General features: G+C 31.0%; 62 protein-coding genes, 9 tRNA genes and 1 pseudogene (2 of these 72 only partly in view). 34 read left to right on the top strand and 38 right to left on the bottom strand.

Annotated features, from left to right (window positions below; genetic code table 11):
• Both FBE93_RS08335 and FBE93_RS05095 read right to left on the bottom strand, forming a co-directional pair.
• Positions 1-220 carry the 5' end (the start) of an ABC transporter ATP-binding protein gene (locus FBE93_RS08335; protein WP_207307198.1) on the bottom strand. The gene continues 260 nt to the left of window position 1, outside the view, so only the first 220 of its 480 coding nucleotides appear in the window; it begins with the start codon at positions 218-220; its stop codon lies off the left edge, out of view.
• Between the two features lie 82 nt (positions 221-302).
• On the bottom strand, positions 303-1,574 hold the full coding sequence (locus tag FBE93_RS05095) for an MFS transporter (RefSeq protein WP_070300800.1): 1,272 nt from the start codon (positions 1,572-1,574) through the stop codon (positions 303-305).
• Positions 1,575-1,768: 194 nt separating this feature from the next.
• On the opposite strand from FBE93_RS05095, the gene topA reads away from it, so the two are divergent.
• From topA to FBE93_RS05065, 6 genes are all read left to right on the top strand, one after another.
• Positions 1,769-3,871 carry a type I DNA topoisomerase gene (topA, locus tag FBE93_RS05090; RefSeq protein ID WP_165434234.1) on the top strand — a complete coding sequence of 701 codons (2,103 nt, stop codon included), beginning with the start codon at positions 1,769-1,771 and terminating at the stop codon, positions 3,869-3,871.
• Between the two features lies 1 nt (position 3,872).
• Positions 3,873-4,709 (top strand): biotin synthase, encoded by an 837-nt coding sequence (locus FBE93_RS05085; RefSeq protein ID WP_002932087.1) that lies wholly within the window; start codon positions 3,873-3,875, stop codon positions 4,707-4,709.
• Positions 4,690-5,865 carry a cation:proton antiporter gene (locus FBE93_RS05080; protein ID WP_002892047.1) on the top strand — a complete coding sequence of 392 codons (1,176 nt, stop codon included), beginning with the start codon at positions 4,690-4,692 and terminating at the stop codon, positions 5,863-5,865. The genes FBE93_RS05085 and FBE93_RS05080 overlap by 20 nt, the downstream gene beginning before the upstream one ends.
• A 114-nt stretch (positions 5,866-5,979) precedes the next feature.
• Complete coding sequence (locus tag FBE93_RS05075) at positions 5,980-7,248, top strand: citrate synthase (protein WP_002851494.1); 1,269 nt, start codon at positions 5,980-5,982, stop codon at positions 7,246-7,248.
• Between the two features lie 80 nt (positions 7,249-7,328).
• A complete protein-coding gene (locus FBE93_RS05070; protein ID WP_002932084.1) occupies positions 7,329-8,093 on the top strand; it encodes a 3'(2'),5'-bisphosphate nucleotidase CysQ in 765 nt (254 codons plus the stop codon).
• A gap of 39 nt (positions 8,094-8,132) precedes the next feature.
• On the top strand, positions 8,133-8,903 hold the full coding sequence (locus FBE93_RS05065) for a hypothetical protein (RefSeq protein ID WP_072225822.1): 771 nt from the start codon (positions 8,133-8,135) through the stop codon (positions 8,901-8,903).
• 24 nt (positions 8,904-8,927) lie between these two features.
• On the opposite strand, the gene FBE93_RS05060 is transcribed toward FBE93_RS05065, so the two are convergent.
• Genes FBE93_RS05060 through FBE93_RS05050 form a run of 3 tightly spaced genes read right to left on the bottom strand, consistent with a single transcriptional unit; the run spans position 8,928 to position 10,842 of the window.
• Positions 8,928-9,704, bottom strand: a complete 777-nt coding sequence (locus FBE93_RS05060) for a UDP-N-acetylmuramate dehydrogenase (protein WP_002932082.1) — start codon at positions 9,702-9,704, stop codon at positions 8,928-8,930.
• Complete coding sequence (gene fliQ, locus FBE93_RS05055; RefSeq protein ID WP_002851290.1) at positions 9,701-9,970, bottom strand: flagellar biosynthesis protein FliQ; 270 nt, start codon at positions 9,968-9,970, stop codon at positions 9,701-9,703. The genes FBE93_RS05060 and fliQ overlap by 4 nt, the downstream gene beginning before the upstream one ends.
• Positions 9,971-9,981: 11 nt before the next feature.
• Positions 9,982-10,842, bottom strand: a complete 861-nt coding sequence (locus tag FBE93_RS05050; protein WP_002932077.1) for a menaquinone biosynthesis family protein — start codon at positions 10,840-10,842, stop codon at positions 9,982-9,984.
• A 105-nt stretch (positions 10,843-10,947) separates the two neighbouring features.
• On the opposite strand from FBE93_RS05050, the gene recA reads away from it, so the two are divergent.
• The 12 genes and pseudogenes from recA (at position 10,948) to FBE93_RS04990 (ending at position 16,802) form a co-directional block, all read left to right on the top strand.
• Positions 10,948-11,979: a recombinase RecA gene (gene recA / locus FBE93_RS05045; RefSeq protein ID WP_002932074.1), complete on the top strand. Its 1,032-nt coding sequence runs from the start codon at positions 10,948-10,950 to the stop codon at positions 11,977-11,979.
• A complete protein-coding gene (gene eno, locus FBE93_RS05040) occupies positions 11,979-13,223 on the top strand; it encodes a phosphopyruvate hydratase (RefSeq protein WP_165434233.1) in 1,245 nt (414 codons plus the stop codon). The genes recA and eno overlap by 1 nt, the downstream gene beginning before the upstream one ends.
• Positions 13,224-13,288: 65 nt before the next feature.
• Entirely contained in the window at positions 13,289-13,492 is a 204-nt protein-coding gene (locus FBE93_RS05035; protein ID WP_002839177.1) for a hypothetical protein, read from the top strand.
• Positions 13,482-14,144 carry a glycoprotein CgpA gene (gene cgpA, locus FBE93_RS05030; RefSeq protein WP_002866836.1) on the top strand — a complete coding sequence of 221 codons (663 nt, stop codon included), beginning with the start codon at positions 13,482-13,484 and terminating at the stop codon, positions 14,142-14,144. The genes FBE93_RS05035 and cgpA overlap by 11 nt, the downstream gene beginning before the upstream one ends.
• Positions 14,144-14,992, top strand: a complete 849-nt coding sequence (locus FBE93_RS05025; RefSeq protein WP_165434232.1) for a DNA ligase — start codon at positions 14,144-14,146, stop codon at positions 14,990-14,992. The genes cgpA and FBE93_RS05025 overlap by 1 nt, the downstream gene beginning before the upstream one ends.
• A 42-nt stretch (positions 14,993-15,034) precedes the next feature.
• Positions 15,035-15,112: transfer RNA gene (locus FBE93_RS05020), tRNA-Pro, on the top strand.
• 24 nt (positions 15,113-15,136) lie between these two features.
• Positions 15,137-15,213 (top strand) — tRNA-His (locus tag FBE93_RS05015).
• A 4-nt stretch (positions 15,214-15,217) separates the two neighbouring features.
• Positions 15,218-15,294: transfer RNA gene (locus FBE93_RS05010), tRNA-Arg, on the top strand.
• A gap of 14 nt (positions 15,295-15,308) precedes the next feature.
• Positions 15,309-15,385 (top strand) — tRNA-Arg (locus FBE93_RS05005).
• Between the two features lie 5 nt (positions 15,386-15,390).
• Positions 15,391-15,475: transfer RNA gene (locus FBE93_RS05000), tRNA-Leu, on the top strand.
• Positions 15,476-15,650: 175 nt separating this feature from the next.
• Positions 15,651-16,065 (top strand): annotated as a pseudogene (locus FBE93_RS08330) (hypothetical protein).
• 299 nt (positions 16,066-16,364) lie between these two features.
• The gene (locus tag FBE93_RS04990) at positions 16,365-16,802 is read left to right on the top strand and encodes a DUF411 domain-containing protein (protein ID WP_002932067.1); all 438 of its coding nucleotides are present in this window, start codon (positions 16,365-16,367) and stop codon (positions 16,800-16,802) included.
• A 9-nt stretch (positions 16,803-16,811) separates the two neighbouring features.
• On the opposite strand, the gene traF is transcribed toward FBE93_RS04990, so the two are convergent.
• The 9 genes from traF to FBE93_RS04945 all read right to left on the bottom strand — a co-directional run bounded on the left by traF (position 16,812) and on the right by FBE93_RS04945 (position 25,459).
• Positions 16,812-17,315: a conjugal transfer protein TraF gene (traF, locus tag FBE93_RS04985; protein ID WP_038814768.1), complete on the bottom strand. Its 504-nt coding sequence runs from the start codon at positions 17,313-17,315 to the stop codon at positions 16,812-16,814.
• Positions 17,276-17,764 (bottom strand): TlpA disulfide reductase family protein, encoded by a 489-nt coding sequence (locus FBE93_RS04980; RefSeq protein WP_002851267.1) that lies wholly within the window; start codon positions 17,762-17,764, stop codon positions 17,276-17,278. The genes traF and FBE93_RS04980 overlap by 40 nt, the downstream gene beginning before the upstream one ends.
• Positions 17,761-18,414 carry an ABC transporter ATP-binding protein gene (locus tag FBE93_RS04975; RefSeq protein ID WP_002860103.1) on the bottom strand — a complete coding sequence of 218 codons (654 nt, stop codon included), beginning with the start codon at positions 18,412-18,414 and terminating at the stop codon, positions 17,761-17,763. Before FBE93_RS04975 ends, FBE93_RS04980 begins: the two co-directional genes overlap by 4 nt.
• Complete coding sequence (locus FBE93_RS04970) at positions 18,411-19,529, bottom strand: FtsX-like permease family protein (RefSeq protein WP_002877031.1); 1,119 nt, start codon at positions 19,527-19,529, stop codon at positions 18,411-18,413. The genes FBE93_RS04975 and FBE93_RS04970 overlap by 4 nt, the downstream gene beginning before the upstream one ends.
• Complete coding sequence (locus FBE93_RS04965) at positions 19,519-20,808, bottom strand: ABC transporter permease (protein WP_165434231.1); 1,290 nt, start codon at positions 20,806-20,808, stop codon at positions 19,519-19,521. Before FBE93_RS04965 ends, FBE93_RS04970 begins: the two co-directional genes overlap by 11 nt.
• A complete protein-coding gene (locus FBE93_RS04960) occupies positions 20,798-22,201 on the bottom strand; it encodes a Fe-S-containing protein (protein WP_002932056.1) in 1,404 nt (467 codons plus the stop codon). The genes FBE93_RS04965 and FBE93_RS04960 overlap by 11 nt, the downstream gene beginning before the upstream one ends.
• A gap of 81 nt (positions 22,202-22,282) precedes the next feature.
• Positions 22,283-22,822: an iron transporter gene (locus FBE93_RS04955; protein ID WP_002778842.1), complete on the bottom strand. Its 540-nt coding sequence runs from the start codon at positions 22,820-22,822 to the stop codon at positions 22,283-22,285.
• Positions 22,819-24,909: an FTR1 family protein gene (locus tag FBE93_RS04950; protein WP_002932054.1), complete on the bottom strand. Its 2,091-nt coding sequence runs from the start codon at positions 24,907-24,909 to the stop codon at positions 22,819-22,821. Before FBE93_RS04950 ends, FBE93_RS04955 begins: the two co-directional genes overlap by 4 nt.
• Positions 24,910-25,255: 346 nt before the next feature.
• Positions 25,256-25,459, bottom strand: coding sequence for a hypothetical protein (locus tag FBE93_RS04945; protein ID WP_002932052.1), 204 nt, complete (start codon positions 25,457-25,459; stop codon positions 25,256-25,258).
• A gap of 332 nt (positions 25,460-25,791) precedes the next feature.
• Here FBE93_RS04945 and FBE93_RS04940 point away from each other — a divergent pair, with 332 nt between their 5' ends.
• The 6 genes from FBE93_RS04940 to map all read left to right on the top strand — a co-directional run bounded on the left by FBE93_RS04940 (position 25,792) and on the right by map (position 30,410).
• Complete coding sequence (locus tag FBE93_RS04940; protein ID WP_002856010.1) at positions 25,792-25,974, top strand: YjfB family protein; 183 nt, start codon at positions 25,792-25,794, stop codon at positions 25,972-25,974.
• Between the two features lie 141 nt (positions 25,975-26,115).
• On the top strand, positions 26,116-27,264 hold the full coding sequence (nhaA, locus tag FBE93_RS04935) for a Na+/H+ antiporter NhaA (RefSeq protein ID WP_048818652.1): 1,149 nt from the start codon (positions 26,116-26,118) through the stop codon (positions 27,262-27,264).
• Entirely contained in the window at positions 27,261-28,430 is a 1,170-nt protein-coding gene (gene nhaA / locus FBE93_RS04930; RefSeq protein ID WP_048818651.1) for a Na+/H+ antiporter NhaA, read from the top strand. Before nhaA (FBE93_RS04935) ends, nhaA (FBE93_RS04930) begins: the two co-directional genes overlap by 4 nt.
• An 8-nt stretch (positions 28,431-28,438) precedes the next feature.
• Complete coding sequence (locus FBE93_RS04925; protein ID WP_002934229.1) at positions 28,439-28,897, top strand: C40 family peptidase; 459 nt, start codon at positions 28,439-28,441, stop codon at positions 28,895-28,897.
• A 1-nt stretch (position 28,898) separates the two neighbouring features.
• Complete coding sequence (gene murI / locus FBE93_RS04920) at positions 28,899-29,642, top strand: glutamate racemase (protein WP_002934231.1); 744 nt, start codon at positions 28,899-28,901, stop codon at positions 29,640-29,642.
• 9 nt (positions 29,643-29,651) lie between these two features.
• Positions 29,652-30,410 carry a type I methionyl aminopeptidase gene (gene map / locus FBE93_RS04915; RefSeq protein WP_002934232.1) on the top strand — a complete coding sequence of 253 codons (759 nt, stop codon included), beginning with the start codon at positions 29,652-29,654 and terminating at the stop codon, positions 30,408-30,410.
• 370 nt (positions 30,411-30,780) lie between these two features.
• On the opposite strand, the gene FBE93_RS04910 is transcribed toward map, so the two are convergent.
• From FBE93_RS04910 to dnaG, 13 genes are all read right to left on the bottom strand, one after another.
• Positions 30,781-31,281, bottom strand: coding sequence for a flagellar FLiS export co-chaperone (locus FBE93_RS04910; RefSeq protein WP_002868879.1), 501 nt, complete (start codon positions 31,279-31,281; stop codon positions 30,781-30,783).
• A gap of 55 nt (positions 31,282-31,336) precedes the next feature.
• Positions 31,337-31,936: an ABC-type transport auxiliary lipoprotein family protein gene (locus FBE93_RS04905; protein ID WP_002934233.1), complete on the bottom strand. Its 600-nt coding sequence runs from the start codon at positions 31,934-31,936 to the stop codon at positions 31,337-31,339.
• Complete coding sequence (locus FBE93_RS04900) at positions 31,936-32,826, bottom strand: MlaD family protein (RefSeq protein WP_165434230.1); 891 nt, start codon at positions 32,824-32,826, stop codon at positions 31,936-31,938. Before FBE93_RS04900 ends, FBE93_RS04905 begins: the two co-directional genes overlap by 1 nt.
• A 2-nt stretch (positions 32,827-32,828) precedes the next feature.
• Positions 32,829-33,551, bottom strand: a complete 723-nt coding sequence (locus tag FBE93_RS04895) for an ATP-binding cassette domain-containing protein (RefSeq protein ID WP_002934234.1) — start codon at positions 33,549-33,551, stop codon at positions 32,829-32,831.
• Entirely contained in the window at positions 33,552-34,661 is a 1,110-nt protein-coding gene (locus FBE93_RS04890) for an MlaE family lipid ABC transporter permease subunit (protein WP_002934235.1), read from the bottom strand.
• Position 34,662: 1 nt separating this feature from the next.
• The gene (gene tkt, locus FBE93_RS04885) at positions 34,663-36,561 is read right to left on the bottom strand and encodes a transketolase (RefSeq protein WP_165434229.1); all 1,899 of its coding nucleotides are present in this window, start codon (positions 36,559-36,561) and stop codon (positions 34,663-34,665) included.
• 9 nt (positions 36,562-36,570) lie between these two features.
• Positions 36,571-37,416 (bottom strand): polyprenyl synthetase family protein, encoded by an 846-nt coding sequence (locus FBE93_RS04880; RefSeq protein ID WP_002934238.1) that lies wholly within the window; start codon positions 37,414-37,416, stop codon positions 36,571-36,573.
• Positions 37,413-38,507, bottom strand: a complete 1,095-nt coding sequence (locus tag FBE93_RS04875; protein WP_002862279.1) for a PDZ domain-containing protein — start codon at positions 38,505-38,507, stop codon at positions 37,413-37,415. Before FBE93_RS04875 ends, FBE93_RS04880 begins: the two co-directional genes overlap by 4 nt.
• Positions 38,504-38,815, bottom strand: a complete 312-nt coding sequence (locus FBE93_RS04870) for a YbaB/EbfC family nucleoid-associated protein (protein WP_002851172.1) — start codon at positions 38,813-38,815, stop codon at positions 38,504-38,506. The genes FBE93_RS04875 and FBE93_RS04870 overlap by 4 nt, the downstream gene beginning before the upstream one ends.
• 3 nt (positions 38,816-38,818) lie before the next feature.
• Positions 38,819-40,102: a UDP-N-acetylmuramoyl-L-alanyl-D-glutamate--2,6-diaminopimelate ligase gene (locus FBE93_RS04865; protein ID WP_165434228.1), complete on the bottom strand. Its 1,284-nt coding sequence runs from the start codon at positions 40,100-40,102 to the stop codon at positions 38,819-38,821.
• On the bottom strand, positions 40,086-40,637 hold the full coding sequence (locus FBE93_RS04860; RefSeq protein WP_002855727.1) for a hypothetical protein: 552 nt from the start codon (positions 40,635-40,637) through the stop codon (positions 40,086-40,088). The genes FBE93_RS04865 and FBE93_RS04860 overlap by 17 nt, the downstream gene beginning before the upstream one ends.
• Positions 40,624-40,896 (bottom strand): NifU family protein, encoded by a 273-nt coding sequence (locus FBE93_RS04855; RefSeq protein WP_002858971.1) that lies wholly within the window; start codon positions 40,894-40,896, stop codon positions 40,624-40,626. Before FBE93_RS04855 ends, FBE93_RS04860 begins: the two co-directional genes overlap by 14 nt.
• Positions 40,897-40,977: 81 nt before the next feature.
• On the bottom strand, positions 40,978-42,795 hold the full coding sequence (gene dnaG / locus FBE93_RS04850) for a DNA primase (RefSeq protein WP_165434227.1): 1,818 nt from the start codon (positions 42,793-42,795) through the stop codon (positions 40,978-40,980).
• Between the two features lie 69 nt (positions 42,796-42,864).
• Between dnaG and FBE93_RS04845 the strand changes: the two genes are divergently transcribed.
• Genes FBE93_RS04845 through aroC form a run of 4 tightly spaced genes read left to right on the top strand, consistent with a single transcriptional unit; the run spans position 42,865 to position 46,027 of the window.
• On the top strand, positions 42,865-43,851 hold the full coding sequence (locus FBE93_RS04845) for a CDC27 family protein (RefSeq protein WP_002934242.1): 987 nt from the start codon (positions 42,865-42,867) through the stop codon (positions 43,849-43,851).
• Positions 43,838-44,278, top strand: coding sequence for a ribonuclease HI (gene rnhA, locus FBE93_RS04840; RefSeq protein ID WP_002851277.1), 441 nt, complete (start codon positions 43,838-43,840; stop codon positions 44,276-44,278). Before FBE93_RS04845 ends, rnhA begins: the two co-directional genes overlap by 14 nt.
• Positions 44,265-44,939: a ribonuclease III gene (gene rnc, locus FBE93_RS04835; protein WP_002934243.1), complete on the top strand. Its 675-nt coding sequence runs from the start codon at positions 44,265-44,267 to the stop codon at positions 44,937-44,939. Before rnhA ends, rnc begins: the two co-directional genes overlap by 14 nt.
• Positions 44,939-46,027 (top strand): chorismate synthase, encoded by a 1,089-nt coding sequence (gene aroC / locus FBE93_RS04830; RefSeq protein ID WP_002934244.1) that lies wholly within the window; start codon positions 44,939-44,941, stop codon positions 46,025-46,027. The genes rnc and aroC overlap by 1 nt, the downstream gene beginning before the upstream one ends.
• Before the next feature lie 85 nt (positions 46,028-46,112).
• Here aroC and FBE93_RS04825 read toward each other — a convergent pair whose 3' ends face one another.
• Entirely contained in the window at positions 46,113-47,096 is a 984-nt protein-coding gene (locus tag FBE93_RS04825; RefSeq protein WP_002934245.1) for an MnmA/TRMU family protein, read from the bottom strand.
• Between the two features lie 94 nt (positions 47,097-47,190).
• Here FBE93_RS04825 and FBE93_RS04820 point away from each other — a divergent pair, with 94 nt between their 5' ends.
• Positions 47,191-47,352, top strand: a complete 162-nt coding sequence (locus tag FBE93_RS04820; protein WP_002778908.1) for a hypothetical protein — start codon at positions 47,191-47,193, stop codon at positions 47,350-47,352.
• 3 nt (positions 47,353-47,355) lie between these two features.
• Entirely contained in the window at positions 47,356-48,225 is an 870-nt protein-coding gene (locus tag FBE93_RS04815; RefSeq protein WP_165434226.1) for a hypothetical protein, read from the top strand.
• A gap of 19 nt (positions 48,226-48,244) precedes the next feature.
• Here FBE93_RS04815 and FBE93_RS04810 read toward each other — a convergent pair whose 3' ends face one another.
• From FBE93_RS04810 to exbB, 3 genes are read right to left on the bottom strand one after another with little or no spacing between them, the layout of a single operon-like run.
• A complete protein-coding gene (locus FBE93_RS04810; RefSeq protein WP_165434225.1) occupies positions 48,245-48,928 on the bottom strand; it encodes an energy transducer TonB in 684 nt (227 codons plus the stop codon).
• Complete coding sequence (gene exbD, locus FBE93_RS04805) at positions 48,925-49,314, bottom strand: TonB system transport protein ExbD (RefSeq protein ID WP_002934251.1); 390 nt, start codon at positions 49,312-49,314, stop codon at positions 48,925-48,927. Before exbD ends, FBE93_RS04810 begins: the two co-directional genes overlap by 4 nt.
• Positions 49,307-49,732 (bottom strand): TonB-system energizer ExbB, encoded by a 426-nt coding sequence (gene exbB / locus FBE93_RS04800; protein WP_002851166.1) that lies wholly within the window; start codon positions 49,730-49,732, stop codon positions 49,307-49,309. The genes exbD and exbB overlap by 8 nt, the downstream gene beginning before the upstream one ends.
• Before the next feature lie 156 nt (positions 49,733-49,888).
• On the opposite strand from exbB, the gene FBE93_RS04795 reads away from it, so the two are divergent.
• The 4 genes from FBE93_RS04795 (at position 49,889) to FBE93_RS04780 (ending at position 54,003) form a co-directional block, all read left to right on the top strand.
• Positions 49,889-50,632: a DUF4261 domain-containing protein gene (locus FBE93_RS04795; RefSeq protein ID WP_002934252.1), complete on the top strand. Its 744-nt coding sequence runs from the start codon at positions 49,889-49,891 to the stop codon at positions 50,630-50,632.
• A gap of 64 nt (positions 50,633-50,696) precedes the next feature.
• The gene (locus FBE93_RS04790; protein WP_002856602.1) at positions 50,697-51,113 is read left to right on the top strand and encodes a PepSY-like domain-containing protein; all 417 of its coding nucleotides are present in this window, start codon (positions 50,697-50,699) and stop codon (positions 51,111-51,113) included.
• Positions 51,114-51,373: 260 nt separating this feature from the next.
• On the top strand, positions 51,374-52,624 hold the full coding sequence (locus FBE93_RS04785) for an aromatic amino acid transport family protein (protein ID WP_002856631.1): 1,251 nt from the start codon (positions 51,374-51,376) through the stop codon (positions 52,622-52,624).
• 14 nt (positions 52,625-52,638) lie between these two features.
• Positions 52,639-54,003, top strand: coding sequence for an L-serine ammonia-lyase (locus tag FBE93_RS04780; RefSeq protein ID WP_002855898.1), 1,365 nt, complete (start codon positions 52,639-52,641; stop codon positions 54,001-54,003).
• 7 nt (positions 54,004-54,010) lie between these two features.
• On the opposite strand, the gene FBE93_RS04775 is transcribed toward FBE93_RS04780, so the two are convergent.
• From FBE93_RS04775 to FBE93_RS04745, 7 genes are all read right to left on the bottom strand, one after another.
• Positions 54,011-54,532 carry a hypothetical protein gene (locus tag FBE93_RS04775; RefSeq protein WP_002934257.1) on the bottom strand — a complete coding sequence of 174 codons (522 nt, stop codon included), beginning with the start codon at positions 54,530-54,532 and terminating at the stop codon, positions 54,011-54,013.
• Positions 54,513-55,523: a bifunctional diaminohydroxyphosphoribosylaminopyrimidine deaminase/5-amino-6-(5-phosphoribosylamino)uracil reductase RibD gene (gene ribD, locus FBE93_RS04770; protein ID WP_072225823.1), complete on the bottom strand. Its 1,011-nt coding sequence runs from the start codon at positions 55,521-55,523 to the stop codon at positions 54,513-54,515. The genes FBE93_RS04775 and ribD overlap by 20 nt, the downstream gene beginning before the upstream one ends.
• 203 nt (positions 55,524-55,726) lie before the next feature.
• Positions 55,727-55,814 (bottom strand) — tRNA-Ser (locus FBE93_RS04765).
• A gap of 21 nt (positions 55,815-55,835) precedes the next feature.
• Positions 55,836-55,909, bottom strand: a tRNA-Cys gene (locus FBE93_RS04760).
• Between the two features lie 18 nt (positions 55,910-55,927).
• Positions 55,928-56,016 (bottom strand) — tRNA-Leu (locus FBE93_RS04755).
• Between the two features lie 9 nt (positions 56,017-56,025).
• Positions 56,026-56,100, bottom strand: a tRNA-Gly gene (locus tag FBE93_RS04750).
• 71 nt (positions 56,101-56,171) lie between these two features.
• Positions 56,172-56,809: the 3' portion of a hypothetical protein gene (locus tag FBE93_RS04745; protein WP_002932473.1), read on the bottom strand. The gene runs 115 nt beyond the window's last position; the window shows 638 of its 753 coding nt (coding positions 116-753); its start codon lies beyond the right edge, outside the window; the stop codon is at positions 56,172-56,174.

The raw sequence follows: 56,809 nt of genomic DNA, 5'->3' as shown, positions 1-56,809 counted from the left end.
TATCTCTTGGATTTTGTTTGCTTATATCTTGATTGTTAAGGTTTAAAATTTCACCTTGACTTGGCTCTTCAAGGCCGGCTATAATTCTCAGAAGAGTTGATTTGCCACTTCCGCTTTCTCCAACTAAGGTTAAAAATTCACCCTCTTTAATTTCAAGATTGATGTTTTTTAAAATTTCATTGTTCCCAAATTTCTTATTTAAATTGTTAATTTTTAACATATCCAAGCTCCATATTTTGGAAAATTTTTAAAATTAAATCAAATATTGGAAACTTTTTGGAAACAGATGCAATGCTTGAAGATTAATTTATCCTAGGTTTTTGCTTTAAAAATAAAAACACAATGCACACTATAAAAATTACTATTGACCATATTAAAAAAGCATCTACAAGACCCATTTGTCTAACGATAGGTTGAGAGATAATAGGACTTAAAAATTGTCCTAAAAATATACAACTTGCTAAAATTCCATAAGCCCTAGCGCGAGCATTTTCAGGACAGATTGAAAAAAGATAAGCCGTATTATTTACAAGCATAATACCTCCACCCATTCCAAGCAAAGCTAAGGCGATTAAAACTGTGAAAAAGCTATCTACTAAAAAAAGCAGCGAAAAAGAACAAGATACGATAAAAAGAGTTAAAACATAGATAGTTTTAATACTTAAGAATTTTATAATATATCTATAGCTTAGAGAGAAAAAACCATAACATAGTGCAGATACAGACATCGAAATACCTATATATTTAGGATCCAATCCTAAATGTTCTTCTATATAGTAAGGAAGTTGAGTTGGCGAAATATAATAAACTACCATGATAAAAAAACCTATAAAATAGATAGGGAAAAATTGCCAATAATTTGTTTTTGCTTCTATTTTTGTATGATTATAGAATTTAAATTTTCTAGGTTCAAAAAGATAAATGATAGCCATTAAGGTAATTAAAATTCCAAGTCCATATACTAAAAAAGGATAACGCCAAGAATAACTCGAAACAAATCCTGCAATAGAAATAAAAACAGCACCCCCTACCGCACAAAAAAATCCTTGAAGACTTAAAGCATTTTCTCTGCGATTAAAGCCACCACGACTATAATAATCTCCAAGTAAAGCCGAAGCGCCTGTCATTATAAAAGCAGTTGCCATACCAAAAATAGCTCTTGAAGTCAGTATAGCATAAATATCATTTAAGAAAAAGCCACTTACTCCAGAAATAGTCCAAACCACCATAGCTGGAAGAATGAATTTTAATTTGCCAAATTTATCCATTAAAATACCAGCAAATGGAGATAAAATGACAACAAAAATAGCAGGGATGGTTAAAACTAAGCGAACAAGTATATCAAGATGAGCTAATGTGAAACTTGAAGCAAGAGTAGCGCCACTTTGGGTTAAAAGTTCTTCAAAATGTCTGTTGATAGCAGGCAGAGCAGATGAAATGACCACGCTTCCTAGCATAGTCATAGCGGCCATAGAAAACACAGCCGCTTTAAATCCGGACTTTTCAGTAATTTGAATTATTTTTTTATCCATTTTCGTGTCATTTGGATGAAATTTATAAGTTTTGCCATTCATAATTTTTGCCTTTTTTGTTTTATTATACTCTAAAAATTATGGTTTGTATTTAAAATTACTTAAAATTATATTTTATTTATTTTGTTATGATAGTTTTGTTTTTAAAATATTTTAGCTTGATTAAAATATATTTTATAAGTAGAATTTTAAATATTTTTAGCTAAATTCAGCTTTTTATTTAACAAGGGTGTAAAATGAAGAAAAATTTAATCATAGTAGAATCTCCTGCAAAAGCTAAAACCATAGGAAATTTTTTGGGAAAAGATTATGAAGTTATTGCTTCTAAAGGACATATTAGAGATTTGCCTAAATCAAGCTTTGGGATTAAAATAGAAGATGATGAATTTATCCCTGAGTATAGAATCACAAGTGATCATAGCGCCTTAGTTAAAGAACTTAAAAGCAAAGCCAAAGATGCCAAAGAAGTCTATCTTGCAACGGATGAGGATAGAGAAGGAGAGGCTATAGCCTATCATATTGCAAAAGCTATAGGAAAAGATGAAAACACCTTACCACGTATTGTTTTTCATGAAATCACTAAAAACGCTATAGAAAATGCTTTAAAAAATCCAAGAAAATTAAACATGCACTCTGTAAATGCTCAGCAAACTAGACGCCTTTTAGATCGCATTGTAGGATATAAACTCAGCCCCTTATTAGGACAAAAAATTCAAAGAGGACTTAGTGCTGGACGTGTTCAAAGTGCGGCTTTAAAGATCATAGTCGATCGTGAAAAAGAAATTCGTGCCTTTGTACCACTGGAATATTTTAGCATAGATATGATTTTTCAAAAAGATTTGGATGCAGAACTAGTTGAGTTTGACAAAGCTAAGATAGAAAAACTTACCATTACCAACAAAGATCGTGCCAAACTTGTACTAGAAGCTTGTAAAAATGAAGCTTATACTATAAGCGACATTGAAAGCAAAGAAAGAAAAATCGTTTCACCGCCTCCTTTTATGACTTCAACTTTGCAGCAAAGTGCTAGCAATCGCCTTGGTTTTAACCCTAAAAAAACCATGATGATAGCTCAAAAACTCTATGAAGGAGTAAATACTCACGAGGGCGTGATGGGGGTTATTACCTACATGAGAACTGATAGTTTAAATTTGGCCAAAGAAGCTATAGAAAATGCAAGAAAATTCATACAAGCAAATTTTGGCAAAGACTATCTTCCAAGCAAAGCAAATGTATATACTACAAAGGCTAAAGGTGCTCAAGAAGCTCATGAAGCTATACGCCCTACAAATTTAAGTTTTACTCCAGAAATTGCAGCTAAATTTTTAGACAAAGATGAGTTAAAACTTTACACACTTATTTACAATCGCTTTTTAGCCTGTCAGATGAATCCTGCTATCTCTCAAACTCAAAATGTATTTGTAAAAAATGATAGAGCAGTTTTTAAAATAAGCGGTAGAAAAATCCTTTTTGATGGATATTATAAAGTTTATGGTGATATGGATAAGGATAAAATTTTACCAAATTTTAAAATAGGTGAAAATTTAAAAATACAAAATTTAGAAATGAACTCACATTTTACTGAACCACCTTCAAGGTATTCAGAAGCAGGACTTGTAAAAAAACTTGAAAGTTTAGGCATAGGTCGCCCTTCTACTTATGCACCAACCATTTCTATACTTACAAGCCGTGATTATGTAAAAATAGACAAAAAACAACTTATTCCTAGTGAGGTTGCTTTTAATGTAACCGAAGTGCTTGAAAAAAATTTTAGCGATATAGTGGATAGTAAATTTACTTCAAATCTTGAAAACACTTTAGATGAAATCGCAGAAGATAAGGCAGATTGGCAAGAAACTTTAAAAGAATTTTACTATCCTTTTATGAGAAAAATCGAAGAAGGAAAAACAAAAATCGCCAGTCAAAAAACTGTTACAAAATTAGGTGAAAGTTGTCCTGATTGTGGCGGGGAACTTGCTATTAGAAAAGGGCGTTTTGGAGAATTTGTAGCGTGTTTAAATTTCCCAAAATGCAAGTATTCAAGAAATTTAAAAAACGAAAGCAAAAACGAAAGCGAAAACACAGCCGCAAAAGCCAAAGCCAATGGTACAGGCATTACTTGTCCAAGTTGTCAAAAAGGTGAAATCGTAGAACGCTTTTCAAAACGCGGTAAATTTTATGGTTGTAGTGCTTATCCAAAATGCAATTTTATAAGCAAATACAAACCAAGTGAAGAAAAATGCGAAGAGTGTGGCGAAACTTTAGTGATAAAAGAGCTTAAAAAAGGTACATTCTTAGAATGCTTAAAGTGCAAAATCAAAAAAGAAATGAAGGATTAGAATGCAAATCATGCTTTGTGCTATTTCAAATATAGCGAGTGGAAATTGTTCAGAAGACTGTAAATACTGTACCCAAAGTGCCCATGTAAAAACAGATATTCAAAAATATCGTCGCAAAGAACTTTCACAAATCGTTTTAGAAGCGAAAATGGCAAAGAAAAATGAAGCCTTGGGTTTTTGTTTGGTTACAGCAGGACTTGGGCTTGATGATGAAAAGCTTGAGTATGTTTGTGAGGCTGCTAAGGCTGTGCAAAAAGAAGTGCCTAATTTGCTTTTAATTGCCTGTAATGGTATGGCAAGCGTGGAACAACTCAAAGAACTTAAAAAAGCAGGAATTTTTTCTTATAATCACAATCTTGAAACTTCTAAGGAATTTTTTCCACAAATTTGCACCACTCATACTTGGGAAAGTAGATTTCAAACCAATTTAAACGCTAAAGAAGCAGGACTTATGCTTTGTTGTGGTGGAATTTATGGTATGGGTGAGAGTGAAGAAGATAGGCTAAGTTTTAGAAAATCTTTGCAAGAATTACAGCCTTTTTCAACGCCTATTAATTTTTTTATAGCCAATGAAAATTTAAAACTACAAGTTCCAAGACTTAGTGCTGATGAAGCTTTAAAAATCGTGCGTGACACCAAAGAGGCTTTACCGCAAAGCGTGGTAATGGTAGCAGGTGGGCGTGAAGTGGTATTGCAAGAAAGGCAGTATGAAATTTTTCAAGCAGGTGCTGGGGCTATTGTTATAGGGGATTATTTAACCACTAAAGGTGAAGAACCAAGTCAAGATATAGTAAAATTAAAAGAAATGGGATTTACTTTTGCATCAGAGTGTCATTGATCCGCAAGGTTTAATTGATCTAAAAATTCTTATTGTTATAGCTTTATGCTTACTTTTTTCTCCGCATATTGCAAAAATTTTACGCTTGCCTCTTTCAGCTACTGAAATTATTTTAGGGGCAATAATAGCGTATTTTGGTTTCATAGGAAAAAGTGAAAATTTTGCACTTTTAGCCAATGTAGGTTTTTATTATCTAATGTTTATAGCGGGCATGGAGGTAAATTTAAGAGCCTTTTTTAATATGGATAAAGAAGTCGCCAAAAAAAGTTTTTTTTATATTTTTTTACTTTACGCTTTATCTTCTCTTATAGTATGGATTTTTGGACTTTCTTTAGTATTTGTTATCATTATACCTGTGATGAGTGTAGGGCTTTTATCTTTACTTTTTAAGGATTTTGGAAAAGAGTGTTATTGGCTAAATATTGCTATGATAGTAGCTACTTTAGCTGAGGTGATTTCTATTGTGCTTTTGACTATAGCGGGAGCTTTTTTGCGCGAAGGAACAGGTATTATTGATGTAGCGCAAAGTATTTTATATCTTAATATCTTTTTGGGGCTTTGTTTACTTGGATTTAAAATGCTTGGTGTGCTTTTTTGGTGGTATCCTCAGCTTAAAGTTGTGCTTATGCCATGGGAAGATAAAAATGAAAAAGATATAAGATTTTGTATGGCTATTTTTATACTGATCATTGTTGCTATGGTTATTACAAAACTTGAAATCGTTCTTGGTTCTTTTATAGCAGGTTCATTTATAGCTACTTTTTTTGATCATAAAAAAGATCTTGAGCACAAGCTTTCTACTTTTGGACACGGGTTTTTGATCCCTATTTTTTTTATCCATATAGGTTCAACCTTTGATCTTAAAATGATTTTAGATTATAAAATCGTTTTACAAGCATTTTTACTTATGTTTGTTATGGTGGGTTTAAGAATTTTATGTGCAAGTGTTTTTTTAAAAAGAATTGGTTTTAAAAATATGATTTTATTTGGTCTTAGTCATTCTATGCCTTTAACCTTGCTTATAGCAACAGCTACTCTGGGTTATTCGGGCAAGGTTATTGATGAGAAGCTTTATTCAGCACTTATTTTAACAGCGTTATTTGAGGCTATTATTGTTATGAGTATGATTAAATTTCTTTCTAATTCTAAAAAATGAAAGTTACTTTTTTACTCAAAAAAGCAAACAAAATCTTAAAAATTTAATAATAAAAAAACTCATAATCGCCCTTTTTTGTTAGAATTAATAAAAGTAACAATAAAAGGAGCGAAAATGTCAAATTCCGTTACTATAACCGATAATAGAAATGGAAAAAGCTATGAATTTCCTATATATGATGGTACAACTGGGCCAAGCGTTGTAGATATGTCAAGTTTTTATAAACAAACAGGAATGTTTTCTTATGATGAGGGCTTGACTTCTACAGCTACTTGTAAATCAAAAATCACTTATATTGATGGAGAAAACGGAATTTTAATGCACCGTGGCTATCCTATAGAGTGGCTTGCTGAAAACAAACTTTATTTAGATGTGGTTCATCTTTTACTTTATAAAGAACTACCTGATGCTACGCGTCTTGAAGCGTTTCGTTATGAAATGAAAAAACGTTCTTTTATCCATGAAGGTATGCATCGTCTTTTTGATTCTTTCCCTGATAATGCTCATCCTATGGCAGTTTTACAAGGTGCTGTTTCATCGCTTAGTGCTTTTTATCCTGATCATTTAAACATGAATGTAAAAGAAGAATATATGGAAATGGCAGCTAGAATAGTAGCTAAAATCCCTACTATAGTGGCCACCGCTTATAGATATAAACACGGCTTTCCTATGGCTTATCCAAATTTAGATCGTGGTTTTACAGAAAATTTCTTATATATGTTAAGAACCTATCCTTACGATCATGTAGAGCTTAAACCTATAGAAGTAAAAGCGCTTGATACAGTTTTTATGCTTCATGCAGATCATGAACAAAATGCTTCAACTTCAACAGTTCGTGCTGTGGGTTCAACTCATGCTCATCCTTATGCCTGTATAGCAGCAGGTATTGGTGCACTTTGGGGTCATGCACATGGTGGAGCTAATGAAGGTGTTATTAGAATGCTTGAGCAAATAGGTAGTGTTGATAGGGTAGATGAATTCATCAAAAGGGCTAAGGATAAAAACGATCCTTTCCGCTTGATGGGCTTTGGGCATAGGGTTTATAAAAATTTTGATCCTAGAGCAAAAGTGCTTAAAAAACTTCGTGATCAACTTATTGATGAGTTAGGTATTGATACCAATCTTATTAAAGTAGCAACGCGTATAGAAGAGATTGCTTTAAGTGATGATTATTTTGTTCAAAGAGGGCTATATCCGAATGTTGATTTTCATAGCGGCCTTATTTTAAAAGCCTTAGGTATTCCAAATGAAATGTTTGCTACTTTATTTGTTATAGGGCGCACCCCAGGATGGATAGCTCAGTGGATAGAACAAAAAGAGCAAGAAAGTCTTAAAATAGTCCGTCCAAGACAACTTTATTTGGGTGAAACTAGTAAAATTTAATTAAATTTTTTGTGGAAATTAAAAATTCCACAAAAATCTTCTTGTATAATTTTAAAAAATCTTATAGAAAGTCTATAATCATGCTTAATCTTGATAAATTTTTAGAAATTGCTATAAATGCTAGCAATCAAGCTTCTAAAGCTATTTTAAAAGAGAGAAAAAATTTCAAAACTTGGGAAAAAGAAGATAAAAGCCCACTTACATCAGCAGATCTTGCTTCTAATAAAATTCTAAATGATATTTTAGGTTCTACAGATATCAAAATTTTATCAGAAGAAAAATTACTCAGCAAAGAAGAGTGCGAAGAATTAAAAACTTTTTGGCTTATTGATCCTCTTGATGGAACAAGTGGTTTTTTAAAAGGCAGTGATGAATTTTGCGTTATGATAAGTTTGGTTCATGACAATCGCCCTGTTTTATCGCTTATACAAAATCCATCAAAAGGTGATATATTCTATGCTCATACAAAAACCAAGGTTTATAAAAACGATAAACCTTTGCAAATTGACCAGCAAGAATACGAGAAAAATAAATATAAAGCCTTATTGAGTGTTAATCATCTTAGCAAAGAAGATGAAGACTTTGCAAAAGAGCATCAATTAGAAGCTATTAATATAGGATCTGGATTGAAATTTTGTGCTATTTTAGAGGCTAAGGCAGGAGTTTATAAAAGATTTGAAAAGCTTAATATTTGGGATATTGTAGCGGGAGATTTTTTGATTAATCAAAATGGAGGATTTATGGGGGATTTTTCTAAAAAATACATTTTATATAACCCTTTAAATTATAAATCCAGTCCTTTTATTTGTGTTTCATCTAGGAATTTTTTACAAGATTTTTTATAAAATAAAGAGTATAATTTTATATTTAAATAGTTTATAAGGATGAAGATGAGGTATTGTTTCATTTTGTTTTTAAGTTTAGTTTTAAGTTCTAATCTTTTAGCGAATAATTTTTCTCAGAAAAAGGTTATTAAAATTGAAAAAAGCGCAGATAGTTTTGAAGTAATAGATCTAAACCAAAATGTTGCAAATCCAAATTTAAATCAACAAAAAGCATTATTTGATAGTTCTACTTTAATTGAAAAAAAATCGCAAATCACCAAAGATAAGGATATTGATTTTGCTATTGTATTAACTTCTAGGAAAAATTTTGGTTATTTTTTAGATGGTTTTAGGGTGAGTGATAAGGAATTTTCTACATTATTTGCTAAAAATTTGATTCAAAGTTTAAAGCTTAATTGGGTTAATTCTGCTGCAAATGGTATTTATCAAAGTCCTAAAACTTTATCATATTTTAGCCCTAAAGATGCAAAACTTATAAATGTAAGTCCTTTTTTAACACAAGAAAAAGATAAGGCTAAAATGTATGCCAAATTTACAGATTATGTTGTGGTGGTAAATTTGCAAGATTTTTATGTAAATATTACAAATTATTTTATCACAACTAGTAAAGAGGGTGTGGCTAATGTTAATTTTAAAATTATTTCTACAAGCAATGGAAAAATTCTTGCAGCAAAAAATGCAGAATTAAATTTGACATTAAAAGATCAAGATGCAAAACAAAATTATCAAGATATTGTAAATCAAATGCCAAAAATGTTAGCTAGTGTTATAGATAATGAAATAAAAAAATTAAAATTAACTATCAATTAATTTAAAGATATATTGAAAAATTTTTTAGATAATAATTACTTCATTTTCTAAGTTTATGCCAAATTCTTCAAAGACTTTTTTTCTAGCCAATTCGATAAGAAAAAACGCATCTTCAAAACTTGCATTTTTTTTATTGATTAAAAAATTTGCGTGTTTATCGCTTAACATAGCATCTCCTTTACTAAAGCCTTTAAGTCCTACAGCTTCGATTAAACGTCCTGCAAAGTCGTTTTTTGGATTTTTAAAGATAGAGCCAAAGCTTGCTCCACTAGGTTGATTGCTTCTTGCATTTTTTAAAGCTTCATCTTTAAGGGTATCAAAGTCAAAATTTAGTTTAAATTCAGCCCAAAAAAAAGGCATATTTAAAGGACAAAAACGATAATCAAAATTTATATTTTCTCTTAGAATTTCGCCTTGAGAAGTAGCAATTTTGATTAAATTTTGACTGATACACTCTCCTTTAAGCCCTGCATTCATTTTCAAAAGCCCACCAAGTGTGCCAGGAATTTTGCTTAAATACTCAAAACCCTTAAGATTATTTTCTTTAGCAAAGCGATACATTTTGCTTGATTTTGTTTTGCAGCCTATGCGAAGATGTATAAAATCTTTATTTTGATCTAAAATTTGTATAAAATCAAAACCATCTCCTAAAATTCCTATATTTTTAGGTTTTGGGCTAACTAAAAGGTTGTTTGCACCACCTATTAAAAAACCATCAAAATCACAAATTTGATCCAAAACCAAAACTTCAAATTCATTTCCTATACGCACAGAAGAGTATTTTTTAAAATCAATGATCATTTGATAAAAGTTGGAATTTGATTTAGTATATTCTCAGTAAAATCAATCATAGTTGTAGTCATCCAAGGCATTAAAAAGATTAAAATAACCACAACCAAGATGATTTTAGGAACAAAAGAAAGTGTCATTTCGTTAATCTGTGTAGTTGCTTGAAAAATACTGATTACAAGCCCTGCAATAAGCCCTGCTAAAAGCATAGGCAAGGAAAGTAAAAGTGTGATTTTAAAGGTTTGCACTCCAAGAGCAACTAAGGTACTTTCGTCCATTTTTATCCTTTTTAAGAATTTCTAGCTTCTTCGTATTCGCTAGGGATAAGATAATCATTTACATGTATGATTTTATCATAAAATTTATAATCATATCCTAGTTTAAAAAGCGTATCTACAGCTAAAAGTTGAGTTTGATTCATGCTAATAGAGTTTTTATTGGCATATAAATTAAGATAAGTATCAAGTTTTTCTTCATTAACACGGATAAGTTTTCTTTCCATAAGCATGGGGGCTAAAATTTTACGATTTGCATCGGCAATTTTTACAGCATTGGTTAAATCTCTTTCGATCTTAATCGCATCGCTTAAAGGTAAAGAGCGACGCAAAGCCATTCCACCTAAAGGCAAAGGCAAATTTTCTTTAGCAAATTCAAGCCATATATCCCAAAGTTCTGCTTCCACGCAAAGACTTTGATCAAATTCTAAAATGCTTTCATGGATTAAAACTCCTGCATCTACTTCACCACTTAAAACTGCATTTTCAATGTCTAAAAAATTCTTATAAATGATTCTTGCTTCAGGGTATTTCATACGAAAAATCAAAGCATTGGTGGTATTTGCTCCACTCAAAGCGACTTTAAAATTTCTTTTTAAATGCGTGTCTTTTTTCTTGATGAGTTTTGGCCCATAACCTTCACCAAAACTCACTGCTGTGCGTAAAAGTGCGTATTCAGAAACGATTAAAGGATAAAGCCCAAAAGAAATAGCCGTAGCATCAAATTCATTTTTCAAGGCAAATTCATTTAAAGTTTGTATATCTAAAGCTGTATTTTCATAAGCAAAATCATTCCCTATCCACCCAAATTTAATAGCCATATACATAAAAATATCATCAGCATCAGGAGAATGTGCAATAGTAATTTTTTTCATCTATGCTTCCTTTAAATCTTTGCTTTAATTCTAGCAAAATAAATCATTATTTAATTTTATTTTGTTAGAATTCTAACTAAAAATTTAGAATTTTTAAGGAAAGTTATGGATGATAATAAAAGAAAATCTCTAGACGCTGCCCTAAAAAGTTTAGATAAAACCTTTGGAAAAGGCACTATCTTAAGACTAGGGGATAAAGAAGTCGAGCAAATCGATAGCATAGGCACAGGTTCAGTTGGACTTGATCTTGCTTTAGGTATAGGCGGTGTTCCAAAAGGAAGAATTATAGAAATTTATGGGCCTGAAAGTTCAGGTAAAACCACTCTAACTCTACACATTATCGCAGAATGCCAAAAAGCAGGTGGAGTTTGTGCTTTTATCGATGCAGAACACGCTCTTGATGTAAAATATGCTAAAAATTTGGGTGTAAATACAGATGATTTGTATGTTTCTCAGCCTGATTTTGGAGAACAAGCCTTAGAAATTGTAGAAACTATAGCAAGAAGTGGTGCAGTAGATCTTATCGTAGTAGATAGCGTTGCAGCACTTACCCCAAAAGCAGAAATTGAAGGCGATATGGGCGATCAACATGTAGGACTTCAAGCAAGACTTATGTCTCAAGCTCTAAGAAAACTTACAGGTATAGTTCATAAAATGAATACCACAGTAATTTTCATCAACCAAATTCGTATGAAAATCGGTGCTATGGGTTATGGTACTCCTGAAACCACAACAGGTGGAAATGCATTAAAATTTTATGCTTCTGTGCGTTTAGATGTTAGAAAAGTAGCAACCTTAAAACAAAACGAAGAACCTATAGGAAACCGCGTTAAAGTAAAAGTAGTTAAAAATAAAGTTGCTCCTCCATTCAGACAAGCTGAATTTGATGTGATGTTTGGAGAGGGTTTAAGTCGTGAAGGTGAATTGATCGATTATGGTGTAAAACTTGATATCGTAGATAAAAGTGGTGCGTGGTTTTCTTATAAAGATAAAAAACTTGGACAAGGTAGAGAAAACTCAAAAGCTTTCTTAAAAGAAAACCCTGAAATTGCAGATGAAATCACAAAAGCAATTCAAAATTCTATAGGAATAGAAGGTATGATCAGCGGTAGCGAAGATGACGAAGGAGAAGAATAATGTTAGTAATTGAAGATGTTAGAGCCTATGAAGTTCTTGATAGTAGAGGAAATCCAACCGTAAAAGCCGAAGTTACGCTAAGCGATGGAAGTGTAGGTGCAGCCATAGTTCCAAGTGGTGCAAGTACAGGTTCAAAAGAAGCTTTAGAATTGCGGGATAATGATGAAAGATTTGGCGGAAAAGGCGTTTTAAAAGCTGTTGCAAATGTCAATGAGACCATTGCAGATGAAATTTTAGGACTAGATGCTTTTAATCAAACTCAACTTGATGATACTTTGCGTGAGCTTGATGGAACAAATAATTACTCAAATTTAGGTGCAAATGCGACTTTAGGCGTATCTATGGCAACAGCTCGTGCGGCTGCGGCTGCTTTGGGAATGCCTTTGTATCGCTACTTAGGTGGTGCAAATGCGAGCATTTTACCTGTACCAATGTGTAATATCATAAATGGCGGTGCTCATGCAAACAACAATGTAGATTTTCAAGAATTTATGATCATGCCTTTCGGTTTTACCAGCTTTAAAGAAGCTTTGCGTTCAGTTTGTGAAATTTATGCGATATTAAAAAAAGAACTCGCAAATTCTGGACATTCTACGGCTTTAGGTGATGAAGGCGGTTTTGCTCCAAATTTAGCTAATAACACAGAACCTATCGATCTTTTAATGACTTGTATCAAAAAAGCAGGTTATGAAAATCGTGTAAAAATCGCTCTTGATGTAGCAAGTACAGAATTTTTCAAAGATGGTAAATACCGCATGGAAGGCAAGGCTTTTTCAAGCGAGGATTTGATCGAACGCTATGTAGAACTTTGTGCAAAATATCCAATTTGCAGTATCGAAGATGGCTTAGCTGAAAATGACTTTGAAGGTTGGATTAAGCTTACTGAAAAATTGGGCAATAAAATTCAGCTTGTAGGCGATGATTTGTTTGTAACTAATGAAGATATTTTAAGAGAAGGCATCATCAAAAAAATGGCAAATGCTGTGCTTATTAAACCAAATCAAATCGGAACTATTACCCAAACTATGAGAACTGTGCGTTTAGCGCAAAGAAATAACTATAAATGTGTGATGAGTCATAGAAGCGGCGAAAGTGAAGATGCTTTTATAGCGGATTTTGCTGTAGCTTTAAATACAGGACAAATCAAAACAGGAGCCCTAGCAAGAGGTGAAAGAACCGCAAAATATAATCGCTTGCTTGAAATTGAACTTGAAAGCGATGAATACTTAGGAGAAAAGCTCTGAGCGATTTACTTAAAGAATACGACGAAAGCACAAGAAAAAAAAGTTTTTATACCCATGTTATAAAAATGATTTTTTGGGCTTTTCTTGTTGTAATTGGAGCGATTTATTTTGGCAATATGTTTTTTGGGCAGTATTCTTTAGATACTTTATTAAGCTTAGAAAATACCAAAGAAGAGCTTAATAAAAAGATTATTTTGCTCAAAGAACAAAATGCTAAAGCACAAAAAGATTATTTTGAATTAAAAGGATTATACCCAAATGAAAACTAGAATTTTGGCAATATTTTTTATTTTTACCTCTCTTTTATATGCTGATGAAAATCCTTTCAAGACAGATCAAAATATAACCTTGGTTGCTCCACCTGAATTTCAAAAAGAGGAAGTTAAATTTAATTCTAGTGCAAGAATTTTAAAAAGCATCACTTTTAATTATATCAATTTAGACGGAAGTGAAGATAAGATCGATTTAGATGTTAATAAAAGTATTGATTGGCACGATACTTATACTATATCAAGATTTAAAAGCCCTGATCCTTCAAAAGTACTTGATGTTTCAGTTACTATACCTGAAAAAAATAGCTCTAAACAAGAATCAAACTCAACAGCCAATGTTGAAATACCTTTGCAGGTTGCAAAGATTTATGATTTTATTTCTTACGCGGTTTATAAAAACAAAATAAAACTTAACACTAGTGATGAAATGATCACAGATTTTTCAGTAGGAAATCCAAGCAAAATCGTTATAGATTTTAGATCTAATTTGATTAGCCCTACAAAAAACATACGCCTTAGCAATTCTATTTTTAAACGCATAGACTTTGGATCTCATAAAGGATATTATCGACTTGTAATATATCTTGATGGAACTTATAATTATAATATTCAAAAAGATGCAACTGGATATATGATTAATCTGCTTTGATGAGATTTGTTTTTTTAATATGTTGTGCTTGTTTAGTTTTTGCTAATGAAATTTTACTTCTTAGCAAATTCGATAAGCAAGATTTTAACTCTAAAGATTTTAATGCTTATTTGATGAGTGAAAAACTCGATGGAGTGCGTGGAATTTGGGATGGGAAATATCTAAAAACTCGCCAAAATTACAAAATAAAAACTCCTGACTTTTTTACAAAAAATTTCCCTCCTTTTGCTATTGATGGTGAGCTTTGGATAGCAAGAAATAAATTTGATGAAATTTCAGCTTTAATTCGTAGTGGCGATAGCAATTTGACCTTATGGAAGGAAGTAACTTATAATATTTTTGATGTGCCAAATGCTTGCGAAGAATTTCAAATTTCTACTTACACTCTTAAAAATCGTTTGGCTGTTTTAGAAGAGTATTTGCAAAAATATCCTAGTGCCTATATAAAAATTATTCCTCAAATTCCAGTTGAAAATCAAAATAATTTAAATCAATTTTACGAAAGTATTATAAAAAATCAAGGTGAAGGTATTGTTATACGCAAAAATTTAAGTCCTTATGAAAAAGGCAGAAGTAAAAATGCTATGAAATTAAAACCCTATGATGATGCAGAATGTGAGTTGGTAGGATTTCGCAAGGGTAAGGGTAAATTTGAAAATCAAGTAGGTGCCTTACTTTGTAAAATGCCTAATGGACAAATCATTAAAATAGGCAGTGGTTTAAAAGATGAAGATAGAAAAAATCCTCCAAAAATTGGTAGTATTGTGACTTATAAATTTAATGGATTGACCAAAAATTCCTTACCTCGCTTTCCGGTTTTTTTAAGAATAAGAGATGAAAATCCTTGACTTTAAAATTATTTTGTGATAAAATATTTCCTTTTATTTATTCGGGGTGTAGCGCAGTCTGGTTAGCGCACTTGGTTTGGGACCAAGGGGCCGAAGGTTCGAATCCTTTCACCCCGACCATTTTTTATAAATTTATACAAAATGGTGAGTGTAGCTCAGTCGGTTAGAGCATCAGATTGTGGTCCTGAGGGTCGTGGGTTCAATTCCCATCACTCACCCCACTAAGCGCTCGTAGCTCAACTGGATAGAGCGACAGACTTCGGATCTGTAGGTTATGGGTTCGATTCCTATCGGGCGCACCACCAAGATTTTATATGCGTTCATAGCTCAGCTGGATAGAGCAACGGCCTTCTAAGCCGTAGGTCAGAGGTTCGAATCCTCTTGGGCGTACCACTTTAGCGGATGTGGTGAAATTGGCAGACACGCCAGACTTAGGATCTGGTGCAGCAATGCGTGAAGGTTCAAGTCCTTTCATCCGCACCACTTACTTTTATCATTTTCAAACAAGAGTTGATTTCTCATAAATTTTTATTTCATTTTAAAATTTCTTATGATTGTTAGATAAAATGCAAATTTAATTTAGATAAATTTAAAAATTATCTTGCAAAAGATTTGAAAAATAATTAAAATATACAAAATTCAATTCAAGGAGATTTGTATGAAAAAATTAGGTTTAGCTTTGGCAGCTTTAGTTGCTTTAAATGTGTCAGCATTTGCAGATTTGATAGTTATCAATAAAAAGATTTAGTTCCAGTTTCAGCAAGTGAAATGCAAAACAAATATTTCCAAGAGAGCATAAAATCAACTTTAACTGAGCCACTTTTTAAAAAGGCAACTTTTTATGAAGCAGATATTGTTGCAAAAGTTGATCCAAGAACTTATAAAGTAACTCAAAGTAATATAAAAACTATTATTCAGATAAAAGCAAATCTGTTTATTATAAACAAGTTCTTATATTAACTAGCGATGGTAAAAGAGCTAGATTATCTACTCTTGCTTGCGAAATTGCAAGTTCTGATAAGAAGGGATATTCTTGTGGAAGCACAGCTGATCATAATTATTCTATTAAGTAAATATTGCAAATAAAAATCCGCCTTGAGTTTTCAATCTTGGTGGAAATCCACTATTAGAACATACTATGAAAAAACATAGTAAGTATAAAGTATATCTAAATTTTAAGCTTTTTAAGTTAAAAATTTCTAGTTTTTTTAAATCGTTTTATCTTTTATATCTTTGCTGTAAAGACAAAATCAGCACTCATTAAAAATCTTTTCTTGATTAAATTTTTGTAAATTCATTTTTAGTGTTAAAAATGTGATGATATTAACTTTATAAAAGTATTATTATATATTTTTTACTTAGGATAGCAATTATGAAAAAAACAATTTTAACCATTCTTTTTTTATTCACTCTTACGCAGGCTAAGGAAATACAAGTTTATGAAAGTCCTACTTGTGGCTGTTGTGATTTTTGGGCTGATTATATGAAAGCTAAGGGTTATGAGGTTAGTGTTCATAAAACCAATGATTTTCTTAAAATCAAAGAAAAAATGGGTATAAAAGATGAGTATCAAAGTTGCCATACGGGTGTGATCGAAGGCTATGCTATTGAAGGGCATGTTCCTGAAAGTGCTATAGCATGGTTGCTTGAAAACAAACCTAAAGATGTTATAGGAATTTCAGCTCCTGGCATGCCGCAAGGAAGCCCAGGAATGGAACAAGGTTATAGTGAAAAATATCCTGTAATTTTAATGAAAAAAGATGGAAGCTATGAGCTTTATGGATATTTTATAGGAGATAAAAAGCTTTAAAGTAAATTTTTAGCTTTTTACTTTTTTGATTTCTTTTTCAAGTATGCTATAAGGAGTTAAGCCTATGAATTTTTCATCCATTTTTCCTTCTTTGAAAAAACTAAGCACAGGTACTCCATATATTTCCCCAATGGCACTTGAAAGGTATTTAGCTGCTCTTTTTTCATAAAACATTGCTAAATTAGATAAACCTTTTTCATCAGCCCAAGCTTTTGCATCATTTGCATCATTTGCATCACCTAAAACCACAAAAATACTAAAATCATAATTTTTAGCCAAATTCTGCAAAATAGGAATTTGTTCTTTGCAAACTCCGCAATCTTTTGTGAAAAATACTAAGGCAAAATTTTGTGCTTTATCATTTAGTTTTAGGCTTTTTTCAAAACCATTGTAGGCAAAATTATAAGTTTTATCACTATTTAAAGCTTTAAAATTTTCTCCACTATCACAAGCTACAAAAAATAAAGCTATGATTAAAGCAAAGAAATAAGCTTGGATTCGAAAAATTCCCATGGTTTTTCTCCTAAAATTCTATCTTTTATCATTCCATCTTTAATGATGATGGTAGTAGGGGTTGCAAACACAGCGTAACGATCATTGGTGATTTTAAGATCGTCTTTTAAAACTTTTACATTTTTAAAGTCAAATTGTTCGGCTAAAACTTTAACCACATTGGCATTATCGATGGAATTTATAGCATAAACACTGATTTTATTGGGGTGATTTTGTATGAATTCATCTAAAGAAGGGAGCTCTTTTAAGCAAGAAGGGCAGCCATTTTGAAAAAAGACTAAGACTTTTAAACTTGTATTATCATCAGCAAGTTTTACAGCTTTTCCTAAAGTATCTTTAGCTGAAATTTCAGCGCTTTTTTCTCCAACTTTTCCAGTATCTTTTGAATTTTCAAAAGAACAAGCATTGAGCAAAAACAAAATGCTTAAGATTAAAAGGCTTTTTTTCATTTTAACACCCCATGTTGTAAGATAAGGGTTCGATCTGCGAATTTGGCTAAATCAGGATTGTGTGTGATTAAAACTATGGTTTTGCCTTCATTTTTTAATTTTTGCAAGGTTTGAAGAACGATTTGTTCATTGGCTTCATCTAAATTTCCTGTGGGTTCATCTGCGAGCAAAAGCTCTGGGTTGTTGATCAAAGCTCTTGCTATACAAACTCTTTGTTGTTCCCCGCCACTTAATTGGCTAGGTAAATGAGTGAGTCTATGTGAAAGTCCTACTTTTTCAAGAACCATTTTAGCATCTTCTTCATCTACGCTTGAGTGATAATACTGAGAGAGCATAACATTTTCTAAGGCGTTAAGATAGGGGATAAGATGAAATTGTTGAAAGACAAGTCCTATTTTTTCACGACGCAAGGTGATTTTTTGCTCCTCATCCATTTGCTCTAGGTTTTCATTGTCTAAGATATACTCTCCAGAGCTTGGAGTATCCATGAGTGATAGTATGTTTAAAAGCGTTGATTTTCCACTTCCTGATGGACCCATGATGGCAAGCCATTCTCCTTCATAGACGCTTAAGTTGATATTGTTTAAGGCTTTAACTTTGCCAAATTCTTTATTTAAGTTGTTTATTTTAATAAGTTCTTTTTTCATCATTCACCTTTCAAATTTTCACACACATTGATTTTTAATGCTCTTTTTATAGGAAAAAATGCAGCCAAAAAGGCAAAAATCAAAGAAATGATTAAGGCTATAAAAACAGCTATAAATCTAAAATCAATACTAGAATTAAAAATCAAATAACCAAAGACATTAGCTAAAAATATCCCACAAAAAGCTCCGATTAAACTAGCAAAAAAACTTACTATAAAGCATTCACTAGCAAAAAGTTTAAAAATTTCACTTTTTTTCGCACCCAAGGCTAAACGCAGTGCGATTTCTTTTTTGCGAGAAAATATAATAGAGCTTAAGGTCGTATTAACGCTAGTAGTGACTATGATCAATACTACAAGTATGATTAAAAACATTAAAGCTTTGATTTTTCCAAGCACTAAACCTTCACTTAAGGATACTGAAGATATAGGTTTTGCATCGATGAATTCATTGCTGATTGCTTGTGTTTTGGCTTTAACTTCATCAAAATTTCCATAAACTACAGCATTAGCATAGTTAATACCGGCTCTATCGCTTAAATTTTGCACCACGCTTAAAGGGGCTAAAACAATGCTATCAAATTCATCATTGCTTGAAAGTATGCCTTTTATGGTAAGTTTTATGCTTTTTCCATTGTTTGGATTGTAAATTTGAAGTTCATTGCCTGTTTTTAGGCCTAGTTGCTTGGCTAAATTAACCCCCAAAAAGGCTGAATTTTCATCAAAATCATTTAGAGAAAAGCTTCCTTCTTTAACTTCTAAAAAAGGTTTAGTGATTTTTAAAGCCCTAAAATCAGTGCCTAAAACCACTCCGCTTGTACTGCCTAAATTTAAAAAATCATACAAAAAAGGAGTTAAAGCTCTAGCCTTTAAATTTTCTTTTATTTTTTCATACTCAGCATTGGAGATAAAATTTTCATCCTGCTTAGGACTTATCATTACATTTGCTCCATAAGCTTTTAATTCTTTAGAAAGTTTGGTGTCAATATCAAAATAAATATTTAAAAAAGCTGAGCAAGTAAGTGCTCCTATAAAAACACTTAAAACTATTATAAAAAGTCTTTGATAAGAAAAGCTAATGCTTTTAAAAAGCTCATTAAGGAAAAACTTATCTACCATAAAGCACTCCTGCAGCTGAAAGTTGTGTGATATTTTTGATAGGAAGCAAGCAACCTAGTAAGGCAATAAGTCCTGCAAAAATAAAGCTTAAAGGTAAAGCTACAAAGGCTATATCAATAAAATATCCAAAAATGCTAAGGCTGATGATTTGAGAAAGTGCTGTGCCAAAAATAAAGCCAAAGAAAGCGGCAAATAAAGCTACGATTAAATTTTCACTAGCAAAGATGAGATAAATTTGAAAAGTATTAGCACCAAGTACTTTTAAAAGTCCTATTTCTTTTTTTCTACGATGAATTTCAGAACTCATCAGGCTTGAAATCGCAATACTTGCAACAATAAGACAAATAATACAAGTAATGCCCATTAAGGATTGGATCTTTTTAACCACCAAGCTTTGAGCATCGCTTATAGCATTTAGAGCTTTTGCATCAGCACCTGGTAAGCCATCGCTAATTTGACTAGCGATTGAGCCTACATAAGCTGAGCAATACCATTTGTCATATTCTAACTGATCTAATTTTTCTTCGCCCATGCGACGCACTTTTTCAGAAAGGGCTGATTCAGGTATGGTAAAAGCTCTTACTTCTGCACTTGAGTAAAGCCCTTGTTTGTTGAGTAAATCTTGAGCTAAATTTAAAGGAGCGATGATTTTATTTGACATTTTAGGATTGGCATGAAGTAAAATGCCTACGATTTTTGCTTCTTTGCTTTGATTGTTTTCTCCTATGAGTTTGATAGTATCTCCTAATTTTAGTTTATTGTTTTTAGCAAAGTCTTCGCCTAGCATGATTTCATTGCTATCATCTTTTGCCCATTCTCCTTGCACTGCTAAATAAGGATAAAGACTTTTTATACCTGTGATAAAATCATCATCATCTTTAATTTTTATGGCTTTTTGAAAATAAGTGCCATAAATAAGTGCTTTTTGCTGGGAGTTTTCAATTGTGATTTTACCTTCTAAAAAAGGAGCAAGTGCGGTGATGTTGTTACGCCAATAAATGTCTTTAATCATATATAAATTTTTTTCTTCTAGGTAGTTTTTGTTTTTTAAGGGTTCATAAAGTTCATTACCTATTTCTATACTAAGGCTTGAGCCTTTGGGTAAAATAAGGATATTAGAGCCATAGCTTTTGAGTTGTTTAGTTACTTCATCGCCTATACTTAGGGTAATATTTAGCATAGTAGAGAGCAAAAGCGTGGCTAAAAAACAAGTAAGAAAGGCTAAAAATTTTTGAATTTTGTTTTTAAATATAGAGTTAAAAATCATTTTAGCCAACATCGTTTCTCCTTTGGATTAAAAATTGGGCTTCGTTTTCTTCTACATATTTTGTAGGATCTTTTTTAAATTCTTCATAGTTGTTTTGATTTGAAAAATAATAAGTAATTCCTTTATAGCTATAAGAAAAAGGAGCTTGGGTGTTTATAACCTTTGTTTTTGATACAGGATCTTGCACTTCAATTTCCTTGATTTGACTAAAATAATTAGATCCTGCTATTACATCTTTAACATCTATGGTGATTTTTTTACCATCGTATTCGTATTTGAGTGGGATAGGATTGCAACCCCCGCTTTTGCCTACACTAGGTAAGAAAATACGCACATTGCAAGAAATGCAAATGAGTTGTCCATCTTTTTTGATATAACCCATATCTCCACAAATCATACAAGCATCAAAAACAGCTACAGGAGAATCCCTATCTTCTCTTTTGTTGATAAGAAAAAACCTTATCACTTTACCTTCAGCGCTGATATAAGCAAAGCGGTGGAGTTTGTTATCCCTTAAAAGAGCTATATCAAAGATAAATTTGCCATTCTTATCGGGTAAAATTTCTTTAGGCTCATCTATGGTTAAAGGCTTAGAACTTACCATAAAAAAGTATAAAATAATGCAAAAGCTTATAACACAGGAGATAAAAACACTGGAAAAATAGCGATTAATAAGACTTGTTTTAGCTTCGTTTTTGCGATAATTTATATCTAAAATTTGTTTTTTGCTTATATTTTTTTTGCGAATTTTTAAGCTTAAGAATGCTAAAAAAGCGATGAAAATTAAATAAACATAAATTCCAAAAACACCAAAATAATTACTTTTTCCTATAAAACTCACCAAAAAAGTATGAGTTTCTATGATGGAATTTCGCATTAAAGTAAGCAAGATATTGGCTAGAGCTTTATCGCTTTCTATAAGGATAAGCAGTAAAAACAGCATAAAGCTTGTTTTTTGATTAAAATTTTTTTGCCATTTTAAAAAGAAGAAAATCAAAATACAAACAAGCAAGGCTAAAGCAATAAAACCTAAAGAACTTATACCTTCGCTATCGATTAAAGAGCTAGTAAAAATAGGGAAATCTTGACTTAAAAAATAATAATGCAAAGCGGTGCAAAAACTTAAAATTCCCAATAAAATAAAATTTAAAATTTCAATTTTTTTCCAAAAATAAAATATAAAGCTTACTAGCAATAAACCTATAAAAACAAAATCAAAATTAAAGATTAAATTTTCGGTTTTTAAAAATTGTGTTGCGATAAAAAAAGCAAAATATCCAAATAAAAAGCCCAAAAAAACTACTAAAAAACTTTTAAAAATATATTTTTTATCAGGAGTGATAAAGGCCATTAAAATACTTAGTGGTAAAACACTGATAAGAAAATGCACAAAATATATACTCATAATTTACTCTTTAAACATTGTTATTTTAATTTTCAAATAAAAATAAAAATATTTAAACACTCGGAAAATCCGAGTGTAAAATCATTTTGGCGTGCCTGTGTATTTGAATTTATAATCTACTTTAAAAGGTTCAAACCACTTACCCACGCCTGTTTCTTCATCAACGTGGCGTCCAAAACCTTGTTTTTCTGGATTTGAGATATAAAAAGTAAGTTCATAATTTCCTACGCCAAAGCCACCTTTTTTATCTTTTTCCATAGCGATATTTGCACCATAGTGAGGACCATCATCAGCCACCATAGGCATCAAAGTTCCGCGTTTAATTGCACCTGTATCGGTATTTTTAAGTTCATAAGCTATGGTTAAATAAGGCATCCAAAAACCTTCTGGAAAACCATTTGGATTGTTTTTAAGTGCGTGAATGTCAGCTTCTAGGTGAATATCTGCTAAAGACGCAGCTAGATCAATACCTCTTGGTTCCATTTCAATAGGTTGTAAATAAACAGCGGCTATTTCCATACCATTAAGTTCTTTTGGATCACCGATTGGCACTTCGCCTGCAAATAAATTTGTACTAATAACCGCAGCTGCAGCAACTACTGATAAAACTTTTTTTATCATGATTTTACTCCTTTTTTTGAAATTTGTTTTGTTATTAAAATGCCAATAATTAGCATGATCAAAACTATAAATTGAGGGATTAAGGTTTCATAGTAAGGATAAATTCCAAGCCATAAAATCGGTTCAAAATTCATAGGTATAAGACTAGGAATAATGACTTTTCCTTCTATGAGTTCAGCTATGCCTTTGCCTGTAAAAACAAAAACCATGTAAAAAATAATGTAAGAAGTGATATAGAAAAATTGTTTTACAGGTATGCGAATGGCTCCTGCTTTTAAAAGAAAATATAAAACAATAAGTATTAAAATTCCAAGTCCAAGCCCGCCAAAAACAGCACCAAAATCAGTGCTTGTTTTAGCATCAAAAAGCAAGGCTTGATAAAAAAGCACAGTTTCTGCACCTTCTCTATAAACAGCTAAAAATACGGTGATCCAAAGGGTTTTTGCACTATTGTTTGATATGGCATCTATAGCACCTTGTTTGATAAAGCTTGTCCATTTTTTATTTTGTGCGTTTGAAAGTAGCCAAAAGCCCACATAAAAGAGTAGCAATACGGCTATAAGCATGGTAATACCCTCTATAAGCTCTCTACTTTGTCCTGCATTTTCTTTAAATAGCCAAGAAACTCCAAAAGCGGTAACAAAACTTAAAATCACTCCTGTAAAAAGAGCACTATAGGCGATATTTAAACGATTTTTATTACCACTTTGCACAAGATAAGAAACAATGGCTACAACGATAATCAAAGCTTCCAAGCCTTCACGCAAAATAATACCTAAAGCCCATATAAACAGCGAATAAGGAGTAGAATCTTGAATTTTATCCACGCTGCTTGCTATGAGTTGTTCTAAGTCATTAAAAGTGGCTTCAAGCTCTTTTTTATCTGCACTTGCTTTAATCAGTGCCACACCTTTGGAAAATAAACTTTCTATTTTAAGTTTTAAGCCGCTATCTACAGCACCGATTTTATTTTCCATACCGCTTGCTTCAAAAATATCTAGATAAATTCCTTGTAAATCATCTACTATAGAGGCACTAAAGCCATCATAATTTTTTAAAATTCCATCTAAAGCAAGTTTGATATCATTAGAAACTTTGGCATAATCTTTGCCTTTTGTTTCATCATTAAAGCCTGAAATTTGCAAACTTGAAAGTTCTGAATTTGGAATTTGTAAGAAAACATCAAAAATTTGTTCTTCTATGTTATCTAAGCCATCTCTTAAGCCTTTTTCATCTATTTTTTCATCGTTGATTTGGCGTATAAGGGTGCGTATGGCTTGTTGAATTTTTTGATCGTTTCCTGCTTTGGTAAATTTATTTACTAAAATTTCTACTTTAGTATTGCGATAATCACTAAATAAGGCATCATTTAAAAAATCTTTACTAGCTTGGTAGTTTTTTTCTTTAAAAGCATTAGCAGCCTGTGAAAATTTGGTAGAGATATTATCTAGTATAAATTGCAATCTTGCGTCCATTGCAGCAGCAGCTTGCAAATCAGCACTTGCATTATCATCTGTAAGTTTGCTTGCATCGTTGTTTGTAGGTGTAGGATCTTGGGTGGTTAAAGAGCTTTGTGCTAAATCTTTTTTATCCACGCCCATCATTTGTGCGATTAAAGCTTCTGCATCAGCTTCGCGTTTGGCATTGGCTTCTAGGCTTGATTTTTCAGCTTTAGCCTTATCATAGTTTGTATCACTTGCTTCTGCTTTTAAACGATATCCATTTTGTAAAATAGGGGCTACTTCATCAAGATCATAATAAAGACTATCCACTAAAGCATTAATTTGTGTCAAAGGAGCTTCATCTTTATACATGCGACGCAAATTTACAAATTTACGCTCCATAGTGATGGCTTTTCTTCCTATGTTTCTTCCTATAGGGCCTTCCATATTTTCAAAATGTTGAAAATATGCATCTTCGCTAAGCTTTTTGGCGCCTAGATTATCGCCCTTTTTGTAAGTTTCTATGCTTTGCTTTAGCATATCTTTGATAAGATTTGCTTCATTAATATAATCATCTACTCTAGCAAAAGCTGAGCTTGATAAAAAAATACTTGTAATTAAAAATATAATTTTAAAAATTTTCATTATCATTATCCTTGGTTTTTGATAAAAATAATATTTATTATCAAAATAAATAATAGCTAGTATAATATTAAAAATCTTAAATAGAACTAAAAAATAAGCTTTTGTATTGATAATATTTTTTATTAATTATATTTAAGATATATTTTAATAAATTTTTAAATATATCTTATTTTGTGATTTAATATGAGTTGTTTTTAAGTATCGCAAGGTTTTCTTCTAAGTTATGCACTTTGGGATATTGTTTTTGTATTTTTAATTTTTCCTTTTTTGGTATTTTAAAAGCTTAATCAAAATCAAAAAATCATTTATTGTATTCTTCAAGGAGATGGTTATAGCATATTTTAGATTAAGTAGATATATCCAAAAGTTTATCTTTTTTGTTGGTATCTGTGTTTGTAGAATCGCTATTGTCTTTATTTACTTCTTCTTTCTCAGCTTTAGCTTCTACTTTTTCTTTTTTTTCTTGAAATTTTAAAGTTGAAGTTATATCAATTCTTTTACTTTCAAAATTTGTATCTACTATTCCCCTACAAGGTGTATTAAGTAACATTAGCAAACTCCTATATAATTGCAATAGCTTTTTAAGTTGTAATTTTTGATTATATTATAAATCGTATAAATAAGATAAAACTTAAATTTATTGAAGTAAAATTTTATCTATTTCATTTGCTTCTAAAAGTATCAACCATTTATATTTTGCTTATTGTTTCATAGTGTAAAAATTTTTAAAATAGGATTTTATCTTAAAAAATTTATGATTTTTAATTTCAGATATTGGTTTCCTTGAAAAATTTTAATAAAGTTTTAGTAAAAAATATTAAGTTTTAAAAATATCATCCGATTTAAATAAAGTCTTAAGACTCAATCTAAAAGGAGGACGATATGGTTTCAGATGTTTCTATGGGTAATGCTAATTTAATGACTGCTGTTAATACTTCAGTTTTGAAAAAATCTATGGACACAAACGAGGCATTGATGAATGAACTCATCGAAGGTATGGAAGGTGTCTCTCAAGCCTCCGCTCCACAAGTTTCTAGCTCTAGTGGTTTGGATATTTACGCTTAAATATCTTAAGAACAAGCTTAAGAACTTGTTGGTATCTTGAGCTTGTTTTTTTAAATAATTATTTCTTTAGTATTTTTTCGTTATAATTTTGCCATTTTATTTATCGTATTAAATTTTTATAAATTTTACTTAGGAGCAAGCATGCAAATGATAAAGAAGATGGTTTTAAGTGAAACTTTCCCTGGTATTTTGCTTATATTTTTTACATTTTTAGCCTTATTATGTAAAAATTCTTCTTTAAGTGTTATTTATACAGATTTTTTTCATGCTAATTTTACAGTAGGATTTGATCATTTTCAAATTTCAAAATCGTTGGATTTATGGATAAATGATGGTTTGATAGCTATATTTTTTCTATGTATAGGGCTTGAGTTAAAATATGAAATTTTACGCGGACAGCTTAAAAATATAAGAGCTGTATCTTTACCTATATTTGGAGCTTTGGGGGGTATGATTACTCCTGCTTTAATTTTTGCTGCTATTAATTATTCCCATGATTTTGCTATGAAAGGTTGGGCAATACCTACAGCAACTGATATAGCTTTTGCAGTGGGTATTTTGATGCTTTTAGGAAATAAAATTCCTACAAGTTTAAAGCTTTTTTTACTTTCTTTGGCTATTTTTGATGATTTGGGCGCTATTGTTATTATTGCTTTATTTTATACAGATCAGCTTTCAGCTTTGGCAATTATTATTTGTTTGTTTTGTATATTTGCTCTGCTTTTGTTAAACTATTATCACATCACCCATCTTTCTTTATATGTGTTAGTAGGTGTTGTATTGTGGATAGCTATGCTTAAAAGTGGAGTACATGCGACTTTGGCTGGCGTGATCATTTCTTTATTTATACCTCTTGATACAAAAAATAAAAAACCTTATTTGCATGAAGTTCTTAAGGATTTAAATCCTTGGGTGGTTTATTTTATCTTGCCTTTATTTGCTTTTGCTAATGCTGGAATTGATATCAGAGATATGCATCTTGGTTCGGTATTTTCGCCTGTAAGCCTTGGAATTATTCTAGGATTATTTTTAGGAAAGCAAATAGGTGTTTTTACTTTTTGTTTTATTGCTATCAAACTTAAGCTTGCAAAACTACCTGAAAATATTAAATATAGAAAATTTTATGGTATATGTATTTTAACAGGCATTGGTTTTACGATGAGTTTGTTTATTGATGGTTTGGCTTATAAAAATAGTGATATTTTTGAACATGCGGATAAACTTGCTATTTTAATAGCTAGTTTTTTAAGTGCCATTGTTGGTTTTATTTATCTTAAGATTGTTAAATGAATAATATAGTACATAAATTAAAAACTTTGGTTTTAAACGAGGCTTTTGGTGGTGTTTTACTTATAGTTTGTACTTTACTTGCTTTACTTGTGCAAAATGGATCTTTTAGCGAACATTATCGAGAATTTCTAAATTTAAAAGTCGGATTTAGTGTAGGCAAATTTGAGCTTAATAAACCTTTTTTGCTTTGGATAAATGATGGGCTTATATCTATATTTTTCTTTGCTATAGGGCTTGAGCTTAAGAAGGAGTTTTTGCATGGGGATTTTAAAAATCCTAAAAATATTGTTTTACCTTTTATGGCTGCTTTAGGGGGTATACTTATACCTGCAATGTTGTTTGCTTTGGTAAATATAGGAGATGCTTATACTTTAAAAGGTTGGGCTATACCTACAGCCACAGATACAGCGTTTGCCTTAGCGATTTTAATGATGTGTGGTAAGCATATTCCATCAAGTTTAAAGATTTTCTTACTTTCTTTGGCTATTTTTGATGATGTGGGTGCTATTTTAATTATAGCTATTTTTTATACGACAAAATTATCAATAGCTGCTTTTGTGATTGCAGGACTTGCTATTTTGGTAATGCTTATTTTAAATCTTTTAGGAATAACAAGAAAGTCTTTTTATTTTATTTGCTCAGTTATTCTTTGGATTAGTGTTTTAAAAAGTGGCGTGCATGCAACCTTGGCTGGAATCATAACAGCATTTTTTATACCGATGCAAACTAAAAATGGAGAAGCATTTTTAGAAGAAATCTATGAAAGTCTAAAATTTTGGCTCGCTTTCGTTATATTGCCTTTATTTGCTTTTGCTAACGCTGGAGTAAATTTATCCAATATCGATATAGGAGCAATTTTTTCAGGTGTAAGTATAGGTATTTTCTTGGGGCTTTTTGTGGGTAAACAAGTGGGTGTATTTTTATTTTCTTATTTGGCAATCCGCTTTAAATTTGCAGCCTTGCCTCAAGGTTCAAATTTGAAACAACTTTATGGGGTTTGCATACTTACAGGAATTGGTTTTACAATGAGTTTGTTTATCGATGGCTTGGCGTATGAAGTCAGTGATATTTTTAATTATGCAGATAATTTAGCTATTCTTATAGCTTCATTTTGTTCTGGGATTTGGGGTTTTATTTATCTTAAATTCTTTGCTACTCGATCTTAAGGGGATTGATGAGGCATATTTTTTTTATTATTACGATTATATTTTTTATAAGCGGATGTAGTTTTTATCAGAATCTAAACTATCGTCCTAGTTATAACACAAATAAAGAAGCAAGGCTCAAGGTTATTGCAAATGAATGGAAAAAAACCCCTTATGTTTTAGGTGGAACTAGTAAAAAAGGTGCTGATTGTTCAGGATTTACGCAGAATGCATTAGCTCAGCTTAATATACGCATACCTCGCACTACAAAAACTCAATTAGGCTCTGGAAGAAAAGTTTCTAAATCAAAATTGCAAACAGGAGATTTGGTGTTTTTTAAGACAGGTAGAGGGCCAAATGGTATGCATGTTGGTATTTATATGAGTAAGGGAAAATTTATACATTTGTCTACTAAAGGTGGAGTAAAAGAAGTCGAGCTAAATAACTCTTATTGGAAGGCTCGCTATATGGGAGCAAGAAGGTATTAAAGTGAAAATAGGTGTATTTGACAGCGGAGTAGGGGGACTTAGTGTTTTAAAATCTCTTTATAAAGCTAGACTTTTTGATGAAATTATCTATTATGGAGATACCGCAAGAGTTCCTTATGGAGTAAAAGATAAAGATACTATTATAAAGTTCTGTCTTGAAGCATTGGAATTTTTTGAACAATTTCAAATTGATATGCTTATCATCGCATGCAATACTGCTAGTGCTTATGCTTTAGATGCTTTAAGAGTAAAGGCACATTTTCCAGTATATGGTGTAATTGATGCAGGGGTTGAAGCAACGATAAAAGCTTTGCATGATAAAAATAAAGAAATTTTAGTCATTGCGACAAAAGCAACCATTAAATCAGAAGAATATCAAAAGCGTTTATTATCTCAAGGATATACAAATATAAATGCTTTAGCTACAGGGCTTTTTGTGCCTATGGTTGAAGAAGGTATTTTTGAAGGAGATTTTTTGCAAAGTGCTATGGAGTATTATTTTAAAAATATCACAACTCCAGATGCTTTGATACTCGCTTGCACTCATTTCCCTTTACTAGGTCGTTCTTTAAGTAAGTATTTTGGCGATAAAACAAAATTAATTCATTCAGGAGATGCTATAGTTGAATTTCTTAAAGAAAGAGAAAATATAGATTTGAAAAATCATAAAGCAAAATTACATTTTTATGCTTCAAGCGATGTTGAATCTTTAAAAAATACTGCTAAAATTTGGCTAAATTTATAAGGAAATAAAATGATAGAATTGAAAAAACCAGATGAAATAGAAAAATTAAGAATATCAAATCAAATTGTAGCAAAAACTTTAAATTTTTTAGAGAATGAAATTAAAATAGGAATGAGCTTAAAACAAATTGATAAAATGGCAGAAGATTATATTTTAAGCCTTGGCGCCAAGCCATCATTTAAGGGACTTTATGGTTTTCCAGGTGCCATTTGCACATCTTTAAATCAAGTTTGTATCCATGGAATTCCAGATGATAAAATTATCAAAGAGGGTGATATTTTAGGTCTTGATGTGGGAAGTTTGATTGATGGGTATTATGGGGATGCAGCAAGAACTATTGCTATAGGAGAAGTTTCACCCACTGATAAAGCTTTAATCTCTTGTGCTAAAGACGCGTTATATCATGCTATAGATATTATTCGTGATGGAATGCGTTTTAAGGAACTTTCAGCTGCTTTAGGCGAATTTATCCATGCAAGAGGTTTTGTCCCGCTTCGTGGATATTGCGGGCATGGTATAGGACGAAAGCCCCATGGAGAGCCCGAAATTTTAAACTATTTAGAAAAAGGTGCGAGTGCAAAAAGTGGCCCTAAAATTAAAAATGGAATGGTGTTTTGCATAGAGCCTATGATATGCCAAAAAGATGGAACACCAAAGCATTATAATGGAAAATGGGATGCTGGAAGTATTGATGGGCTGAATGCGGCTCATTATGAACATTGTGTTGCTGTGATTAATGGGCGTGCTGAAATTCTTTCTATGATATGATATTAAATTATAAAAATAATATTTTTTTCTTAAAATTCTAAAAATTTAAAATTTTTTAAATAATATTGTAGTAATATTCTTTAATAATTTAAGTTACTAAATGATATTTTTATAGCAGATTAAGTGTTTTTAGAATAAAATGTCACATCGTATTAAACTAAAACATAAATATGGTTTAGATAATTTAATAAAAATTGTTAAATTATCTAAATATTTATTTTAGTTTAAAGAGATCTTTTAAGATCTCGTTTGGGTTAGGCTATTTCCCTCCCCCTTTTTATTCGTAGCCTAACTCTCTTTTAGAGTTTGGAAAATCTCTTTAAGCTAAAATATATTATATTTGCTTAAAGAGAACAAACGATTACTATTCTTACTTAAATAAATTTTTAAAATCCATTGTAGAGTTATAAATTCCAGCATTATCCATAGTTTCGCCCATGGTGATTGCGGTTGCTAACTCTGATAGAATGATTTTTATTTCATCTCTTTTATCTTGTATATAGGCCAATACACCTTCGTAATTACTTGTTTGAAGAATTAAAAGTGGATTAGCAATTTCAAATTCAAAAAGTTTTTTACCAACATAAACATTGAAAATATTTCCAAAAAGGGCTGTTCCCATGAAAGAGCAGTTTTGTATAAGTTGTGATGCTGTGGCATCAAGAGTTCTTTTTTGCATATCATCTGAATTTTCATCTATTCTTTCTAGAATGCTTTTTTCTATTTTTTTTAAAGACATATCAAGCACTTGAAGCGCTCCTATAAAATCATTTGCATCATTAATTTGAGAGCAAATTTGATTTGCTTTAAATTCATTCACGCCCTGAATTTCACCTAAGTGTTTTTTAAATATATCTAAATCACTTTTCATTGTTTACCTTTCAAAAATATTGCTAAATATTTAAAAAGCAAAAAGTGTTCCTAAATTAGGATAAGTTAGAATTTACCCAAAAAACAATCTCATTGCCAATTTTATTCAAGGCTTTTTGAAAAGCATTATAAGTAGAGCGGATATCTTTTTTTTCTATTTTTTCTTTAGTATTGAAAATTTTATGAGCTATTATTTGATTGTTTTCAAGATTTATGAAATTTACGCTTATAGAAATTTGAGCGTAGTTTTCATTGTTGTTAAGAATTTGCTCAAAAGAGTTAATCCTGCTTTCAAGAGCATAATCCGCACTTAAAGAGCTTGTTGAAGAAAGTAAGGTTGTAAAAATATTGCTTTGTTCAAATTTTGACAAAATTAAAAAAGAGTAAAGATTGCTTGGTAAATCTCCCCAGAAATAATGTGCGTATTTGTTGCTAAAACCATTATCTATATAAACAATAGCTCGCGAGTTTAAATACAAAGGTGTATTTGCATTACGAATTTTAAGAATTTTACCGGTTTTTTTAAAAAAAATATTTGAGTCTATTCCTTCGTCTTTTAATATGATATTTTCATTTTTATTGATGGTTTCGTGTCTTAAAGAGCATCCGCATAACATAAAAATAAAAGTCAAAATATAGAATAATTGCTTTAGCATTATTTTTCTCCTGGTCCTAGTTTAGGTTTGGTTTCTTTAAAAATCAAATCAGCAGGGCTGTTTTGTAAATTTTCTATTAGAATATTGCTTTCAATTAAAACTCGTTTAAAAAGCTCTAAATTTTGCATCAAAGATGCTTTAATATCATCATAAGTGTTTAATTTTTCATCAGCTTTTTTTATGAAATTTTTTAAAATCATCGTACTTTCTTTTACGTCTTTAAGGCTGGAGTTGAAATTTTGCGCACTAAGGCTTATATTATCAGCCATTTTTCCTATTTTTAAACTTGCGTTTGAAAGATTAAGGCTTAAATTTTTAGAATTAGCGTTTAAATTTGCACTTAATTCTGCTAGATTTTGCAAAAGGATTTCTAGATTTTTAAGATTTTTTTCGCTTAAAAGTTCTTTTGATTTATCATCTGCCGTTTTAACTAAAGAAAAAATATGTTCACTTTGTCTATCTATGGTTGCTAAAAAACTTTCTTTAAAAGGAATGACCGGAAGTTTTCCCTGTATAGATACTAAATCTTTGCTATTTTTACTTCCGCCTTGAAGTTGGACAAATTTAAGTCCTGTGATACCTTGAAGTTGCAAAGTAGCAAAAGTATCTTCTTTTATAGGGGTGTTATTTTTGACCTTGATGCGTATGTTAACGCCGAGTTCATCTTGATTGTAAATGCTGATTTCTTCTACGCTACCTACTTCCACGCCCAAAAGCCTTACGGGTGCTTTTATGCCAAGTCCTGCAACGGATTCTTGTGTGTGAATTTCATAATACTTAAAACTTTCTTCTTTAGAGTATCCACCAAGCCAAAGTATGAAACCAAGGCTTGCAAAAAATACTCCAAAAACAAAAAGTCCTACAAAAAAATAATTTGCTCTATTTTCCACTTTTACTCCATAAATCTTTTAAAAAGTCGTTCATTTTGCAGGCGTAATTCTTCATAAGTACCGCAAAATCCAACTTTTTTATTTTCTAAAATGATAAAGCGATCGAGTAAATTTTTCATACTTTCTTTATCATGTGTAACCAAAATGATATTTAAATCAAAACTTTTTTTTAACTCTAAAACCAAATCGTCAAATTCACGACTACTATGAGGGTCAAGTCCTGAAGTAGGTTCATCTAAAAAAAGCAATTTACTATCAAGTGCTAAAGCTCTAGCAATTGCTACTCTTTTTTGCATACCGCCACTAAGTTCGCTTGGAAATTGTTTTAAAACACTTTCGTTTAAGCCTACCATTTTTAACTTCATTAAAACCAGTTCTTGTATGCTATTTTCATCTAAATGAGTGTATTCTTTTAAAGGAATGGCGATATTTTCATAAACATTAAAAAAGCTAAAAAGTGCAGCAAACTGAAAAACCACACCCCATTTTTTACGCAAAGTAAGTGCATCTTCTTCGTTGATATTTTTAAGTTTATAGCCTAAAATTTCATATTCTCCACCATCAAAATGTTCAAGCATAAGCATTTGTTTTAAAAGGACGGATTTTCCACTTCCGCTACCTCCTAAAATACCAAAAATTTCGTTTTTTTTGATTTCAAAACTTACGCCATCATGGACAATTTTTTCTCCAAATTTTGTAATGATATTTTGTGCTTTAATAACCATTTAAATTCCTGCAGAAGTTAAAATAACGGAGAATAAAGCATCAAAAGCTATCACCCAAAAAATAGCATTTACAACGCTTTTTGTTGTATAAATTCCTATACTTTGTGTAGTGTTTTTGACCTCAGAACCACGAAAACAAGCAATAAGTCCTATTAAAAATCCAAAAATAGGTGCTTTTGCAAGTCCTATAAAGATATGTTTTATATCGACAGCTTCTCTAAAGCGTCTTAAAAATTCGGCAAAAGAAATATCAATATTTAATTTTGCAACCATCATTCCACCTATAATACTGATCGCATCGCTAATGGCAACGATTAAAGGCATGGCCACTACCAAAGCCATGACACGTGGAATAATAATAAATTCAAAAGAACGAAAACCCATAGTATTCATAGCTGCAATTTCATCAGTAATTTTCATCACTCCAATTTGTGCGGTATAAGAACTTGCACTTCTTCCTGCGATCACTATGGCAGCGATTAAAGGTGCAAGTTCTCTAGTAGCTGAAATTCCCATCAAATCCACTATGAAAATATTGGCTCCAAATTGTGCGAGTTGATAAGCAGCCTGATAGGCTAAAACCACTCCTACTAAAAGAGCGGTTAAAATAACTATAGGCAGGGCTTTAAAAGCAGAATTTTCTATATGATATAAAAAAGCAATAAAGCGAAAATTTTTAGGATTTTTAAGGCATAAAAAAAGACTTGTGAAAAAAGCTCCTGTGAAATTGATGAATTTTCTTAAAATTTTTAAAAGTTCTAAACTTAATTTTCCAAGATCGATAAAATATTCACTGAAATTTTTATGTGATTTTTTTGTTTTGCTTAGTCTTTGGTAGTTTTTTTCACAAAGTTCAAAAAGGGTTTGAAAGCTTGAATTTAAGCCTTCTTTGGTGATTTTAATATTTTTATCTTTAAGATCATTTTCCAAAGCAAGGAAAAATCTCACTCCAGCGGTATCGATTGCTTTTAGATCTTTAAAATCAAAAATCACTTCCTTGCTTTGAATCAAAGCTAAAAAATCTTTTATTTTTAACTTATAAATACTTGTTTTATCCCAAATTCCAAAGATAAAAAGAGTGTTATTTTGAAATTTGAAATTTGCATTCATTTTATTTGCTAAGGATAAAATTTATAAGCTTTGAAACACTAAATCCAAAGTGTTCAAACACATCTTTGTCTTTACCACTTTCTCCAAAACTTTCGATGCCATACACTTTGTGGCAAAATTTATAAAGTTCATTAGAATACGCTGCTTCAACGCCTATAACTTCACCTTTTAACAATCTTTCTTGATAAGTTTTATCTTGTTTTTCAAAAAGTTCAAAACAAGGCATAGAAACAACATTACAAGCAAAACCTTGTTTTTCAAGTTCGTTTGCACTTTCTAGACAAAGCCAAACTTCACTTCCACTTGCTAGAAGTGTAAATTTAGCGTCTTTGCTTTCTTTGAGTAAATACGCTCCGTTTTTTACATCTCCAAAAATAGGTTCATTTAGAGCTTTGAGTTTTTGGCGTGAAAGCACAAAAGCACTTGGAATATCAGCATTTAGGGCTATTTGCCAAGCTTTGACATTTTCTACCCCATCAGCAGGCCTAAAGGTTAAAAAATTTGGCATAGCTCTAAAAGTGCTAAGTTGTTCTATAGGCTGGTGTGTTGGGCCATCTTCGCCCACGCCTATGCTGTCGTGCGTGAAAATAAAAAAATGTTTGATTTTCATTAGGGCTGCTATTCTTGCGGCAGGTTTTAAGTACTCACTAAAGATGAAAAAAGTTGCCGAAAATGGTAAGAAAATTCCATATCTTGCAAAAGCATTGTTAATCGCTGCCATAGCGTGTTCTCTGATACCAAAATGGATATTTTTACCTTCTACAAAGTCTCCCATGCCGTGAAGTTCTGTTTTGTTTGAAGGGCCTAAATCCGCACTTCCACCTAAAAATCCTTCTAAATTTTTAGCTAAAACATTTAAAATTTCACCATTACTATCTCTTGTAGCAAGATCTTTTCCTTTAAAATCAGGATAAGCTATCTTGCTAAAATCAGGGTTTAATAGCCTTTCTAAAAGTTCTTTTTTACCACTTTTTTCAAGTTTATCTTTCCATTTTGCTTCTTCTAAATCCCCAAGTTCTACAGCGCTTTCAAAGCGGATTTTGCTTGCTTGTGGGATATGAAAACTGATATTTGGATCAAAACCTGCTTGTTCTTTGGCTTTTTTAATCACTTCTTCGCCCAAAGGTGCGCCATGGCTTTTATGACTGCCTTCAAGCTCTCCTGCACCCTTTGCTATAGTTGTTTTTGCGATGATAAGACAAGGTTTTGTGGATTTTTTAGCTTGTTCTAAGGCTTTATTAATTTCTTCATAATCGTGTCCATTTATACTTAAAACTTCAAATCCTTGTGCTTCAAAACGCATTTTTACATTTTCATTAAAGGCTAAACCTACATCGCCTTCTATGGAGATATTGTTGCTATCGTAAATAAGTATGAAATTATCAAGTTTGTGAAGTCCTGCTAAAGAACAAGCTTCATAAGAAATGCCTTCTTGTAAATCCCCATCTCCGCAAAGACAATAAATTTTATGATCGATTAAATCACTACTTAGCAAATTTTGCGCTTTTTTTGCTGCCATAGCAAAGCCTACAGCGTTTGCAACGCCTTGTCCTAAAGGGCCTGTAGCGATTTCTACTCCAAGAGTTGAAATTTCAGGGTGTCCAGGGGTTTTAGAATGAAGTTGGCGGAAATTTTTAAGATCTTCCAAGCTTAAATCATAGCCACTTAAATGTAAAAAACTATAAAGCAAAGCACTTGCATGTCCGCCTGAAAATACAAGTCTATCACGGTTTAGCCAAGTGGGATTTTTAGGATTGTGTTTTAAATGATAACTTAAAACACTTAAAATATCTGCTAAACCCAAAGGTGCACCTGGGTGTCCTGAGTTTGCTTTTTGCACCATATCGGCACTTAAAAATCTTAGAGTATTTGCCTGTTCTTGTAAAATTTGAATGTCCATTTTTTACCTTTATAAGTATTGAATTATTAAATTTTGTATCATTTGTGCGAGTTTTTCATTAAGTTTTTCTAAGTCTTGTTCGCATTCACTAAGAAGATTTTCTTTTGTTTTTATGGCTTGTTCAAGTCCAAGCAAATTGACAAAAGAATTTTTATGAATATCGTTGTTAGTAGGCTTTCCGCTTTGTTCTTGACTTGTGGTTACATCGATAATATCATCATTGATTTGAAAAATCAGTCCTAGTTTTAAACCAAGTTTGTAAATTTGATTGCTTTCTTCGTTGTTAAGTTCGCAAATTTCACAACCCATTTTTAAAGCTGCAGCAATTAATCTTGCGGTTTTATGTGTGTGTAAAAACTCAAGTTCATTTAAACTCAGTCTTTTGTCTTCAAAAAAACAATCAATAGCTTGTCCTATGACCATTCCATTAAGTCCTGCATTAAAGGCAAGGGTTTTGATGAGTTTGATTTTGATTTCATCTTTTAAATGAGCATGACTTAGAACTAAAAAAGCTTCAGTATTTAAAGCATCGCCCACTAAGATGGCTGTAGTTTCATCGTAGCTTTTGTGTAAGGTTGGAATTCCTCGTCTAAAATCCGCATTATCCATAGTGGGCAAATCATCGTGTATGAGTGAATAAGTATGGATAAATTCCAAAGCTAAAGCCACATCTAAAGCTTGATTTAAAAGTTCAGGTTTATTGCTTTGTACTACGCTTAAAAGCAATTGTGCACGAAAATGCTTTCCTCCTGCTTTTAGCATAAGAGCTAAAGCTTCATTAAAAAAAGGATGAAAGCTTTCAACCTTAGGTAGATTTTTTTCTAAGTGATGGATGAAAAGTTCTTTTAAATTCACTTAGTAAGCCTTATGAAAAATTGAAATTTACCGTCGCCACCTGAGTTGGCATTTCCGCCTAGTTCATTGTTGAAATTTGATAAAGGTAATTTAGTACTTTTGCGCTCAATTAAGATGCTAAAGTCATTACCAGCGCTTAAAATATTTTGTAATTCTTTAAAATTATTTAAAATAATATTATTAACGCGTAAAATTTTATCTCCTACCATAAATCCTGCATTTGATGCTTTTGATTTTGGATCTATTTTGGTTACAACAAGACTAGTATTAACCGTTAAACCAAGATTGCTTGTGAAATTTGTAATTTTTGGTTTTGGTTTAGAATCAGGAAGATTAAATTTGCTCAAATCTTTTGCAAAAACTTCAGTAGAAATATTTAAATCCATATTATCACGCAACACTTGAAAATAAAGAGTGCTTCCGCGATCTGCAAAAAGAATTTTTTCATTGAGTTTTCTTAAATCATTGGCGGGCAAGCCATCAACACTTATAACTTGATCGTTGATTAAAAATTGTGGATTTTTTCTTACATTGTTAACATAAATTTTATTTTCTCGAACAACAAAATCAACGCCAATATCCCCCCAATAAACATCGTTATATTTCATAAAATGTTTTAAATAGCGATTGCCTATAAAAGAGCTATTATTTAAAGCAATCCCCATCATTTCACAGCATGGAGTCCCTAAAAGTCCTATTTTAGAATTAAAATCAAGTTGATCTTTTTCATCAATATTTTGAGCTAAATACTTAATATGCCCTATATAAGGTTTATTAGGATCCCAAATTCCAACCCAATCATTACGAGTAAGTTTTTCTTCATCACCCATAGGAGTAGGGATTAGGCTAAAGTCAGTTCTTACAAGATATAAATTTAAAAATGGATCGTATTTTACATATTTGTTAAGCTTAGTATTAGGCTGTTTTAACACAGCAAGTAAATTTTCACTGAGTGCAAAAGCTGGCATTCCTTCATAGTTGAGCATGCTTGCCTTATTTCTTTCATAACCTGCTAAAAAATCTTCAAATTTAGGTCTTTCTATACCAAAAGACAAAGTAAAAAGCATGCAAATAATTAAAATTTTTTTCATAATTTCATACCTCCAAAACCGCCTAAAACATCATTTGCCATACTTGAGCGATTTTGCGCAACCATGGCTAAAACATCATTAATTGCAGAAATAAGTAAAATTTGCAAGGACTCTTTATCTTCAAGTAAAGAATCATCAATGCTAACATCGATAATCTCGCCTTTTCCATTAGCACTTACTTTAACAAGTCCTGCTCCACTTTTGGCACTAAATTCACGATTTGCGAGTTCTAGTTCTATATTTTTTGCTTTTTCTTGAACTTGATTTAAAAGTTCTCCCATTTTAGAAAAATCCATATTTTCAAACATTGATTATCCTTGATTTTTTAAAATTTCATTAACAACTACTTTATCACTAAAAGGATATTTTATCCCTTTAATTTCTTGAGTAGTTTCATCACCTTTGCCTAAAATAACGACTAAATCGTCATTTTCTTTTAGTTCTAAAGCTTTTTTTATAGCTTCTTTTCTATCTTCTATCATTAAAACTTTTTCTTTTTTAGTAAAGCCTGATAAAATTTCTTCCATGATGGTTTTTGGTTCTTCGCTGCGTGGATTATCACTTGTAATGATAGCAATTTTTGCAAAATGTTCGACGATTTTTCCCATTAAAGGGCGTTTGGTTTTATCTCTATCTCCACCTGCTCCAAAAACAACGATGAGTTTTTTATTTTTAAGAGTGTCAAGCACTTTTTCAATGCCATCAGGCGTATGAGCAAAATCCACAATTACACCTTTTGCTACTTGTTCTACCCTGCCACAAACTCCGCCAAATCCACTGATAGCTTTTTCCAAATCTTTTAAATCAGGCTTTACAAGTTCATTCACACAAGCATTAGCAACTAGAAGATTGTAAAGATTAAAAAGTCCTAGTAAGGGCGAGTCTATGTGAAAAGTTTGATTTTTATTTGTTACAATAGCACTAATGCCTTCTTCTAAAGAATAAGCTTTGATTTGATATAAAGCAGGATTTTCTATGCCATAGGTAAAAGCGTTACGCACATTAAATTTAATAGCCAAAGCATCTTTGTTGATAAATTTTAAACTCTCATCGGTAAAAAAAAGTTCTTTTGCTTCTTTGTAATTTTCAAAAGTACCGTGAAAATCTAAATGATCTTGAGTGATATTGGTAAAAATTTTAGCAGCAAAATTTAAGCCTTCAATACGGTTTTGAACGAGTGCGTGTGAGCTTACTTCCATGATGAAAAAATCACATTTTTTTTGAGTGGCTATTTGTAGGTACTCTAAGGTTTTAAGAATAGGGGAGGTGGTTAAGGATTTTTCATCAATTTGTTCATCGTTGATAAAAGCTCCTCTTGTCCCGCAAAGTCCGCATTTATAACCTAAATCCAATAAGATAGAATAAATCGCTGCTGCGGTTGTGGTTTTGCCATTGGTTCCTGTGATTCCTATGATTTGAATCTTTTCATCGATTTTTAAAAGTTTTTTACACTCATTTACATCAATGATTTTTGCACCTTTTTCTAAGGCTTGAGCGTGAAATTTAGCATTTTGTGTGGTTTGTAAAAAAAAGCATTCTTTTTCACACTCTAAGGTATTATCTGTAATGAATGAATTTTCAAGTTTTAATTTCACTTTTAAATCCTATGAGTTTTTCTTGGAGTTTGATAAATCTATCATTTGCCCAAAAATGAGGCATAACATTTTCTATATAATTTAAAGTCATATCTTTATAGCCATTATCAAGTAATTTTTCCAAAAAATCTAAAAAATCATCACGATTATCAATAACTAATTTAGTGCTATTAATAATATTTTCAAAACTTTTTTGAAAGCCAAGTTCTTCTTCGCTTTTTAAAAAATCTTGATAATTTAGTGCATGCCCATCTTCAAATTCGTTTTCCTGTTTGTTTTCTTGTTTTTTAAATTCAATTGTACTTAAAATTTCTTCTAAGTCTTTATCAATGCTAGAGATTTTGTAATGTTCTATATAAAAATCAAAAAGTAAAGAAGCTTCTTTAGGAGATTTTAAAGCAAGATCACAAAGGCAGATAAAATTTAGCAAGCGTTTATTTTTGCGTTTTTCATAAGCCATAGAAAAATACATTTTTGCAGTTTTAAAATCTTTCTTGTAAAAATGTTCAATTCCAAGTTTTTTATAATTTTGCAAATTCGTCTGCTCCGCCGTTTAAATTGATTATAGTGATTTCTGGATGAATATCAATCTTAAGTTGCCTTTCAAGGCCGTATTTTAGCGTTGTTCCACTCGATGCACAGCCTTTACAAGCTCCTATTAAATGGACATAAACAATCCCATTTTTAATTCCTAAAAATTCAAGCCCTCCGCCATCACGTTCAAGCATAGGCAAGCTCTTTTCTAAACTTGCTTTAACAGGATTTATAAGCTCTTCATCACTAAAAGGCATCATAATTTATCCTTAAAAATTTTTATATACTTTAGCGTGATTGTGTTTAAAAAAAGGTAAATTAAGGCTTGAAATTTAAATAAATTAAAAAGGTTCATCATTATCTTGTGTGCTAAATCCTAAATCATAAGCTGTAAAGTTTTTGTTACCAAAAATTCCATTTAAGTTTCTAAATGATTGTTGCAGAATTTCTTCGTTTTTTTCATATTTTAAGAAGTTTAAATATTCTTTTAAAAAATTATTTAATTCTTCGGTATTTAAATTTTTAATTAGAAGATTTAAATTTTTATCAATAAGCGTAAAAAGTTGTTTTTTTAATGCGAGTGTAGAATTTTTAATTTTTACATTGTTTAAAAAAGCTAAATTAACCTTGCAAACACCTAACAAGAATTCGCTATAGTTTAAATTTTTTCGAATATTTTTACTTTCAAATTCTCTAATATCACTATCTTCATAACCTTTTTTTTCTAAAATTTTATCCAATAAAATCTTATGCTTAAAACAAACACTATCACTAATTTGCTTAAAATCGTTACATATATCTGGATGTTGTTTTAAAAAAGCTATAAGTTCTAATTCTGCAATGTGAATTTTTTCTTTAGGAAAATTGTATTTATTTTGAGAAATTAAAGGGGTTTGTATGGTTTTTTTTGAATTTTGTGATAAGACAATAAATTTTTCATCCACTTTTAATAAATTTGAAACTAGACCAGTGTAAGAATTTGCCACTAAAGGTTCAAGATTAAAGGTGAATTTTTGTATAGTTTCTAAAGCTTTTTGTTTATCAAGAGCAGAAATTATGGAATGAGTGGATATTAAGCGTCTGATATAAAATTCACCAAGCTCTATTCCTTCATCGAGTATATCATGAAGTTTTGTGCTTTCATTTTTTGCTACGAGCTCAGCAGGATCTTTTCCACCTTGCAAAATTGCCACTTTACCGTCTATTTTGTTTGTGCTTAATAAAAATGCAGATCGTGTCGCAGCTTTTAATCCTGCTTCATCATTGTCAAAACATAAAATCACTTTTGCATCATAACGGCGGATTAAGGGTAGATGATGTTCGGTTAATGCTGTTCCAAGAACTGCTACAGCATTATTAAACCCTGCTTTGTGAAAAGCTATTGCATCCATGTAGCCTTCACATACTATTATTTCTTTTTTTTTGGCTATATTTTCTTTAGCGATGTTAAAAGCATAAAAAATTCTACTTTTATCAAAAAGTATATTTTGGGGTGAATTTACATACTTTGCCGGTACATTGGGATTTAAAGTACGCCCTCCAAACCCTACTAATAAGTCTTTATGATCGTAGATTGGAAAGGTGATACGCCATATAAAACTTGCGTAAAATTCATTATTTTCATCTTTTTTTAAAGCTCCAACACTCATAGCATCTTCTAAAGGAATTTTTTGATTTTGCAATAATCTTATACTATCTTCACTTGCTCCTGCAAAACCTAATTCGAATTTGGCTATATCTTTGTCATTTAAAGCTCTTTGGTAAAGATAGGTTAAAACTTCTTTGTGGTGTTTGAGATTATCTTTAAAATACGCATTTAAGCTTGGTAGTATAGACTTTAGCTCTTTTTTATTTTCTTGTTTTTCTTTTGTATAACTTAAAGTAAAATTACTAAGGCTTGCAACTTTTTCAACTGCATCGGTAAAACTTAATTTTTCATAATCCATTACAAATTTAAAAGCATCTCCACCAGCCTTGCAGGCAAAACAATGATAAAAACCTTTGGTAGGATTGATATGCATAGACGGGTTTTTATCTGCATGAAAAGGACAGATACATACAAAACTAGAGCCTTGTTTTTTTACTTCAATATAATTTTCTATAATATCAACAATATTAAGTCTTTGGGATAAATTTTCTATACTTTCTTTAGTTATCATTTTACAAACCTTGTTAAAATTATACAAAGATTTGGCTATAATTTGGCATAAAATTTTTAGAGCGAGACTATGGATTTTTTCTTTGTAGAATACAGAGACCCTTTAGTAGGGCTTATAATTTTAACCATTTTAGTATTTGTTGTAGCTGTTGTAAATTATATTTGGAAAATATTTGCTAACAAAGATGAAGAACAAAAGCTTGAAAAATTTATAAAAAAATTTGAAATGGATAACGCTCATAAAGAGTTGTTAAGAAATAGTAGCTTGAGTTTTGGAAATTTAAGTTTTTTGGCCGAAATTTTTACTAAAAGCGGGGAATTTGAAAAAGCAACTCAAATTTATTTGATTGCTCTTGAAAAATGTAAAGATAAACAAGAAAGAGAATTTATTTTCCTTTCTTTGGCAAAAGTTTATTTTAAAGCAGGATTTTTAGAGCGTGCAAAAGAAGTTTTATTACAAGCTTTAAAACTGCGTCCAAGAAATATACAAGCCTTAAAACTTTTAAAAATTGTTTATTTAAAACTTCGTTCTTATAAAGAAAATTTAGAACTTTTAGAATGTCTTTTTGAGCTTAATGAAGATGTACAAAAAGAACATGATTTTATCAAAGCTTTAGAACTTTGTACTTTTAATATCACTGATGAAGAAAAAAAGAAAAAACTTTTAGAATTTAAAATAGAAGATAATCCTATGTTGGGGCGTTTAGTTTTTGAAAAATATCATATGTTTTTAGGGCAAAATTTTTTTGATATTTGTGATTTGCTTTATAGGGAAAATGAAGCGTTTAATTTAGAAAATCAAGATTTTTTAGAATTCTTTTATGCTTTGGGTAAAATTTCAAAGCATGATGATACGCATCAGTTTGTTTTTAAAAATTCTAATTTTAAAATGTTAAAAATTTTAAAAGATAATTCTTTTAATGCGAGGTTAGAATTTTCATACCGTTGTTCTGAGTGTAAAAATGTTATGCCTTTGTTTTTTTATCACTGTCCTGTTTGTTATGAGTTTAATACTTGTAAAATTATTTATGAAGTGAAAAATAATGAAACACATTGAAATTTATACAGATGGCTCATGTCTTAATAATCCAGGTTTTGGCGGATGGGCTTATATTTTGCGTTATAAGGAGTATCAAAAGGAAGGTTTTGGAGCTGAGGCTAATACCACTAACAATAGAATGGAGCTAATGGCAATTATTGAATCTTTGAAGGCTTTAAAAGAGCCTTGTGAAATTTCGCTTTTTACAGATTCTAACCTAATGGTTCAAAGTATTAATGAATGGCTAGAAGGATGGATAAAAAAGGATTTTAAAGGTAAAAAAAATATAGATTTATGGAAGGAATATATTAAAGTGGCAAAATCTCATAAGATTAAGGCTTTTTGGGTAAAAGCACATAATGGACATTTGGAAAATGAAAGGTGTGATACATTGGCGCGTGAAGCTGCTTTGAAAATTGCAAGGGAAAATGATGAAAAACATTGAAAAACTAGAGCAGAGTTTAACTTATGAATTTAAAGATAAAAATCTTCTTATACATGCTTTAACCCATAAAAGTTTTAAAAAATCTTACAACAACGAACGCTTGGAATTTTTAGGTGATGCTGTGCTTGATTTAGTTGTGGGTGAATACCTTTTTCATAAATTCGCTAAAGATGCCGAAGGAGATTTATCTAAGCTTAGAGCGGCTTTAGTGAATGAAAAGTCTTTTGCAAAAATTGCAAATAGTTTAAATTTGGGCAATTTTATTTTTATGAGTGTTGCTGAGGAAAACAATGGAGGAAAAGAAAAGCCTTCTATACTTTCAGATGCGTTAGAAGCCATTATAGGTGCTATACATTTAGAAGCTGGGTTTGAGTTTGCAAAAACTATTGCTTTAAGGCTTATAGAAAAAAATTTCCCTCAAATTGATGCAAAAATTCTTATAAAAGATTATAAAACAAAATTACAAGAAATTACACAGGGAAAAATCGGACAAACTCCGCAGTATGAAACAGTGCGTGCTTTTGGTCCTGATCATTTAAAGCAATTTGAAATCGCTTTAATGCTTGATGGTAAAGAACTTGCAAGAGCTATTGCGGGAAGCAAAAAAGAAGCACAGCAAATGGCAGCAAAAATTGCACTTGAGAAATTAGGAGCTTTATAGTGAATACCTTTGGTACGAGATTGAAATTTACAAGTTTTGGTGAGTCTCATGGTGTGGCTGTTGGATGTATTATTGATGGAATGCCTGCTGGAGTTAAATTTGATGAAGAATTTTTGCAAAATGAGCTTGATAAACGCAAAGGCGGAAGTAAATTTGCAACACCAAGAAAAGAAAGCGATAAAGCTCAGGTTTTAAGTGGGGTTTTTGAAGGATATACAACGGGTCATCCCATAGCTATAGTAGTTTTTAATGAAAATGCTCATTCTAAAGATTATGATAATTTAAAAGATCTATTTCGTCCTGCTCATGCGGATTTTACTTATTTTTATAAATATGGCATAAGAGATCATAGGGGTGGGGGTAGATCAAGTGCTAGGGAAAGTGTTGCTAGAGTGGCTGGTGGTGCAGTTGCAGCGATGCTTTTGCGTGAATTTGGCATTTGTGTTCAAAGTGGTGTTTTTGGAGTAGGAACTTTTGTATCAAATTTGAAAGAAGAAGAATTTGATTTTGAATTTGCTAAGAAAAGTGAAATTTTTTGCCTTGATCCAAAACTAGAAAGTGACTTTAAAAATGAAATTTTAAATGCTAGAAATTCAAAAGATAGTGTAGGTGCTGCTGTTTTTACAAAAGTTAGTGGTATGCTTGTGGGACTTGGAGAAGTTCTTTATGATAAGTTAGACTCTAAATTAGCTCATGCTTTAATGGGAGTTAATGCCGTTAAAGCAGTTGAAATAGGCGAAGGTATTAATGCAAGCAAAATGCGCGGATCGTGTAATAATGATGCTTTAAAAGATGGCAAGTTTTTAAGCAATCATAGCGGAGGAATTTTAGGAGGAATTTCAAATGGAGAAAATCTTATTTTAAAAACTTATTTTAAACCTACTCCTTCTATTTTTGGCAAGCAAGAAAGTATAGATAAATTTGGCAATAATTTGGAATTTGAACTCAAAGGTAGGCATGATCCTTGTGTAGGTGTTAGAGGAAGTGTTGTAGCTAGTGCTATGGTACGTTTAGTTTTGGCTGATTGTTTGCTTTTGAATGCGAGCGCGAATTTAAACAATTTAAAAAATGCTTATGGATTAAAATAAAAAAAGCCCATTTTCGTGGGCTTGATTGCAATATTTTGAAAAGATTCAAATACTATATCGCTTGTTTTGCTAAATACTTTATACTTTAACTAATAAAAAATTGATTAATATCAGCCTTATTTTCAAAAGCTATACTTGTATAAGCTTGATTTTTAAATTTAAGTTCATAGCTTTTTCCTACTTCGTGTTTAGTATAGGTAAGGGCTATTTTTAAAGCAAGTTCTAAGTCTTTTTCTGAAATTTTTTCATCTACCAAAGAGTAAGCTCCGATTAAATCCCCAAGTTCTATGACTTCATATTTAGGAGTTTTTAAACCTTTTAAAAGGGTATTTTCAAGTTCATTTCTACCTATGATCATTTTAGCCCCATCAGGCAATCTTAAATGACGACCATATTTTAAAAGTTGTGCGTCATTAACCTGCATATCTTTGTCAAATTCTATGAAATCTCGAATTTTTTTAGCAAAACTATCAAGAGTTAGCAAACAACCACCACCTGGGCTTTCAAAGTCTTCTAAGCCAAATTTAGCTGCAAGTTCAAGTTGTCTTTTGCGACTTCTTCCACTAATACCTTCGAGTTTTTCTCTATCTACCCAACCTTCTCTTTCAGGTTTGGTTAGAGGTAGGTTTTTTGCACACATAGGACGCAAGATTAAATCTTCTTCATCAAGAGCAAGTTTTTTAACCTTTGCCATAGCATCACTTCTTTGACTCATAGGGCGTTGTCCTAAAACTTCTCCTGTGATGATAAAACTTGCATTTTCTTCTTTTAACATAGCCAAAGCAGTTTTAAACATAAAAGCATGACAATCTATACAAGGATTAAAATGTTTGCCATAGCCATATTGTGGATTAAAAAGCACTTCCTGAAGATAGGAATTTCTTACATCTATCATTTTAAAATCTGCACCTACCATTGCCGCACGCTTTTTCATGATTTCGCTTTTATCACTTGTGCTTCCAAAACCTATGTTGATATTTAGAGCTTTAACTTCTATGCCTTGTGCAGTGATGAGTTTCATTGCAAGCATACTATCAAGCCCACCGCTAAAAAGAGCTAATGCTTTCATTGATTCCTTTCTGAGATTATAAAGTTTTTTAAGATTTTGTCGATTATAAAAGGTATAATTTTAACTAAAAAATCTTTAAAATAAGGATTGGAAAGTGTTAAAAATAATTTTGGTTTTAAGCATTTTGAGTTCTTTTGCTTTTGCAAATTCTTGTGCTAACTACGAGCAAGAACTTAAAAAGTGTAATTCTTTAAAAAATTCACATGAGAGAAAAATGTGTCGTTTAGGTTTATTTGCAAAATGTAAAAAAGGATGAATAATGAAAATCGATACTTCTACTAGTTTAACTCATTCTTTAACTAATAATGTTGATAAAAAAGAGCTTAGCGTATTAAAAAAAGAAGATCAAGATAAAATTCCCGTGCAAGATCTTTCGAGTTTAAATAGCGATGGTGTTAAGGTTGTTTTTGAAAATAAGCAAGGTGAACTTATAGCTTTAAATTTAAGCAATGAGAATTATAGTAGTTTACAAAAAAATTTCAGTTCTTATACGAATTATGTTGCTAGAAATGATGGTAGTATAAGGCTTAATGGCGAAGCAAACCAATTTGTTTCAAATTGGTTTGAAAGTGAAAAAGATAATTTTGGTTCTTTAAATTCAAATTTAAATAATAAACAACAAAGTGTAAAATTAAATTTTAATACAAGTACTCTTCAGCAAAGTATGCAAAATTTAGGCTTTAAAACAAGCGATGAAAAAATATCTGATGATGCAAATATAGAAAAAAAATTAAATTTTTTTATTGATAAAGATGTAAATAAAGATGGTAAAGTTGATGATAGTGATGTTAAAGAACCTAGCATGAGAGAAATTTTAAGCGACATTAAAGAAGCATCAGGTGGTGGAGCTAATGCTATGAAAACTATAGATCCGCAAAAAATCAATAAAAAAGATGATAAGGAAAATAATATCAAAGAAAAAGAAGACGAAGATTTGCTTCAAAAAGCTCAAGAAAAAGGTTTAAGTGCTTTAAGTGCTGATGAGCAGGCAAAGCTTGAGGCTAGCAATCCTGAAGAATTTGAAAAACTGAAGCAAAAATCTTTGCAAGAATTAAGTCAGAATTTAAGTAAAGATTTTCAAAATAAAATTGAAAATCAAGAAGCACAAATTGTAGATAAGAGAGTGTAGTTTTTATAAAATTATAATTTCATCCTCTTAAGATTTTAAAATCATATATAATAGGTAGTGTAATTCTTAAATCTCCGTTATACTGTGGAAAATTTAAAGAAGCTTTTCTTATGCTTTCTAAAGCACTTTTATCTAACAAATCATATCCTGAGCTTTCGATGATTTTTAAATCTGCTAAAGTTTTGTTTTCTTTCCATAAAAATTCTACTTTTACAGTTCCTTGCATACGCATTTTTTTTGCTTGTCTTGGATAAAATTGTGCTTGTTGTATAGCTTTTTGGATTTCTTTTAATACAGGGTGATTATCTTTTCCTTGTGTTAATTGGGTGATTTTAGGTTTGACATTTGTATCAGTTGTTTTTGTAAAAGTTTTAACTTCTTGAGTTGGTGCTATTGGGGTTTTATTTGGTATTGGGTGTGGAGGTATTTTTTTTGCCTTTTTTTGAATTTTTTCAGGAGTTTTTTTAATAACTTTTGGCTGAGGTTTTGGTTTGATAGGTTCTATAATGGATTCTGTTGGTTTAGTCTCATTTGTTGGATTGGTTTGGGTAAATTGTTTTATTGCTAAAGAAAAAGAATCTTCATTTTTAATTTCCATTTTAAAAAAGTCATTTGAGTGAAAAATGACAAAAAGTAAAGGTATAAAGACTATAAAAGTTATATAAGAAGCTTGGTATTTATGATTTAAAAATAAAGTTTTCATTTGTTTTTCTCAGTAAGAATCTGAAAATTTTCATGTTCTTTGGCTTTTAAAAAATCTATAATTTTTACAAAGCTTTCAAATTTAGCATTTTTATCGCTTTTTAGTTCTACTATGGTTTTTTTATCAAGTGAAAAAATAGCATTTTGAACTTCATTTAAATTAGCTAATTTATCATTTAAATAAAAAGTATTTTTTTCGTCTATGGTTATAAGAAGTTTTTTTTCATTATTGTTTATATTGGTAGCATTTTCACTTGAAGGAAGTGAGATTTGAATTTTTCCATGCGCAATAAAGGTTGAAATACTAAGCACTATAGCAAGCAAAACAAGCATAATGTCTATAAATGGAACTATATTTAAACCTTCATTTTTTGGTAGTTTAAGCATTTTTATTTGCCTTATAAGCATTGCTTAAGAGGGAAACTTTTCTAAGTAAGGCATTATAAGCCATTAAAGCAGGAATAGCAACCAAAAGTCCTAAGGCTGTGGCTTTAAGAGCTAAAGAAAGTCCCACGACTATAGATTTGACATCTATATTACCCGCCAAGCCCATTTCGTAAAATGTAACCATGATGCCTATTACAGTGCCTAAAAGTCCTATATAAGGGGCATTGGAATAGATGATATATATAGTGGTTAAATTTTCACTAATCGCATCATCAAATTGCTCTTGATTCTCATAATTTTTAAAGTTAATTTTTCTAAAAAATAGCATTCTTTCTACGACACACCAAAAAGCTATAAATGCCATAATTCCTAGAATTAAAAAGATAATTAAATCGATGTAATCTTTTAGAAATTCCACATTTTTCTCCAAAAATATACTTATAAATTTTAAAAGATTATACTATATAAAAAATAAATTTATAATTAATATCAATTATCATAATTTTAAGAAATTCTTGTTTATAGTTTTTATTTTTATTAGGTTATAATTTATAAAAATTTAATAGGGTTTAACATGACTATAGATTTAAATCACAATTTTACCTCTTTTGTTCTTCTTGATGAAGTTGATTTTAATTTTTCGGAGTTAAAAAGTATTTTAGAAGATAAATTTAATATAAAAACAGCTGATGAAAATTTTACCAAAGAGGGCGTGATTTTTTCATATGAAAATATGTTGGTTACTCTAAATTTGATTAAAAATCCTATACCTAATCACGAAGCAGAATACTATGCAAATTTTAATTTTATGTGGAAAGATGCCTTAGAGCAAACTAAAAAACATAAAGCTCATCTTCTTATAGCGGTGCTAAGTCAAGATCAAAGCAAATTAGAACAAGCTAAAATGTTTACGAAAATTGCAGCTTTATGTTTGGATAATAAACATGCTTTAGGTTTTTATACAGGTGCAGTTGTTTTAGAGCCCAGTTTTTATATAGAAAATGCAAAAATGTTAGATGATAATCGCTTGCCGGTATATAATTGGATATATGTTAGTGTTTATCCTAGTGAAAATGGAGTTAATGCTTATACTTATGGGCTTAGAAATTTTGATAAATTAGAACTTGAAGTTTGTGATTTAAACATAGAAGAAAAAGAACTTTTCTTTTGTATTTATGATATTGTTTTGCATATTTTAACTTATGATATTAATCTAAAAGATAAAGATATTTTAAAATTTGAAGATGGAAAAGAAATAAAATTTATAAAAAGTCAAGGTATAAGTGTTGAGAATGAAAGCTTGAAAATTATTTTTTAAGTTTCACATTCACTTCACAGTTTTGAGTTAAACTTTCGCCAACCAAGACAAAAAAGGAGAAACTATGAAAGCAAAATTAACTTTACTTGCTTTGTTGGGTGCTACGGTGCTTTTAGCTAAAGATATGGTTGTTCCTGCTAGCGAACTTCCAAATAATGCCAAAGAATTTATTTCTAAAAATTTTAAAACCGCTCAAATTGGTTTGGTGAAAAAAGATATAGATTCTTATGATGTAATTTTAAATGATGGAACTGAAATTGATTTTATGATCAATGGAGATTGGAAAGAAGTTGATGGAAAATACAAGGCTTTACCACATACTATTTTACCTAGTGTTATGAAAAAAGTAAGTGCAACTCAACCAAATGCTCAAATTCTTGAAATAGATAAAGAAATTAATGGTTATAAATTTAAGTTTAATAATAACATGAAAGTTTATACGGATATGCAAGGAAATGTTCTAGGTCAAAAATTAGATTAATTTTTGAAAATTTAACTCCCTTAGAAAATTTGATGCAAAAATTTGGAAGCATAGTCTTCCAAATTTTTTCTTTTTTGATTGCAAAACCCAAAATATATTTAGTTTTAAAATAATACTTTATTGATACAAGTGATTGTTTTTTTATAAAATTAAATTTACAAAATGTTACATAAGATTTAAAATATTTTTTTTAAAAAATAATTATTTATAAATATTTTGCTAAAATAAAAAAGATGTAATCTTAAATTTAAGGAAGAATAATGAATACTCCTAAATGGACTAGTCACGATACAAGGTGGGTTTTATCTCTTTTTGGAACAGCTATTGGAGCCGGCGTACTTTTGTTACCTATTAGTGCTGGGCTTGGTGGATTGATACCTTTGTTAGTTATACTTGTTTTAGCTTTTCCTATGACTTACTTAGCTCATAGAAATTTATGTCGCTTTGTGCTTTCAAGTTCTAATCCAAAAGATGATATTACTTTTGTTGCAGAAAGTTATTTTGGCAAAGGTGGTGGATTTTTAATTACACTTTTGTATTTTTTTGCTATTTTGCCTATTTTATTGGTTTATAGTGCTAATCTTACAACAACTTTACTTGAGTTCTTAATCAATCAGTTTAATTTCAATGCAGATCTTACTCATGCTGCTCGTTGGTGGGTGAGTTTTTTGATTGTTGGAGTTTTGGTTTTGATTTCTATTCTTGGTGAAAATGTTGTAACAAAAGCAATGAGTTTTCTTGTTTTTCCTTTTATTATATTTTTATTTATTTTTTCATTGCTTTTAATTCCACAATGGAATTCATCATTATTTACAAATGTTGATTTTTCCGTAATTTCAACAAGTAATTTTTGGGTTACTTTATGGCTTGTTATTCCTGTGATGGTATTTAGTTTTAATCACTCTCCTATTATTTCTTCACTTGCTTGTTATTGTAAAAAAGAATATGGTGATTATGCTGAACCTCGCGCTAGAAAAATTATTTCTTTGGCGATTATTCTTATGGTTTTTGTTGTAATGTTTTTTGTTTTTTCTTGTGCTTTAACCTTTACACCAGAAGATTTTGCATCAGCAAAAGATCAAAATATCAATATTCTTACTTTTATAGCAAATAAATTTCCTGAAGTTTCTTTACTAGCTTATGTTGGACCTATTGTTGCACTTGTGGCTATTAGCAAAAGTTTCTTAGGGCATTATCTTGGTTCTCAAGAAGGCTTAAATGGCATTTTATATAAAGCAAGTAATGGTAAAATTCAAGGTAAATTCGCTCAAACTTTAACAGCGATCATTACCTTTGCTATTGCTTGGCTTGTTGCGTATAAAAATCCAAGTGTTATAGGAATTATCGAGGCTATTGGTGGTCCTGTTTTGGCTATTCTGCTTTTCTTAATGCCACTTTATTGTATTTATCGTTTTGATATTTTGGCAAGATTTCGTAATAAATTTTTAGATCTTTTTATTTTGGTAATGGGGATAGTTGCAATTTCTGCTGCAATTCATGATCTTTTATAAATTAAGGATAAAAAATGAGTAATTTAAGCATTTTTAAAATAGGTGTTGGTCCTTCTTCTTCTCATACTTTAGGGCCTATGCTTGCTGGAAATTTATTTTGTAAAAAAGTCGCTAAAAAGCTTGATGAAATTGATAGAGTTGAGGTTACTCTTTATGGTTCTTTGTCATTAACAGGTAAAGGACACTTGAGTGATAAGGCTGTAATTTGGGGGTTAAATGGCCTAGAAGCTAAAAATTTAAGCGCAGCAATACAAGATGAAGTAAATAAAAATGCTATTGAAAATGCTCAAATTGATTTTTGTGGTGAGAAAAAACTTTGTTTTAATTATGAAAAAGATTTGATATTTTCCAAAGATTTTTTACCTTTACATGAGAATGGTATGAAGATTAAAGCTTATGATTGTAAAGGCGGGTTAGTTGATGAAGAAACTTATTATTCTGTAGGTGGAGGCTTTGTTTTAACAGCTGCACAATTAGAAAAAAAAGGTAAAAATTCCAACCAAAATAAAAAGAAAAAACTAGATATAGAGCTTAACAATGCAAAAGAAGCTTTAGAGCTTTGCGATAAAAGAGATTGGGATTTAGCAGAGCTTTCTTATCGTTATGAATTGCAATTTCACACTAAAGAGGAAATTCGTGCTTATTGTCTTGAAATTTGGGAAGTAATGCAAGAAGTGTATTATAATGGTACGCATCCAAATGAAGATTATTTGCCTGGAAAACTTCATTTAAAGCGTAGAGCCAAAGGACTTAAAGAAAGAGTGGCGATGACAGCTGATCCTATGGGCATTATAGATTTTATTTCTTTATATGCTATTGCGATTGCTGAAGAAAATGCTAGCGGAGCAAAAGTTGTAACCGCGCCAACAAATGGAGCATGTGCTGTTATCCCTGCTGTTATGCTTTATCTTAAAAATCATACTATAGGTTTTAGCGATGAAAAGGCTATAGAGTTTTTATTAACAGCAATGCTTATAGGTTCTTTTTATAAGAAAAATGCAAGTATTAGCGGAGCAGAAGCAGGTTGTCAAGCAGAAATTGGTAGTGCTAGTTCGATGGCAGCTGCGGCTATGGCAACAGTTTTAGGGGCTAATGCTTTTAAAGCATGCAACGCTGCTGAAATGGCAATGGAACATCATCTAGGTTTAACTTGCGATCCAGTTGCAGGACTTGTGCAAATTCCTTGCATAGAAAGAAATGCCTTTGGAGCTATTAAGGCTATAAGTGCTGCTAGAATGGCAATGACACGTAAATCTACTCCTATGGTAAGCCTTGATGAGGTTATAGAAACCATGTATGAAACAGGAAAAGATATGAATTATAAATACAAAGAAACTTCTTTAGGTGGTCTTGCTACAAATTTAAAAACAGTATGCTAAAGTGTTTTTACACTTTAGTGTATTTTTTCATTCTTTGACTTAAAAATTCTTTCATTTCTTCTTTGGAAAAACTTTTAAGAATACGAATTTGCTTAAAAAGCAAGCCAAGATTGATTGCTCCCATCACTAAAAGCAATAAGCAAATCATTAAAAAAACAAGATCTATGGCTCCAAATTCATTAATCATAGCCAAACTTGCAAAAAATACGCTCGCTAATAATAAAAAAAATAAAAGCAATATTTGTTTTAATTTTGCTTCATTAAAATTATCGCAATTTTGAGTGAAATTTCTAAAAAGTATGATCTTTTTACCCAAATTTGAAACTAAAATTTCATCATTTTCTTTAAATAAGCCTTCTTTTAAACTTTGATAAAAAAAGATTTCATTGTTTAAATTTAAAGCATCTTTGTAGCTTGATAAGGTGTAGTCTTTGTAAAAAAAGGATTTTAATTCATTTTTCTTTTCTATTTTAAATAATCTTAAATCATTTCTCGCATAAAAAAATCCACTAAAGTTCATAAATGCCATAAGTATCACTCCCTAAAAAATTCCTATAAAGTGGCTTGAAATTTAAAGGTATTGTAACATTTTTTTCATCATTTAAACTTGAACTTTGGAAAATCAAAAACATATCTATTTCATCTTTAAAGGTTTTGAGAAAATTTTCTCCACCCTCATACATTAAAAATTTAGCCTCACTTGGAATTTGGGTATAAATTTGGCGGTTTGGAACTTTAAATAAAGGGATATTTTTATCAAAATTATCTATATTTTGACGGCTTAAGATACAAAGATTAGGCGCTTTTGCTTTGCAAAGCCTAGCATCTAGTATAGGGTGATCTTTTCTTATGGTTTCTCCACCGACTACAAGCAAATCAATCACCGCTCTAATTTTATGTGCATAAGTGCGACTTAGCTCATTGCTTACGATTTTGCCAAAAGGTGAGCCATTCATAGAAAGGGCTAATTTAAAAAGTTTAAATTGCCCTTTTTGCCATTTTAAAAAAGGTTTTAAAAGTTTTTTTCCTTCTTCTTTAAGTATGTCAAATTCAACCTCTATGCCTTGTTTTTTTAAAAATTCAGCTCCACCACTTGCGATTTTATTTTCATCTTTAACGCTGATGAAAATTTTTTTAAAACCTAGCTCGCTAAAGAGTTTTGCGCAAGGAGGCGTTTTTCCTTGATGAGAGCAAGGCTCAAGTGTGACAAAAGCTATGCTATCTTTAAATACACCTTGATGGTTTTTGCAAATAAACTCATGTAAGGCGTTTGCTTCTTTAGGCAATGAAATTTCAGGTCTTAAGCTTTTAAAAGCATGAGTTATGGCATTAAGTTCTGCATGAGCTAATCCAGCTTTTTCATGAGCTTTTATGGCTAAAATTTTTCCATTTTTATCTAAGATTACACAGCCTACAGCCGGATTTGGATAGGTTAAAAACTGATATTTCCAAGCCTCATTTAAAGCTAAATTCATATAAAATTCTTTCATTTGCCTACCTTGTATTTTAAAATTTGACATATTTTTAAAATTTTATATTTTTGTTTTAAGATAATAAATTCTAAATTTTCCATTTTATTTCTTATTTTTAGTTATATTAGTCATAGTTTTTCTAAGTTTTTTAGGATATAACAAAAATAGTAAGACCGAAGTATTATTTTTCATTTGTAGCATCCTTTATAATTTCAGGAATGATATAAGCTTGATAAACTAGAAAGTCTTGGTGGCCGGGAGAAAGGGATTCGAACCCCTGGAGGTGTGACCCTCAACGGTTTTCAAGACCGCCGCTTTCGACCACTCAGCCATCTCCCGATAAAGTAAAGTTTTGCCTTTTGGAGGCGACATCCGGATTCGAACCGGAGATCAAGGCTTTGCAGGCCCATGCCTTACCGCTTGGCTATGTCGCCCTGATAATGTTGAAAAAGTGGTGCCCGAGGCCGGACTTGAACCGGCACGGAAGAAAAATTCCGAGGGATTTTAAGTCCCTTGTGTCTACCAATTCCACCACCCGGGCGGGTGATTATGGAGCGGGAAACGAGATTCGAACTCGCGACCCCAACCTTGGCAAGGTTGTGCTCTACCCCTGAGCTATTCCCGCATAAATTTCTGAAAGAATTGAAGATAAAAGTATAGCAAAATAAACTTAAAAGGAGTTTATTTTGCCTTAAGTTATTTGCAAATAAATAAAGCTTTCGCGCTTAAAATTTGTTCTTTTTCGCTGATAATTGGAGATGAAAGTTCTATATTGTCAGATTTTGCATTTAACATTCTAGGTGCGATATTGGCATTTGTATTTACTTGTAAATTTTTCAATACACAAGTTTTATTAAGATCTAAAGAGTAAGTTTTTTCATATTCGTATGATGTTTTTAAAAGCTCTTTGTAGAGATTTTCTTTGTTGTTGTTTAGTGTATCTTTTGAAAATTTTGTTTGTATGGCTGGTGTTGAAACGCTGATGAAATTATTTTTAGCTATGATAGAATTGATGTCATTTAAAAGCTTGTTAAAATCTGCAAGTTGATTTTCTTTAAATTCACATTCTAAATTTGCATCAAATCTTTGACCTTTTGGAGTTTGTATACCATCTTTATAGGAAAAATTAGGCTCTAAAGAAAAACTTCCTCCGCTACAAAAATTTTCTTTTTTTGAGCGTTCTAAAATTTGATTGAAAGTATTTGCGATTTCAGCTTTTTCGCTATTGTCTAATGTGATTTTTGAGCTTAAATTTTCATTTGCCCAAAAATTAATATTTGCATATAAAATATCGGGTTTTAGCGTATTGCTTACTTCTATATTTCTTGAAAAAT

The organism is Campylobacter sp. CFSAN093229, assembly GCF_011068225.1.
GTDB lineage: Bacteria > Campylobacterota > Campylobacteria > Campylobacterales > Campylobacteraceae > Campylobacter_D > Campylobacter_D jejuni.
The sequence above is the reverse complement of the archived record's forward strand: the minus strand, read 5'-3'. Positions and strand labels throughout refer to the sequence as shown.

Coding starts and splice junctions, on each gene's coding strand:
- FBE93_RS04945 (WP_002932052.1), bottom strand. CDS start 25,459: ATGTTACTTAATACACCTTGTAGGGGAATAGTAGATACAAATTTTGAA.
- cgpA (WP_002866836.1), top strand. CDS start 13,482: ATGAAAACTAGAATTTTGGCAATATTTTTTATTTTTACCTCTCTTTTA.
- FBE93_RS04970 (WP_002877031.1), bottom strand. CDS start 19,529: ATGGTAGATAAGTTTTTCCTTAATGAGCTTTTTAAAAGCATTAGCTTT.
- FBE93_RS04950 (WP_002932054.1), bottom strand. CDS start 24,909: ATGAAAATTTTTAAAATTATATTTTTAATTACAAGTATTTTTTTATCA.
- FBE93_RS04910 (WP_002868879.1), bottom strand. CDS start 31,281: ATGAAAAGTGATTTAGATATATTTAAAAAACACTTAGGTGAAATTCAG.
- nhaA (WP_048818651.1), top strand. CDS start 27,261: ATGAATAATATAGTACATAAATTAAAAACTTTGGTTTTAAACGAGGCT.
- FBE93_RS04960 (WP_002932056.1), bottom strand. CDS start 22,201: ATGAGTATATATTTTGTGCATTTTCTTATCAGTGTTTTACCACTAAGT.
- rnhA (WP_002851277.1), top strand. CDS start 43,838: ATGAAACACATTGAAATTTATACAGATGGCTCATGTCTTAATAATCCA.
- FBE93_RS04980 (WP_002851267.1), bottom strand. CDS start 17,764: ATGAAAAAAAGCCTTTTAATCTTAAGCATTTTGTTTTTGCTCAATGCT.
- map (WP_002934232.1), top strand. CDS start 29,652: ATGATAGAATTGAAAAAACCAGATGAAATAGAAAAATTAAGAATATCA.
- FBE93_RS04855 (WP_002858971.1), bottom strand. CDS start 40,896: ATGATGCCTTTTAGTGATGAAGAGCTTATAAATCCTGTTAAAGCAAGT.
- FBE93_RS05075 (WP_002851494.1), top strand. CDS start 5,980: ATGTCAAATTCCGTTACTATAACCGATAATAGAAATGGAAAAAGCTAT.
- FBE93_RS04895 (WP_002934234.1), bottom strand. CDS start 33,551: ATGGTTATTAAAGCACAAAATATCATTACAAAATTTGGAGAAAAAATT.
- FBE93_RS04790 (WP_002856602.1), top strand. CDS start 50,697: ATGAAAGCAAAATTAACTTTACTTGCTTTGTTGGGTGCTACGGTGCTT.
- eno (WP_165434233.1), top strand. CDS start 11,979: ATGTTAGTAATTGAAGATGTTAGAGCCTATGAAGTTCTTGATAGTAGA.
- FBE93_RS05035 (WP_002839177.1), top strand. CDS start 13,289: ATGATTTTTTGGGCTTTTCTTGTTGTAATTGGAGCGATTTATTTTGGC.
- FBE93_RS04795 (WP_002934252.1), top strand. CDS start 49,889: ATGACTATAGATTTAAATCACAATTTTACCTCTTTTGTTCTTCTTGAT.
- FBE93_RS04905 (WP_002934233.1), bottom strand. CDS start 31,936: ATGCTAAAGCAATTATTCTATATTTTGACTTTTATTTTTATGTTATGC.
- FBE93_RS04810 (WP_165434225.1), bottom strand. CDS start 48,928: ATGAAAACTTTATTTTTAAATCATAAATACCAAGCTTCTTATATAACT.
- FBE93_RS04785 (WP_002856631.1), top strand. CDS start 51,374: ATGAATACTCCTAAATGGACTAGTCACGATACAAGGTGGGTTTTATCT.
- FBE93_RS05060 (WP_002932082.1), bottom strand. CDS start 9,704: ATGATCATTGATTTTAAAAAATACTCTTCTGTGCGTATAGGAAATGAA.
- FBE93_RS04775 (WP_002934257.1), bottom strand. CDS start 54,532: ATGGCATTTATGAACTTTAGTGGATTTTTTTATGCGAGAAATGATTTA.
- fliQ (WP_002851290.1), bottom strand. CDS start 9,970: ATGGACGAAAGTACCTTAGTTGCTCTTGGAGTGCAAACCTTTAAAATC.
- FBE93_RS04870 (WP_002851172.1), bottom strand. CDS start 38,815: ATGTTTGAAAATATGGATTTTTCTAAAATGGGAGAACTTTTAAATCAA.
- FBE93_RS04825 (WP_002934245.1), bottom strand. CDS start 47,096: ATGAAAGCATTAGCTCTTTTTAGCGGTGGGCTTGATAGTATGCTTGCA.
- FBE93_RS04955 (WP_002778842.1), bottom strand. CDS start 22,822: ATGATAAAAAAAGTTTTATCAGTAGTTGCTGCAGCTGCGGTTATTAGT.
- FBE93_RS04925 (WP_002934229.1), top strand. CDS start 28,439: ATGAGGCATATTTTTTTTATTATTACGATTATATTTTTTATAAGCGGA.
- FBE93_RS04975 (WP_002860103.1), bottom strand. CDS start 18,414: ATGATGAAAAAAGAACTTATTAAAATAAACAACTTAAATAAAGAATTT.
- FBE93_RS04780 (WP_002855898.1), top strand. CDS start 52,639: ATGAGTAATTTAAGCATTTTTAAAATAGGTGTTGGTCCTTCTTCTTCT.
- FBE93_RS04875 (WP_002862279.1), bottom strand. CDS start 38,507: ATGAAAAAAATTTTAATTATTTGCATGCTTTTTACTTTGTCTTTTGGT.
- traF (WP_038814768.1), bottom strand. CDS start 17,315: ATGGGAATTTTTCGAATCCAAGCTTATTTCTTTGCTTTAATCATAGCT.
- FBE93_RS04965 (WP_165434231.1), bottom strand. CDS start 20,808: ATGTTGGCTAAAATGATTTTTAACTCTATATTTAAAAACAAAATTCAA.
- exbD (WP_002934251.1), bottom strand. CDS start 49,314: ATGCTTAAACTACCAAAAAATGAAGGTTTAAATATAGTTCCATTTATA.
- FBE93_RS05025 (WP_165434232.1), top strand. CDS start 14,144: ATGAGATTTGTTTTTTTAATATGTTGTGCTTGTTTAGTTTTTGCTAAT.
- FBE93_RS04890 (WP_002934235.1), bottom strand. CDS start 34,661: ATGAATGCAAATTTCAAATTTCAAAATAACACTCTTTTTATCTTTGGA.
- FBE93_RS05065 (WP_072225822.1), top strand. CDS start 8,133: ATGAAGATGAGGTATTGTTTCATTTTGTTTTTAAGTTTAGTTTTAAGT.
- FBE93_RS05095 (WP_070300800.1), bottom strand. CDS start 1,574: ATGAATGGCAAAACTTATAAATTTCATCCAAATGACACGAAAATGGAT.
- FBE93_RS05070 (WP_002932084.1), top strand. CDS start 7,329: ATGCTTAATCTTGATAAATTTTTAGAAATTGCTATAAATGCTAGCAAT.
- FBE93_RS04845 (WP_002934242.1), top strand. CDS start 42,865: ATGGATTTTTTCTTTGTAGAATACAGAGACCCTTTAGTAGGGCTTATA.
- FBE93_RS04940 (WP_002856010.1), top strand. CDS start 25,792: ATGGTTTCAGATGTTTCTATGGGTAATGCTAATTTAATGACTGCTGTT.
- FBE93_RS05085 (WP_002932087.1), top strand. CDS start 3,873: ATGCAAATCATGCTTTGTGCTATTTCAAATATAGCGAGTGGAAATTGT.
- topA (WP_165434234.1), top strand. CDS start 1,769: ATGAAGAAAAATTTAATCATAGTAGAATCTCCTGCAAAAGCTAAAACC.
- FBE93_RS04815 (WP_165434226.1), top strand. CDS start 47,356: ATGAAAATCGATACTTCTACTAGTTTAACTCATTCTTTAACTAATAAT.
- rnc (WP_002934243.1), top strand. CDS start 44,265: ATGAAAAACATTGAAAAACTAGAGCAGAGTTTAACTTATGAATTTAAA.
- FBE93_RS04990 (WP_002932067.1), top strand. CDS start 16,365: ATGAAAAAAACAATTTTAACCATTCTTTTTTTATTCACTCTTACGCAG.
- ribD (WP_072225823.1), bottom strand. CDS start 55,523: ATGTCAAATTTTAAAATACAAGGTAGGCAAATGAAAGAATTTTATATG.
- tkt (WP_165434229.1), bottom strand. CDS start 36,561: ATGGACATTCAAATTTTACAAGAACAGGCAAATACTCTAAGATTTTTA.
- nhaA (WP_048818652.1), top strand. CDS start 26,116: ATGCAAATGATAAAGAAGATGGTTTTAAGTGAAACTTTCCCTGGTATT.
- FBE93_RS05050 (WP_002932077.1), bottom strand. CDS start 10,842: ATGAAAAAAATTACTATTGCACATTCTCCTGATGCTGATGATATTTTT.
- recA (WP_002932074.1), top strand. CDS start 10,948: ATGGATGATAATAAAAGAAAATCTCTAGACGCTGCCCTAAAAAGTTTA.
- dnaG (WP_165434227.1), bottom strand. CDS start 42,795: ATGATAACTAAAGAAAGTATAGAAAATTTATCCCAAAGACTTAATATT.